The sequence below is a fragment of the Acinetobacter sp. WCHAc060033 genome (genome assembly GCF_004209125.1).
In the GTDB taxonomy this organism is placed as follows: domain Bacteria; phylum Pseudomonadota; class Gammaproteobacteria; order Pseudomonadales; family Moraxellaceae; genus Acinetobacter; species Acinetobacter wuhouensis.
Window position 1 is genome coordinate 57,672 of the sequence record NZ_SGSW01000012.1, and the last position, 50,070, is coordinate 107,741.

Consider the following 50,070-nt stretch of genomic DNA (forward strand, 5'->3'; position numbering starts at 1 on the left):
TCATCATATTGGTGATGAGCTTTTAGTGAAATTAGCACAACGTTTATACCCTCTTTTGGAAGAAGGGCAGAAGTTGATTCGAATTGGTGGTGATGAGTTTCTGATGATTTTAGAAAATGCTAATCGTCCTCAAGTTGAACAATTGGCAGAGCTTTTTTTGAATAAAATTCAAGACAGTTTTCAAATCTCAGGTAAAGAAATTAATATTTCAGCCAGTATTGGCATTGTATTTTTTCCAGATCATGGACAAAATTTACAAGATCTTCTGATCAATGCTGATTCCGCAATGATGCAATCGAAAGAACAGGGGCGTAATACCTATAGTATTTATAACAACTCTTTAGATCAGCAACACCAAAGCCGAAGTCAATCTAAGTTGATTAATGACTTGTATAAAGCTGTTGAAGAACAACAATTTATTCTATTTTATCAACCTAAATTTACCTCTGAATATAAAATTTGTGGTGTTGAAGCATTAATTCGATGGAAGCATCCGACTTTAGGTTTACTCGCACCCAATATGTTCATTGATGGTGCTGAACAAACAGGGTTGATTATTCGGATGGGTTATTGGGCTTTAGAGCAGGCTTGTCAGCAAATTCAAGCATGGGAAGAAAAAAAATTTCAATTCTGTCCAGTTGCTGTAAATCTTTCAGCGGTACAATTTGAACATAAGCATTTGATTGATACTTTAGAAAAATTGATTCAAAAATATAAGATCAAACGTGGTCATTTGATCATTGAAATTACTGAATCTACAGCCATGCATCATATCGACAGTAGTATTCGAACATTTGAAAAATTAAGAAATTTAGGAATTAGGTTGGCAATTGATGACTTCGGTACAGGGCATTCGAGTTTCTTATATTTAAAAGATTTGCCTGTAGATGAGCTGAAGATTGATCGTGAATTCATTCGTAATTTATGTGAAGGTTCGAAAGAAGAAATTATTTTAGAAAGTATTATTCATCTCGCGATTCGTCTAGGTCTTGTTGTAACTGCTGAAGGTGTTGAAACTGAACAACAAGCGGTAATTCTTAAGCGTTTAGGGTGTCAGCAACTGCAAGGCTATTTATTGGGAATGCCGTTGCCTGTAGAGCGATTTGAAGCAAATTATAATATTGAACATACGATTTCTTAACTTCAGCTTAGATTTCTACCCATGTAAAAGCACAGTCATAAAAGCACCGGCATAAAAACTACTATCAAGATTAGCTCGTAGCAGGATGGAATTCTGCTACAATATCGCCAATTTTATATTTGGGTCATTTTTGACCCTTGAACTGCATATTCGCAGTAGGTATTTGCATGAGCTTTCAAAATGAATTAGCGGCACAGGTCGCTCAACGCCGCACCTTTGCGATTATTTCGCATCCCGATGCGGGTAAGACCACCATGACAGAAAAATTACTGTTATGGGGACAAGCCATTCAGGTTGCAGGGATGGTTAAAAGCCGTAAAGCCGATCGTGCTGCGACTTCTGACTGGATGGAAATGGAAAAAGAACGTGGCATTTCGATCACCACATCCGTCATGCAATTTCCATTCAAAGACAAAATGATTAACTTGCTCGATACTCCAGGGCATGAAGATTTCTCGGAAGATACTTACCGTACGCTAACAGCAGTTGACTCCGCTTTGATGGTGATTGATGGTGCGAAAGGTGTCGAAGACCGTACCATCAAACTCATGGAAGTGTGTCGTATGCGTGACACACCGATCATTTCATTCGTCAACAAAATGGACCGCGAAATTCGTGAGCCATTAGAACTGCTTGATGAAATTGAAAATGTTTTAAAAATTAAATGTGTACCGCTGACTTGGCCTTTAGGTACAGGTCGTGACTTTGCGGGCGTATACAATTTAATTGAAGAAAAATTCTACGTGTACAAAGCTGGCTTTGGTTCAACCATTACCGATATTGAAATTCGTGATGGTTATAAGTATGAAGATCTTCGTGAAAAAGTGGGTGAATTGGCGTGGGCTGCCTTTGAAGAATCATTAGAATTGGTACAAATGGCAAATGAGCCTTTGGATCGTGATGAATTCTTAGCAGGTCGTCAAACCCCTGTATTGTTTGGTACAGCTTTGGGGAACTTTGGTGTAGACCATGTGTTAGATGCATTCAGTAACTATGCACCACCACCTAAAGCACATCCAACCGAAGTACGTACAGTTGAAGCGACTGAAGAAGGTTTCACTGGTTTTGTCTTTAAAATTCAAGCGAATATGGATCCGAAACACCGTGACCGTATTGCCTTTATGCGTATTTGCTCAGGTAAATATGAAAAAGGCTTGAAAATGAAGCATGTACGTATTGATAAAGATGTACGTATTAGTGATGCTTTGACATTCTTAGCAGGCGACCGTCAGCACCTTGAAGAAGCATGGCCAGGCGACATCATTGGTTTGCATAACCACGGTACCATTCAAATTGGTGATACATTCACTTCAGGTGAAAAATTACAATTTACAGGGATTCCGCACTTTGCCCCTGAAATGTTCCGCCGTGTACGCTTAAAAGATCCATTGAAATCTAAACAACTGCAAAAAGGTTTGAAAGAGCTTTCGGAAGAAGGTGCAACTCAGGTCTTTATGCCACAAATCAACAATGATTTGATTGTTGGTGCTGTGGGGGTGCTTCAGTTTGAAGTGGTTGCTTATCGTCTTAAAGAAGAATACAAAGTGGATTGTATTTATGAACCTGTAAACATTAACACTGTGCGCTGGGTTTCTTGTGATGATGAGAAAAAATTCAACGAATTTAAGAAAAAAGCCCATGATCAATTGTCTGTCGATGGTGGTGGTCATTTAACTTATCTTGCACCGAGCCGTGTGAATTTACAGCTTATGCAAGAACGCTATCCAGATATTCAATTCCGTGCGACACGTGAACACTAAGTGATTGCAATTTTATTGGCATAACTTATTTAAAAATGTAAAAACAGCTTCCTAGTGAAGCTGTTTTTGTACCAAAATACGATGCTCTCAGTGAAAAGGATTTATAGTGCTTTTTTCAAAAAAAATAATAACAGTACTTTGTATCAGTACATTGGCTTTGGTTGCTTGTGATTCAAAACAGGAACAGGGCAAGGATGATCAAGGAATCTTACAACCGAAAGCAGAAAATGCGGATGTTTTGCCTTATTTAAATATTCAAGAAGCTCAAGCAGATTATGCTTTACCATTCTGTGAAAAGAAAAACTGTATTGAAATTGATATTCAAACCATCAAAACACAGGATACGTGGTTAAACCAATGGATTGCCAATAATCAATCGCATGTGATTCAAGCACAGATTGACTCTAAGCAAAATATGACCTTGCAACAAGCGATCAATGCATTCGTGAAAAAATCAGATGCTTGGCAAGAGGAATTTCCAAAAAATAAAGCTTTTGAGTTACATATGCAAACGCGAATGGCTTCTCAGCGTAACCAGTATGTATTGCTTCAAGTGTCTATTAATACATTACAAGCTGATGTCACTATAAAAGAGCGACAGTACTTTTTTGTGGCTGATCGAAAGCTCAAGAAAGGTTTAAGTATTTTAGATGTGATTTCACCGAATCAACAAAACCAGCTCAATACTTGGGTACAAGAAAAGTATGCTGAATGGTTGGCGAAACAAGATACAGATGTGAAAAAACATGCGCCTAAAAAACTCTATTGGGGACAAGCAGATTGGTTTTTTGATGGTGAAGGTGTGGGATTACATTATCGTGCCAATGAAATTGTAGAAGATGCAACTCAGTTGGATATTTATCTCAGTAAAGAACAAACACAGAAAATTTTAAAACCAGAAGTCTTTCAAAAAATGTTCTAAAAATGACACAAATGTGTTTGATATAGTTTGACTTTATGTAGCAAAAAAATGCCAATTAGATACAAATATTGATTGAGCATTTTAATAGAGAAGCATAGTCTAGTCTTATATGGCAACTCAGAAACAAAGTGGATAGGTCGGTTAAATGTTGAATCAAAAAAGCACAATAGCACTTTCTATATTGGTGATCACTTTAGGGTTAACGGCTTGTCATAAACCTGATTCAAAGAAAGTAGATCCATCTATAGATCAAACAGCTGCATCACAAGTTCCTGATACATCATTGCAGTTACAAGGCGATACTGAAAAGTTAAAACTAGATATGCCTGAATGTGATGGGAAAAGTTGTCCAGAATTTTCAGTGGAGCGTCTAAAAACCAATCAAGCTTTTGTCGATGAAATCATTGATCAAGCCATTCTTAAAAATTTAGATAAAATATTAGATATTGCTCAGTTGAGTAAAAATAAGAAAGTATCTGATCAGCAATCATCAACAGCGCAAACAGCAGCCAGTGAAATTCAAGAAAATAGCAATAAAACACCTGCACAGCAATTACAAGAAAAAGTACAACCTTATGCCAATTCTTTTTTAGAGTTAGATAAAGAATTGAAAACACTAGGAGCAAGTAGCCAGATTAATGTGATGGTCAGCCCTAAAATATTAAATGCAGAAAAACCTTTAGCCACAGTAGTTCTCAATACCAGTAGCTATTTAGGCGGTGCGCATGGTTCGTCTGTGCAACGTTATTATAACTTTGATTTAGTGACCAAAAAACAAGTTACATTGACACAAATTATTGAAAATAATCAAAAAGCTAAATTGGAACAGTTGGCGTATCAAGCATTTAAAACTTGGGTCGCTGATTCTAAACTCGCAGATAATATTGCAGAGTATGAGCAAGTGTGGAAATTTAAACTGTCTGATAATTTCTATTTAGGCAAACAGGGGCTGATTTTACAATATGGTGAATATGAGATAGGACCTTATGTGGTTGGTTTACCGCGTTTGACGATTCCGTATGATCAGTTAAAAGGTGTCTTGAAAACTCAATATTTTCCAGCCGAAATGCAAGTAGATCAGCCAAGTGCATCTGCTCCAGTTGCACATAATTAAACGAAATTATAATGACCTTGTCTTTGTTTGATACGCATACTCATTTTGATGTCTCTGATTTTGATCAAGACAGGGAGTTGCTTGCGTATCAAGCCAAAGCAGTCGGTGTTGAGCATTTGGTGTTAATTGGCTTCCTACAAGAACGCTTTCAAGATTTAGTTCAGACTCATCATTTTCTGAATCAACTCAACAATGCACCACGAAGCCATCTTGCACCTGGTCTACATCCTTTTTATATTGAACAACATGATCAGAGTCATTTAGATGATTTAGAGCATATTTTAAAAACAGAACGATGCTGTGCAGTCGGTGAAATTGGATTAGATACTTTTTTAACACAACACAAACAAGCCGAGTTATTTCAAAAACAGCAAGATTTTTTTTCGGCTCAAATTGAGTTAGCACAGCAGTTTAACCTTCCCATTCTTTTACATATTCGAAAGTCACATGCAGATGTATTAGCCATGCTTAAAAAGCAACAATTTAAAAATGGTGGTATTGCACATGCCTTTAGTGGGGGGATCGAAGAAGCGAAAGCGTTTATTAAACTCGGTTTTAAAATAGGAGTGACAGGACAAATTACCAACCCCAATGCAAAAAAGTTAATTAGTGTGGTAAAGGCTGTTGGGGTAGAGCATTTGGTTTTGGAAACGGATTGTCCTGATATGACACCGCTGTGTTGTCAGACTTCACATGAACATCGAACTCGTAATACCCCAGTAAATCTGCCTTATGTATTACAAGGTTTGGCAACATGTTTACAGCTTGATGAACAACAATTGGCAGATCAACTCTGGAAAAATACACTGGATGTGTTGAATGAGTCATTATTGAGAGAGTAATTTTTGTATATTCGGGCTTAAAATGACCAGATAGGAAATGAATCGTGTCAAAATCTTATTTTTTATTGAAAAGTCACATAAATTGGCATAATTTATATCAAATCATCTATTTTATTTGATCAATATGATTTTCAATGAGCAAATCCATGTTTGTTGAATGAGAGCAAAGTTAATGAGTTCTCCAAGCCCTGCATTATTGTGGGGCTTTTTTTATGCTGTTATGAGGATTCAAGTGCTGAATATAATTTAACCCAAGCGTAAACTCTAAAAGCAATAAAATATTTTAGCTTTTAAAGCATGGAGATCAGCTTTGTGGATTCAATTTACATTTTTAGTGTCTATTTTTGATAAAATAGTTTTGATTTTTAGAATTTAGATTTAAACCATGACTGAACTTCTCCACGATGATGAATATGACCGCCGTTTTGCAGGTGTAGCCAAAATTTATGGTGAAGAAGAATTTCAGCATTATGAAAAAAGTCATGTGATGGTGATTGGGATTGGCGGTGTGGGTTCGTGGGCTGTTGAAGCGCTGGCTCGTACAGGTATTGGCGAGTTAACTTTGGTGGATATGGATTCGATCGCAGCATCGAATATCAACCGTCAATTGCCCGCAATGACATCCACGTTGGGACAAGAAAAAATTGAAGTGATGGCGGAGCGTTGCCGTTCAGTCAATCCTAGAATTAAAATCAATTTAGTTGATGATTATCTCAGTGCTGAAAATATCAAAGAAATTTTGGCAGAAAAACCAGATATTATTTTAGATTGCATTGATGATGTAAAAGCCAAATTGGCGTTAATGTTACATTGTCGTTTTAATAAAATTCCTTTGATTGTATCAGGTGGTGCAGGTGGGAAATTAGATCCGCTTAAAATCCGCGTGGCTGATTTATCTAAAACTGAACAAGATCCGATGCTGGCAAAATTGCGTACCCAATTACGTGGTATGGGAATTTGTAAAAAGCCGAAAGACAAGTTTGGCATTACATGTGTCTATTCGATTGATAATCCATTCTCTAGTGCAGATGTATGTGCCAGTGCGGGCTTGCGTTGTGGTGGTTATGGTTCTGCTGTAGTTGTAACATCAAGTTTTGCGATGGTTGCTGTAGCGGAAGTGTTGAAAAAGCTGGATAAGATGAAACTGAGAGAATAAATGAAAAAATTAAATATTAAACAAAATATAAATCCTAGAATCAGTCAAGAAGCACATGAATTAAACCAATATGCTTGGATAAATGATGTTAGTAGTTGGAAAGAGTTAATAGATATTTATCAAAGCTTAAAACAACAAGTAGCACCCAAAAAAGTTCTTTTACTTTTAGAAGATATCGGACAATGTAACTATACGTCCATGCATGCTTCTATGGGGGATGAACTATATTTTGATGAATCAAAATATCTAGGTGATGCAAATGGTCAGGAGGAGGAAATTTTTTCTGAAAACTTACAACCTTTAGCGATTAAATATTATCTTGGACAATTGGCTAAAAAGCACAATCAAATTGAATTAAAAAGGTTGGCAGATAAAATCGAATATTCACAAGAAGATTTTGATTTACTCATTCAGATACATGAACACCCCGAAATTATTTTCGACTCAGCAATCGAAATTAAGTTGGTGAATGTAGAACAAGAGTCTGAAAAATTTGTTGCTCAATTGAATGGTTATTTTTCTTGTGATTTAAATCCGATGGAAAGTTTTTCATTGATACAATACTTAGAGAAAAACTTTGCTTTGGAATATATTGGATTAGGTGCAAGCCTATTCTTTTTTGTGAAAAATGAAGCCTTTGAAATTAATAAATTGAATGAACTTTTAAATGATTTATCTAAAATTTATAAATTAAACAAAGATATTTTTACCTTTTTGAAAAGTCATTTACTGGACAAAAATTATCTTATTTTACCTTATGTTGAATCCTTAGACGTCTTTGAAGGATGTTTTAACTAAAAATAAAAATGGCTAATTATGAAATGAATTAGCCATTTTTATTTTGAAATTACTGAGCAATCGCTTGTTCTTTAATATAATCCTCAGTCCGTTTCATTGCATCTTTAATATTTACAATGGCATTTTCAACATCAGCAAAAGTTTTGGCATTGCCACCGCTTAAAGCCTGACGCCATTTGCGCGCACCTGGAAGGTTTTGGAATAGACCCAAAATATGACGGGTAATAATTGAAAGTGGCGCGCCTTCTTCCATACGTTTAGCAATGTATGGCAGCATTTGATCAATAATATCAAAACGATCAGGTAAGTCTAAATTCCACAACTGACCTAATTCAGCCAAAAGGTATGGATTATGATAAGCCTCACGACCAATCATCACACCATCAACATGCTTTAAATGTTCCTGCGTTTCAGCAAAGGTTTTAATACCGCCATTGATCTCAATCAATAAATTCGGACGTTCTTGCTTTAAACGATATACATCTTCATAACGCAAAGGGGGTACATCGCGGTTTTCTTTTGGCGAAAGACCTTGGAGCAATGCAATACGAGCATGCACGATAAAATTATCACAACCTGTTTTTGCCACAGTATCAACGAAGTGCAACATTTCTTCATAGGACTGCATATCATCAATACCGATACGATGTTTGACCGTAACAGGAATATCAACAGCATTGCGCATTTCAGCAATACATTCAGCCACCAAATCAGGTTCAGCCATTAAACATGCACCAATTTTATTATTCTGTACACGATCACTTGGGCAGCCCACATTTAAATTGACTTCATCATAGCCCCAGTCTTGCGCCATCTTAGTACAGGTTGCAAGATCTTTAGGATTTGAGCCACCTAACTGTAGAACGATTGGATGTTCTTCATTGTTATAGTCTAAGTGACGATTTGCACCACCGTAGATGATTGCACCTGTAGTCACCATTTCGGTATACAGAATGACATTAGGATTGAACAAACGTGCAAAGAATCGGTAATCTTTGGTTGTCCAATCCATCATTGGGGCAACACTGATGCGAGGCTTAGACTTAATTTCAGTGTTATCTAGAGTCGTCATAAAATTAAACCTTTAATCAAAGCCTTAAAACAGTTTTAAACGAAGAGAGGGAGAAAAAATAGGAGAAACTTCCCATGTAATCTATGCAAATATCAGCATTGATTTGAACAGGATTACATTATATAAATGCAGTATTCATCGAGGTTTGCAATAGTAGCATAAAACTGAAAATCATTACATTTTGATCATTTATTGATATTTAAAATATAAGACAATATCTTAAATATTGAGTATTTAAGATATTGTGAAATAATAAATTAAAACAATAGATTAGTAACTTACCACAGCTGTAACTGTATCCGAATATGAGCCACTTGGAACATTAGTGTCTTGTTTAGCGACTTTCCCCCAAACTGGGATGTTTTGATTTGCTCCGATGCCTGTGTTGGTATAACTCTGGTTTGAATCAAAGCCCCAAACAATGCTTTGATTGGCATCTTGATAAAGAGTGTAAGGAATAACAGCACCAGATGTTGTTTGATTCAACATTTTACGATCACTTTTCAGTGCGATTGTATAAGGTGTTCCTTGCGTACAAGTAATATTTAAATTTCCTTGTGCTGAAAGACTGTCCGCAGATCGATTGACTGTACCAAAATCGAGATTGGAAGCCCCTTGAGAAGAGATATTACAAGATTCTTTGATATGAACTTGTACTCTAAATTGTACTGAATTTTGGTTCCCCGCATAGATATATGCTGAAGCCCCGATCCCCGCGAGAGTGACAAATAAAAAAATAGGTAGTTTCATAAGATTTTATGTTTAAATTTCCAAAGTCATACGATGGGTTGAGCAAAGTAAGGCTTATTTATGTTTAGCCATGCTCTAAATATAAGATATTTAAAGCGAAGGCTTGATTCAATTTTATGGTAGATTCCTATGATTATCAATCAACACGAAATCATAAAAATTAGTTGATCTGAAACATGATTATTCCACCTAATAGGTCAGGGTGACTGTAACAGTATCAAGATAATCACCAGCAGGTACAGTTTTGTTTTGAATTGGAATTTTGCCGTAGATTTTGATCTGTTGAGTACCATTATTCCCAACATCTTGAGCAATACTTTTGGCATCCCAAATCTGACTTAAACTGGCATCTTTATACAGTGCATAAGCAATATAATTGGTTCCTTTACGCATTCTTTTATTTGTCCCATCAAAGTTTAAACCATTGTCTAAACTGACTTTCCACGTTGTATTGATAGGACAAGATAAAGAAATTGTGGTTGAGCTGGTTTTTTCTTGCAATAAATTGTCTGTTTGCCCAAAGTTTAAATCTGGAACTGATTGCAAATAACAACTATTTTCATAGTTTGCTGTAACCAATAAGTTATTGGTCGCTGTTTTATTTTGAGCAATAACATCTTGTGCAGATAGAACTTTATCTTCACTAGAGTTAGATAACAGCTTGAGTGGCATATTAAAGCTAGTATAACGTGTTGCTAGAACATTTTGCCCTGGATAAATAGAGCCATATAGCATAATGAATGTGTCTTTCTGATTTTCAGATGGACTCAAAGTCTGATTCACACAACGTAGAGAAGATGGGTTCGCTGTGGTGTCGATACGTTGCGTAAGTGCAGGATCATAAAACAAGTCATAGCTGAGATAAGAACTTGCGTTACCTGGACCAGTATTTGAGGAAATACGTCTACGGTTATTGGCTAAAGAAGGGTCTCCTTCTGGAATATACAAGCACATGGTCAGATTCACAGTTTTTGTATGACCATAGTGATTACATGTCACTTTGACTGAGGTGTTACTTCTACCTCCCGCAGTTGAAACTGTACCGAAATTAAGATCAGGTTGTGAAATCCAGCAAGAGGCTTTGTTATTTTCTGCAAGTGATTCCGTACTTAAAAACGATGCAGAAATCACCACGCATAGGTATAAGCAGAGGGATACCAAGCTATAAGGTAGAAACTTAGAAGAAATACATGTCTTTATTTTTACAAACATTTCAAACTTCCTAAATCAATAAATCCTGAGATTTGTGTCAAGGTGGGTAATCTAACTTGGCAAATTTTTTGCTGATGTTCGATATAAATCGTTGCAGATTTAGGATTTTCTAAATAAACCATACCATCTCTTGCAACAATCGTTGTTTCAATATCATCGTCAGTCGGTAAGCGATCTTGATTCCAAACACGACTTCCTAGGCTGAGAACTTTTTGCTCTTCATCCACAGCATTGAACTGTATTGACTGCATTTTATACACAGGAAATTCAACAAATACACCGCTTTGACTATAAGGTACGGTATCTATCCGTGTTGTTTCAATTTTATAATCGATCGGAAGCGCAAGTGTATCAATAGATAAATTATTGTGTTGATATGCATTCAGGTCATTAATGAGCAATACTCCTTTTTTATTGGTTTTGCCCATTTGTCTATTTTCAAGTTGTACGGGAATATTGGGTACGCCTTGTGTAGAAACAATCGCAAATGAACCAAAAGATTGACGTTTAGCAAATAAATTATTTTGCATAAATAATAAGCTACCACATCCTGATAGCATTGAACTCGTATAGTTCTGCTGATTCATTTGATCATGTTGCAAACCAAATTCCCATTCACCAAAACGGTTATTTCTTTGCACTGTACCTTGAACCGTATAATCATTTGAATCTTTAATATTGGTATAGGCTTGCCAACCCCAATCAGCTTGGTTTTGCGAGGCGGTACGACGTGCACTGGCAGAATATTGTTGACCATTCTCATTGTTCTGAGCATTGACAGTTGCTTGAGTTTGGCGATCAAAAGGAATATTGAGAGATAAGTAAAACGTGTTATTTTTATTGTTTAAGTCACGGGTCATACTCATGCTTAAGTATTTTTTAGAGGGGAAAATATAAGACCAGTTCAACATCAAAAACTTATTTTCAAATTGATTATAGTCTTGTTGTGCATAACTGGCACCAAATTGTCCATATTCAGTGTTTAACCCTAAAAAGGCACGATTGGACTCACGGGTATGGTTATAGCCTAGCGTGCTGGCAATATCATTATAATTTTCAGAAACTTGTTGATGGTCCAATGAAATATTGAAAAGATTATTACTCCACTGATAGCCTAAACTGTACAAATAACCGTTTTCTTGATTGAGATGACTATAGCTATAAGCGCCATTTAACAAGCCCCATGTTTGAGGTAAGCGATGAACAAAGCCGATGCCAGTCAATTGTAAATCTTGGGAAAACTCAGCATGGCTTTCAAGCGTTGTGTCTTGAGTGAGACCATAGCGATATGAACCATTAAAGAGTGGTTGATCATCATAGCTCCATGATTTAACTGCATAATCAAGTTTACTCATCCCCAGATTAATTTCCCAATCTGAAAATCCTTTTTGCAGCAGGTTACTTGTTCCAAACAGTGAAAAATTAACGACACGCTGTAAGCCATTGAGATCGGTAATGACCAATTGCGCTGTTCCTGCACCTGAAATGGTGGGAATGGTTTGAATATCAAAATTTCCAGGCAGAACCTGTGTGGTACTTTGCTGTATGCCATTGATTAATAAATCAACAGATGAGGGAAGCAACACTGAGCCTTTGAAGGACTCTAAAGGTGAGGTGCTTTGATAGGGTTGTAATCTATAATTTTTTGCAATTTTTAAGCCTGAAATACGGGTCGAACGACTCCAGTTCAATGCTTTTGACTGACTGTCACCAACGATGAGCGAGATGGCTTTATTCTGAAAATCTTTTTGCCAATAGGTATCTAAGATTCTACTATTAAATGCAGAGCCAGCATGCTCATGATCTGTATAAACATGGTTGGCAGAAATACTAAAAACACCGCCACTTTCACCGCCGAAAAAACGTAATTCATTCCATAAACTTTGGGTGAGTTGATCTTGATTGTACTGGCTGTGAACATCGTAATTCATTAGGATGCCAGGGCGTATCTGCTGCTTATTAACGATAGCGGGTTCAACCGATTGTAGGCGTGTTACTTGTGCACTTTTTGTCAATAATTGCGCTGTTGCTGTTAAATGAATGCTTTGTGAGGCAGCATCATATTGATAACTTAAACCTTTAATTTGCGTTAATGCAATAAAATCAGACTCATTATTTTGATCAGGTAGATCAACATTAAGCGCCAAGTCTTTTAAAGTCGCTTTACTGATCAAAAGTTCATTATTACGTTGTGTAAAATGCCCCAAGATCGTTTTAGGGGATTGGTTTAAAATGGTATCTAGATATAGCTCTTGTTCAAAATCAGCTGTATTGATAGCCGTTTGAAGCATATCTGAATTTGCAAAAACAACAGGGCTGTAGCTGATTGCAAGACAATAGCCTAGAGTTTTAAAAAGGGAGTTATAGACAGCGCTTGTCTTTTTCATACAAATAACTATTTGATGATTAAGATTTGAGTTTGCGCATCCGTATTAATTCTTGCTTCAAATTTTCCGTTTGGAAGCATATTTTTTTGGGCAGGAATATCCCAAGTCATGGTTTTATGTGCTAAAGCATATCCAAGTAAACCATTGACCAACGGTATTTTTTCACCATTTGGATTGATATAACTGAGTTGGCTGAGACGGATATGACTATTGGCATTATTTTCCGCAGTCAGTTTGTGGTTGTTATAACTAAATTGGATTTGAGTTAAAGGTGTGATGTTATTTTTTGCACTAATATCTTGCTTAGATTCAAAGAAGACAGGAACTGAGTATTGTAAAAGCAACTGTAGACCGGCTTGATCTTCAGTTTTTTTCGCACTCGGTAACTCGTCGATAATCAAACGATAGCTCTGCTCTTGGCGAGGATCAAGTTGGGACGTTTTGATCACACGAATCAGTTGTCGTCCACCTGCTGGAATTTCAGTGACTGCGGGACTTGCAACAACTTGGCGTGTTGGATTCAGCACATCTTTATTGTCATCTTGTGCCCATTCGAGCACACGAGTTTGCGCTCGAATAGCTTGCTCACTGGTATTGGTTAACCAAATTTCTTTAGCTGTTTCAGCCTGTTGAAACTTCAAAGAAATAGGAGATACTTGCAGGCTCGCAGCAGAAACAGCAACTGAATAGAGCACCAATATATGGCTCAAAATCACAGTAAAAAATTTATTTAACATAAATTGATACCCTATTCATGATTAAACAATCAGTAATTAGTAAGTGACAGTTGCTGTAACTCTGTCTTGATAATTACCGGCTTTTACATTAGTGCTACTAGTTAATTTAGCATATACATCTAATTGTTGAGCTGTACCATCACCTACTTTAGAGTTTAAGTTTTGGCTATCCCAAGCTTGATCATAAGCTGAGTTTTGGAACAGGTTATAAGCAATCGTACTGTTTGCATCAGCGGTATTTGTCATTTTACCTGTGCCAGCTAAAGCAACTTTATATGGTGTGCCTACTGTACATAATACGCTTAGATTGCCTTGAGCAGTTTTAGCTTCATTCGTTGAACGGTCAATATCTGCAAAGTTTACGTCATTAGTGCTTTTAATTTCACATGATTCTTTGACTTTAATCATGACATTAAATTGACCAGTAGCAGGTGAAGCAGCATAAGACGAGAGAGAAGTGAAAGCAGAAGCCATCATGAAAGTAGATAAAATAACATTACGCATAATAATACCCCTGCGTGAATAGATACTATAGATTAGGTTGGCGATTATAGACTTTTTTTTAATCATGTAAATAAATGGTTCTTATATTTATAAAGAGATTTGTAATTTTAAAATAATATACAGAGGTATTTTAAAGTGGTGAGTTGTTTAAGTGCTTAATTTGATGAAAATAACTTTTTATTTATCATGATTTGATATTTTAATTGAAAATTATTATGGTGAATTAAGTTTTTTTTGATTAAGACTCAGTGAAAATTTTTGTCCATAATGGCAAAAAAGTGTCATATTATTACGGTTATTACCTAATTAAGCTATAGTTGTTCAACACTTATGAGGGATTAATGATAAGTATTAATATTTGTATTTCATGTTGGAAAAATGCTGGGATAACTTGAACTATAGTCTTATTGTTTAACTTAAATAAGTAGAATAAATATTCTAAAAAATGATATTTTTGTGATTATTTTATGTAACAGGATTATTTTACTTAAGTTTTAATTTATATGTTTTTATATTTAGGTTTGTAGGTTGTTAATATGTTTTTTTATAATTATTGCGCTTATTAAGTCGGTTATAATGGTGTGAAAATTAATTTTATGGAATAAGCTTAATAAATATAATGATTTGCTTTGACCATTTTGCTTTGTATAAGTTTAAAGAAAAACAATATCCATCAAAATGATTCGGTGTTTTCCAAAGCGTTACGTTTTATCTCGACGTTGATTCAGAAATGGAAACTGGCTACAGGGGGCTGAATAGTGTGTTAAAGGTGTGATAAAGAGCATATTTAAATTGCTTGAGAAATACGCATTTATTCAATAAGATAAATTTTTAAAAACAATATGTTGGGGGATGGCGTGCTTGTTTTAGAAGAAGTATATAAAAGTAAAAAGATCGAAAATTCAGAACAGTTTAATTTACGGATTCATCGTGGTTTGAGTTGGTTAAAAAAAGCGATTCAACTGGATGATGATCTGGATTTACAATTCATAAGTTTATGGGTCGGATTTAATGCTGTTTACGCACAAGATATGGCTTTTACTCAAGATCGACAGTCATTTAGACAATTTTTACATAAAGTCTGCCAGTTGGATCAAGGGCAGAAAATATATAATCTCATTTGGGAGAAATTTAGTTCATCGATCCGATTGTTAATCGAAAATCCGTATGTTTTTCAATCATTTTGGGATTTTCAAAACCAAAAAATCAGTCAGAAAGCTTGGAAAGAAGATTTTGATATAGAAAAAAAACGCGTGCATCAAGCCTTACAGAGTAAAGACACTGTGGACTTACTTTTCGTTATCTTTAATCGGTTGTACACGCTCAGAAACCAACTGATGCATGGTGGAGCAACCTATAAAAGCTCACTCAATCGAAAGCAATTACAAGATGCTTGTCATATTTTAGTGGCATTGTTGCCTGCTTTTATTCACATTCTTTTAGAACACTCGAAAGACTTAGATTTAGGGAAACCATTTTATCCTGTGGTACAAGTCTCTTGAGTGTTGATAAAAATGCTTTAATTTAAGTGATGCCTTGTAGTTGGTTAAATAGTTTGAATGTGATTGCTAGATTTGACATAGAGATGGTCTAGCAGTGCAAACAAAGCGGCACCGCATACTAACAGCAATCCAACAATTGAGGTCATACTCCAACCACCGTGGTGCCATGCATAAACACCTAAAGCTGAACCACATGCGCCCCCTGTAAAGTATGCTGTCATGTAAATTGAATTAATCCGTGATTTGGCATCTGGGCGTAAACGGAAAATGATGTTCTGATTACTGCTATGAATGGTGGCAAGTCCTAAATTAATCAGCCCATAACCTAATATATAACTGATGAGATATGTCCCACCGAGGTATAGTAATCCCCAACTCAGTAACATGATTGAAACACCAATCCAAGTCAGAATCGCTGTATGCCCGCGATCTGCAATTTTACCGATTTGAGCTGTAGATAAAGCACCAAATACACCAATAAGGGTCACGACACCGACCAGAACATCAGGTAATTTAAATGGTTCTGAAGTGAGTAGAACCGCAATAGTTGAAAATAGAATACTCATTGCGGCAAATGCAAAACCACCGATTACAGCACGATAAACAAGGCGACGTTCTTCCTTGAGTAAAACCGCCATGGATTGAAAAATTTTGCCATAACTCATTTTAAAAGTAGGTACATGTGGTAAACGACTTTTGAGTAAAAATGCGAGGAGTAGCATCAATCCTGCACTGACAAAGTAAATAAGTTTCCAGTTAAATAAGTTAGAGAGTAATCCAGCAAGACTGGTTGAAAGTAGTAAGCCAACCAATAGCCCACTCATTAAAAAGCCGACCACTTCCCCAGTTTTTTCAGGTTTTACTGCCATAGTCGCCAGTGGAATAAGCACTTGTGCTGCAACTGAGAATAACCCTGTAATAATCGTTCCGATCCATAACATTGGTAAATTTACCGCAAAAGCACAAAGCAATAAGCCAATCGCAGTGCAGAACATCAGCCAAGGAATGAATTTGATTTTATTGACAATATCACCCATCGGAACAATAAATAATAAACCGACTGCATAGGAAACTTGGGCAAATGTCACAGTGAGAGCCACTTGAGACTCAGGCATATTGAAGTATTGTTGAATGGAGTGAATCAAGGGTTGGCAGTAATAGTTCGCTCCTGCACATAAACCGCAGGCAATCGCCATTAGCCAAAGTAAAGCTTTGTTTTGGCTAATATCGAGTTGGGCATTCATAAAAACTTCCTAGATTGCAGTATGGTTTGGGGGATTAAAGACAATAAGCAGTTGCTTCAATTTCGATCTGCATACTTTGTAAAGCAAGACACGGTACAGGAATAAGCGTGCAAGCAGGAAAGGCTTGATCTTTCCATAACTTTTGCATTTCTTGGATTAAAAATTGATGCTTTTTGGGGCTATGATCAACCACCAATATTCTTAAAACAGCAATATCGAATAATGATGCACCTACAGCATCGAGTGCATGTTGCACATTGAGAAAAGCCTGATGTACTTGCTGCGCAAAATCATTTGCCAGTTGACCGTGTTGGTTTTCACCACCTTGACCAGAAATATGCAAGATTCGTAGATAATGGCGTATTTCAGCCACATGACTATACGCAAATGCAGATGGATTATAAAGTGTATTTGGATTAACCATTTTGAAAGGTTTGATACCTGAAGGCTGGTTTGGTAATGATGATTGCGTTGTATTCACACGGATACTCTTTTGACGAATTTAATATTTTGCTAGTATCAAAGCTCAGGTTAACTTGAGGTCAAGTGAAAATTGAAAAAATCTGACATTGAAAATGAAATTCTCTCAACAGGCTCCATGCCAGTACAGACAGTAGTGCAAAAGGATGTGATGGGTTTTGAGCATTCATCTGAAGAACAGCAAGTAGGACAATGGTTAACCATTGGAGAATTGGCTCAACGCAGTGCAGTTAGTGTTTCGGCAATCAGATTTTATGAAGAAAAAGATTTGATTTGGAGTACGCGTACGCAGGGGAATCAGCGACGCTACCCACGGGCGATGTTGAGGCGCGTTGCGATTGTTAAAATTGCACAGCAGGTCGGGATTAGCTTACAACAAGTTCATGATGCATTTGCTGTATTGCCAAGGCATAAAGTTGCGAGTAAGTCGGATTGGCAAGCTATGTCACAGCATTGGCAAATGCAACTTGATCAACAAATTATGAATTTACTCAAACTGCGACAACAGTTAGATCAATGTATTGGTTGCGGGTGTTTATCCCTAGATCAATGTCCACTGCGAAATCCTGATGATCAATTAGGAAAGGAATCCGCAGGTGCTCATTTTCAAGAGGTGTTGATGAACTTATTAAAAGCACCTGATTAGTAGCTAGTCTAGTAGATGACCAATTGGGAATCGATGATTTTCCCTTTTTTCCCAATCCAAAAAGGACGATTCACTGCGCCGTGACCGAACCAATTACATTGAAATAGCGGAATTTTCAACGGATCAAGATGTTCTTTGACAATTTCAGCAATGGTCTGAGGCACATTTTTTTGTGGGCATTGATAAAAGTCCCCCAAAACTAATGCTTTTAAATTTGATGTATCAATACTTTGTAAAAGTTGAACCAAAGAACGCTCAATACGGTAGTAAGGTTCACCGACATCTTCAAGTAATAATACACTTGGTTGCTGAAGTTGAACGTGACTTGCTGTGCCTTGTAAGGTACATAACACAGTCAGATTACCACCTAAAATATGGATATCTTCTAATGCCAAATCTTGAGTTGATTCATTGAGTGCGGAAAGGGGGTAGTGGCTAGGCTTGGTCTGATCAGCATTGAGCAGACTAATGGTTTTCATTGCATCATAAGAAATTGGACTCGCATCCAAATTCTTTACAGCAATTTCTTGGAAAACAGGTGCATGTAAAGATTGTCCGCCATGCATAGCGACATAATTGAGTAAAGCTGTAGTGTCAGAATAACCAATGATCGGTTTATTCAACATCCATTCATCCAAAAATGGCAATAACATTGCAGCACCAGTCCCTCCACGACCACACCAAATAGCATCTACATCTGGGTCAAGTGCCGCTTGCTTTAAATCAGCAAGTCGTTGCTCAACAGTTCCTGCCAAATAACGATATTGAGAAAATACATGTTCACCTAAACTCACTGTGTGACCTAAGCGTTCTAAATGTGTTTGCGCCAATTGGATATTTTCAACATCTACGCAAGCGCTTGGTGACACAATTCTAAAATGCATAATTTTCTCAAATTCCCCATATACTTTGCTACGAACTTAACGATTTATATAGAAAGCGCAAGAGTTGTATATAAAATTAATGCGCAAGTTTCTTTTTGGCTAATGTAATCATCATGACACCCATGATATTCAATAAGCAACCAAACCATTGTATCGCATTCATATGCTCGCCGAGTAACGCGACGGCTAAAATAATGGTGAGAATTGGACCAATAGAACCAATCATGGCAGATTGCGCAGCACCTAAACGTGAAATACTTTGTGCAACCAAAATGGTTGGCAGTACAGTGACTAATAGACCTAGAGCGATGCCATACCAGATGACTTCTAAAGGAAGTTGGCTGAGTAGCTGAATAGGTTGTGGTGTGGCAATCACAAAATGCGTCAATGTACCCAAACAGGCAATACTTAGTGCTAAACCCGTATAATTCCAAGAACCGAATTTTTGAATTAGCCGAGGTGTCATGAGCAGATAACAAGCAAAACTCACTGCACTTGCAAAGACCAGACTGACTCCAAGCCAAAAATTACCCTCATGTGGCACTGTGCTTTGCTCTTGCAGCATCACGATTACTGTACCGCCATAACTCAGCGCAATCGCAAGTATGGTTTTAAAATTCAGCTTTTGCTTATAAATAAAGCTCGTTGCGATCACGGTGAGTGTTGGATAAAGAAATAAGATAATTCGTTCCAGTGATGCACTGATATACATCAAACCTGCAAAATCTAACCAACTTGAAAAATAATAACCAATTAGCCCAGCAGCGATGAGCAGAAGCCAATCTTTATTTGAAATATCCTTATTGTGGTGGCGATTGAACCAGCAGAGCAATAGAAAGAATGGCAATGCACTTGCCATACGGAGCGCCATCAGCACCGTGCCATCGACCAAAGGCGAAAGGGCATAGGCTTGTTTAATAAAAATAGCCTTAGTGCTAAATAAGAACGCGGCACTGAGTGCAAACAGTGATCCGAGTTGGGTACTCGATAAGGAGAGTTTCATAAAATTGACTGCATTGATCATGCCGAGATTAGGCATGTATGTTGGTATAAACAGTATAGATGCAGCTTTGGTAAAGTTAAAATGCAAAAAAGCTATGAAATCGTGCAATAAAAGTGATCATTCAATACATTAATTGGTTGAATTTTAACTTATTGGCAAATGAATAAAGATGGTTGAAAATAAAACTGTCTATAAATCAGGCAGAAACTGCCTCGTTAAGAGGATGGAAGTATCCATGAATTTACTATATGCACACTATTGGTGCATTATTAGGCAGCATAGAGAAATTTACTAGACTATTATTAATTGACAAAATGGCGAATGGAATAATTTTAAAATAATTTGTAAGCACTTTAGACATAAGTCTGGGTAAATTTAAAAAAATGTTACAAGTACTTTTTTTTATTAATGAAATTAAAAAAAGGAATAAAAAACGACTTACATTTATGACAGGAAAAATGGTCTAAATAGCCAATTCAAGCTTAAAAAAAACTGTTATAAATTGTCAGAAATGTCAATTTCGTAATAAAACTTGATGCTAAATCTATTGTTTTATGTGGGATTTAAACAGCGATGGCATTATCTATGAAATGCATCATCCTGCCATAAATGCCAATTAGAATAGTGGAAATAAGTAATAACACTCGGAACATTGGGTGAAAAAATCAACAACTTACAAGATTGGGAAATAAATTAACCGAGTGAAGGTGAAAATTGCACTGAATAAAAATACGAAAAATCGAATGTTGGGTATATCGTACAATTATATTTATGAATCATCAGTTCAAAATATGGTCATTTATTAAATAAATATTGGGTAGTATTTTATAAAAGTTCAATTAGAATCCAAAAATTCATAACAACGCATCTGGGGAAGCATCGTCGATCCACGATGTTGACTTTAAGAAAAATTAGCTTGAGGAACGCTCATGCAGATTGGAATTCCAAAGGAAACTGTCGGCGGTGAAAACCGCGTAGCTGCAACGCCAGAGACAGTTAAAAAGTTGATTAGCGCTGGTCACAGTATCGTCATCGAACGTGGCGCTGGTAAAAAAGCGGCTTATATTGACAGTGCTTACGAACAAGTAGGTGCAAAAATTACGGATGATGCCTATACGGGTAGTCAAATTATTTTGAAAGTTCGTGCCCCTGAGGGTGACGAGATTCAAAAGCTGACAGCAGGTACAACTGTTGTGGCAATGTTTGACCCATACCGCAATCCAAATCTTGACCAATTTGCATCACAACAAGTGTCTGCATTTGCGTTAGAGCTTTTGCCACGTACACTTTCTCGTGCGCAAAATATGGACGTATTGTCTTCTCAAGCGAACCTTGCAGGTTATAAATCTGTACTTCTCGCTGCAGCAGAATACCAACGTATGTTCCCAATGCTAATGACGGCTGCAGGTACAGTGAAGCCAGCACGTATTGTGATCATGGGTGTGGGGGTAGCAGGTCTTCAAGCGATTGCGACTGCAAAACGTCTAGGTGCTGTTGTTGAAGCAACGGATTTACGTCCAACTGCACGTGACCAAGTAGAATCACTTGGCGGTAAGTGGTTAGACGTCCCAATGTCTGATGAAGAAAAACAAAAAGCAGCGGATGCCGCAAAAAATGGTTATGGCTGGATGCCGGGTGAAGAATATATCCGTGATCAAGCGATTATCGTAGATAAAGCTGTTTCAAATGCTGACATCGTGATTACGACAGCACTGTTACCAGGTCGTGACGCACCTCGCTTAATCAAAGCTGAAACTGTTGCCAAAATGAAACCAGGTTCAATCATCCTCGATATGGCGGTTGAAACAGGTGGTAATGTTGAAGGTTCTAAGAATGGTGAAAACGTTGTCACTGATAATGGTGTAACGATTCTTGGTATTCCAAATATTCCTTCTACAGTATCGACTGAAGCATCGGCACTGTATGCACGTAACGTTTTCAATTTCGTAGAAACATTGTTTGATAAAGAGAAAAACTTTGCCATCAACCAAGAAGACGAAATTCAAAAAGCACTTCTAGTAACTCATGGCGGCCAGATGCTGCTGAAACGTGGTTAAGGAGATTAATCATGGTTGAAACTATTACTATTTTCGTCTTAGCCATCTTTGTTGGTTACTACGTGGTTTGGGGTGTAACACCTGCATTACATACGCCATTAATGGCAGTAACAAATGCATTGTCATCGATCATTATTGTCGGTGCGATGATTCAAACTGTCGGTATTCCTGGTGTTGTGGATGCCAATGTACAGTTCCAAGATATCAATGTTGTAAGTGTACTTGGTGCAGTTGCAGTATTCTTGGCAAGTATCAATATTTTTGGTGGTTTCGCAGTAACAGCGCGTATGCTTGAAATGTTTAAGCCAAAGCAAAAGAAAAAAGAGGGCTAATCCATGGAATTCATTAAAGAATATGCGGATTGGTTCTACCTAGTAGGCGCAGTCCTTTTTATCTTAACATTGCGTGGTCTTTCTGGTCCAAAAACTGCAATTCAAGGTAACCGCTACGGTATGATCGCAATGGCGATCGCTGTGATCACGACATTTTTCGTTGCAGATCATCCTGTGATTTGGATGATTGGCGGGGCAATGGTGCTTGGTGCAGTTGTTGGTATTGCACGTGCGCGAACTGTTCCAATGACTCAAATGCCTGAAACTGTTGCATTAATGCACTCATTGGTGGGTTTGGCTGCGGTTTTGATTGCGATTGCTGCGATTCTGCATAACAACCAATTAACAGCTCTATTTGCTGACAATGAATCAGCTTTGACAGCTGCTGGTGTTCAGCATGCACACATGAGCAAAGTTCACTTATTTGAATTGTTCGTGGGTTGTTTTGTTGGTGCGATCACGTTTACAGCATCCGTATTTGCTTATGGTAAATTGGCTGCGAAAAAATGGGCTAAAACGATTTCTGGTGCATGGGTTAAACCTGTACAAGCGATCATCTTCATTGCAATGTTGGCTTGTGGTATTACATTCTTCACTACAGGCAATATGCAAGCTTTCTGGGCGATGACTGTACTTGCACTTGCTTTCGGTTGGGTATGGATTGCACCAGTGGGTGGTGGTGATATGCCAGTTGTGGTATCGCTCCTGAACTCATTCTCAGGTTGGGCTGCTGCGGGTATTGGTTTTACACTTGAAAACAACATGTTGATCGTTGCAGGTTCGCTTGTAGGTTCATCTGGTGCGATCTTGTCTTACATCATGTGTAAAGCAATGAACCGTTCAATCATCAATGTATTGTTTGGTGGTGCAATGGGTGGTGCGGCAGTTGCTACTGCAGACAAAGGTGAACAAGTTCAACGTAACTACCGTTCAGGTTCTGCGGATGATGCTGGCTTCTTGATGTCAAATGCGGACAGCGTTGTGATCGTACCTGGTTATGGTATGGCGCAAGGTCGTGCTCAAAACGCAGTAAAAGAATTGTGTGAAATCTTAAAAGAACAAGGTGTAACCGTTCGTTTTGCGATTCACCCAGTTGCAGGTCGTATGCCTGGTCACATGAACGTACTTCTTGCTGAAGCAGATGTAGCTTATGAAGATATCTTGGAAATGGATGAGATTAACTCTGATTTCCCTGCAACAGATGTGGTACTGGTGATTGGTGCGAATGACGTTGTTAACCCAGCTGCTAAAGATGATCCTAGCTCACCGATTTATGGTATGCCGATTCTTGAAGCACACAAAGCACGTACGATTATGGTGATCAAGCGTTCGATGGCAACAGGTTATGCAGGCCTAGACAACGACTTGTTCTACAATGAAAAAACAATGATGATTTTCGGTGATGCGAAGAAAGTTGTTGAAGATATGACTAAAGCAATTAATGGTGGCGGACACTAATCTTATTAGATTAATCCATCATCAGCCCTCTGATTAAAAGAGGGAATTAAACCACCTTCGGGTGGTTTTTTATTTTCTGTTTGAGGGAAATACTTTCTGCTAAGATGATTTTCACGATCACTCAAGAATAAAAATGATGAAAAAACCTATTCCTACATTGCATTGTTTTTCTATGCTCATACTGATGTTTTTTGCTGAGTCACTCCATGCTCAACTGTATGAAATTAAGAATGGCTCAAAGTTGTATGATGTACAAATCGAAACACAATATGCACTAGATCAGATGAGTGGTAAGGCGATAATTCATCTTTCTAAAAAGAATTCCAAGCAAGTTTTTCAGACATTCCATTCAGATGAGTTGACACTATCTTTTGACCAAAAGGCACAGCCTCAAGTTAACGTTGCTCAAATTTATGGTGAGCAAAGCGCAATTTTATTTGGTGATTTTAATTTTGACAGTACGCAAGATATTGCAATCAGTAATGGCAATTATGGTTCGTATGGTGGTCCTGTTTATGATATTTATGTTTTTAATCAGACCAAGGGTAAATTTATTTTAAGTAAAGAGCTTTCTGCTTTAACACAAGAAAATTTAGGGATGTTTGAGCTTGATCAAAAACGAAAGCGGTTGATGACCTTTAATAAAAGTGGCTGTTGTTATCACATCCGTTCGGAATATGAAGTTGTTCCAAATAAAGGGTTATTGCTTGTTCGTGAATTTATTGAAGCAGTGGTCACTGCGGGAGACAAAGTTGAAGTCACAGATCGGAACTTGGTGAAAGGGAAGTGGAGAGAGAAAACAAAATATTACCCTACAGAGCAGTATTATAAGTAATTTTAAGCATTCAAAATAAATGTATCGTGTGAATGGATATGATGATTTGGCTATAAAAAGGCTATAAAAAAAGCCCATCCAAAGATGAGCTATTTTATTAACACTGAATGTTAGTGAGGAATGTGTTCTTCATCTTCAAACTCAGGTTTTACTTGGACAATAAAGTCTTGACGGTTTAGACCACGCCATAGTGCAAATGCAGTACCGATATAGATCGAAGAGTATGTACCCACGAATACACCAATAAACATTGCCACCGAGAACCAGTGCAGACCATCACCACCGAGGAACATCATTGCAAGTACAACGAGTAATAATGTCATAGAGGTGTGAATCGTACGCTTTAATGTTTCAGTCAATGCAATATTAACGATCTCTAATGGTGATGCACCACGAATCTTACGGAAGTTTTCACGGATACGGTCTGATACAACGATGTTATCGTTGAGTGAGAAGCCGATTAACGCTAAAACAGCAGCTAAAACAGTAAGGTCAAATGGCCACTGCATCATTGCAAAAATACCAATGGTCACGATAACGTCATGCAGCAATGAAAGTACAGCACCAACTGCCAGCTTAAACTCAAAGCGGATGGTCACGTAGATCAGCATGAGCAACATCGCAAGCGCTACAGCACCCGCAGAACGTAAATACAGTTCATTACCCACTTGACCACCGACAGAGTCTACTTTGTGGACGACAGCAGGGTTGTTGGGTAATTGAACCGCTTTGGTCAGTGAGTTGCTTAGGTCTTCAACTTTTAGATCTTGCGCAGGCATACGTACGATCAAATCTTTGTTTGAACCCAAAGTTTGCACCACAGCGTCTTTGAAACCTGCTTTGTCTAAAGTTTCAATCACATCATTTGGTTTCGCTGCATGTTGATAATTTAACTCAGCAGATACACCACCTGTAAAGTCTAAACCGAGATTCAAACCTTTGGTTGCAATAAAGAAGATACTTGCAATGGTCAAAAGAATAGAGATGATTGCCGCTGGTTTGGCAATCTTCATGAAATTAATTATACGCTCATCATCTGGGCGACCATATTTTTTTGCAGGCGTATCTACTTTTGGTTGAGTCACATCAGTCATCATAGATCTCCTTATATGCTCAACTTCTTCAAGTTACGCTTTTTGCCATAAATCAATTGGACAATCGCACGTGTTACTGTAATCGCAGTAAACATCGAACAGACAATACCAATCATGAGTGTTACAGCAAAGCCTTTGATCGGACCAGTACCGATTGCGAATAAGATAAACGCAACCAAGAATGTGGTTAAGTTAGAGTCGAGAATGGTGTTATATGCTCGATCATAACCAGCAATAATGGCTTGTTTGGGTGATGCCCCCCAACGCATTTCTTCCCGTATTCGCTCACAGATCAAGACGTTGGCATCGACAGCCATACCAATGGTAATCACGATACCTGCAATACCTGGAAGGGTAAGCGAAGCACCGATCCAAGACATGATGGTGAGGAGCATTGCCAAGTTAATCACCAAGGCAACATCGGCGATTAAACCAAATAGACGGAAGAAAACGATCATCCAAATGGCAACAAGCAGGAAGCCAACTTGGGTAGAAAGAACACCTTTATCAATATTCTCTTGACCTAAGCTAGGGCCAACCACACGTTCTTCAACGAAGTACATCGGCGCAGCCAAAGCACCAGCACGAAGCATTAGCGCAAGTTCAGCCGCTTCCTGTGGAGAATCTAAGCCAGTGATACGGAATTGTGAACCAAGTACAGCTTGAATATTTGCCGCATTGATCACCACAGATTCAGTATAAGGTGTACGCACTTCTGTCATCGCACCTGTTACAGGGTCTGGAACAGAGCTAATTTTTTGTTTATTTTCAATAAACAAAACAGCCATACGCTTGCCCACAGCAGTACGTGTCGCATCAGACATCAACTTACCGCCAGCGGTATCCAAAGTAATATTTACTTCAGCACCACCAGTGTCTTGGCTAAAGCCACTTGATGCATTTTGAACGCGTTCACCTGTAAGAATACGGTTACGATTCAAAAGGAGTTCACGACCACTATCGAGTGATTCGTAAGCAAAAACTTCTGTTCCTGGTGGTAATGGTTGACCATTATATTTTCCAGAAAAACGGTCAATATATTGATCATTCAAATCAGAAACTAAGCGGAATTCTAAGTTTGCAGTACGACCTAAAACACGTTTTGCTTCGGCAGTATCTTGTACACCTGGAAGTTCAACGACAATACGGTTGCTACCTTGGCTCTGTACCAGTGCTTCAGCAACACCTAACTCGTTAATACGGTTACGTAAAGTTGTTAAGTTTTGGTCAAGTGCGTAGGATTGAATTTCTTGCTTTGTTGCATCGTTATAAGTCAACTTCAGTGTTGAACCTGTATCAGTTGCTAAAGCTTGTTGCGTAAACTTATTGCCATCACGACGTAAAAAATCCATGACGGTCGCACGGTCATCGTTATTGGCAAACTGGATGGTAATCGTATTGTTATTTAATGACAGACTGTTAAATTTAAGCTTATTGTCACGAAACTCTCGACGTAAATCGGTTGCAGAGGTTTCCATACGTTGTGCAATGGCTTTGTCCATATCTACTTCAAGTAGGAAATGAACACCACCACGTAAGTCCAAACCAAGTTTCATTGGTTTAGCACCAATTTTTTGCAACCATTCAGGTGTCGTAGGTGCAAGGTTTAATGCAACGGTATAGTTTTCACCTAAGCCTTTGCTTAAAGCCTCTTTTGCTTTTAACTGAGCTTCAGACGTACTGAGACGGAGAAGGGCAGCATTATTCGTGAAGGTATTATCATGACTGCTAATATTGTCACTTTTTAAAATTTGCTCTGCTTTTTGTATCACCGACTGATCAATTACAGTACCAGCCTTGGCACCAGAAATTTGAACAGCAGGTTCATCAGGATACAAACTCGGCAGCGCGTATAATGTACTGATGACTAGTACAACTAGAATCAGTATATATTTCCATGCAGGGTAACGCATTCGCTTTCTTCTTAAAATGAAAAAGTCGTGCTAATTTGCACGACCGTTTTATGATTAAAGGTTATTTAATGTGCCTTCAGGCAGAACTGAAATGACACTCGCACGTTGAATTTTTACTTCATTTCCTTTATTCAATTCAACTACTGCAAAGTCACCTTCGATTTTTAGGATACGACCCATTAAACCACCTGCAAATACGATTTCGCTACCCACACCTAAGCTTTCAATTAAAGTGCGGTGTTCTTTTGCACGTTTTGCTTGAGGGCGCCAGATGAGGAAATAGAAGATTGCGATAAATACAGCAATCATCAATAAGTTTGCCATCATGCCTGGACCTTGTGCAGGTGCTGCAGCAGCGTGAGCAGAAGAAATAAATAAGCTCATTTCAGTTTCCTAAAAGTTAAAAAATTCTACCATTTGCATGGTTTTTAAATTGAGTTGTTCTGCAATTTACCTTGTCTTGGGTTTCAGCGCAAATACTGTTGAATTAATCTTCAATTCAACTTTATATTGGGGCATTAATCCTCAGGACAAGGTGGAACGTCTAAACCGCGACGTTGATAAAAATCTGTCACGTATTCATCAAATGTTCCATTGTCTAAAGCATCACGAATATCTTGGGTAAAACGTTGGTAATAGCGTAAGTTATGGATTGTTCCCAACATTGAGCCGAGCATTTCGCCACATTTCTCTAAGTGGAATAAATATGCACGCGTAAAGTTGGTACAGGTATAACAATCACAGTGTGGGTCAAGTGGATTTTGATCATGACGATATTGGCTGTTACGAATACGCACTAAGCCATCTGTAACAAAATAATGACCATTACGAGCATTACGTGTTGGCATTACGCAGTCGAACATATCCACACCACGACGAATCGCTTCCACGATGTCCTCTGGTTTACCTACACCCATCAAGTAACGAGGTTTATCTGCTGGCATTTTCGCAGGAAGATAATCGAGTACTTTGATCATTTCCTCTTTAGGTTCACCAACGGATAAACCACCAATCGCAAAACCATCAAAATCTATTTCTTTTAAACCATTCAAAGATTCTTCACGGAGGTCTTCGTACATCCCACCTTGAATAATCCCAAATAAAGCATTCCTATTTTTTAACACATCATGGTGTTGGGTCTTACAACGTTTCGCCCAACGTAATGAAAGTTGAAGAGATTTTTGTGCTTCTTCATGCGTCGCTGGATAAGGTGTGCATTCATCAAAAATCATCACAATATCTGAGTTCAATGTATGTTGAATATCCATTGAAATTTCAGGTGATAAGAATACTTTTGAACCATCAATTGGAGAGCGGAAAGTTACACCTTCTTCTTTGATTTTACGCATTGCACCCAAGCTAAATACTTGGAAACCGCCTGAATCAGTTAGAATCGGTTTGCCCCATTTCATAAACTCATGCAAACCGCCGTGTTCGCGGATCACATCTAAGCCTGGACGCAAGTAAAGATGGAACGTATTCCCTAAAATAATCTGTGCTTTGATATCTTCAATATCACGTGGAAGCATACCTTTGACAGTACCGTAAGTCCCAACAGGCATGAACACAGGTGTTTCAATAACACCATGTTCTAAAGTTAAACGACCACGACGGGCACGCCCCGACTGACCTAATTTTTCAAACTTCATAGATGACCTAAAATCTGGCGAAAAGACAGTTCGCTGATTGATTGCTGCAAAAGGAGACTATTTTCCCTGATTTTAGGGTTGAATACCAGTTTTCTTCTTGATCATTTGTATTAAGTCAGTGATGGCAATGGTTTGAAATTTAACCAAAGCTGATTTTCTCAATGTAGATGAATGAGAGGTGCATGTCATTCAGAATGTGAATGGCGGTTTAAGGTCATTTTTTATGAAGTAACATTTAACCCATAAAAATTGCCATACTTTATAAATCGACTGAGTACTTCATCTTCTTTTGAAATTCGCTACTATTTTATTTTGAGCTGTGTTCACATTTTTATTGTGTACTTATACGGTATAAAAATAATTAATCCTATCGAGTATTTCAGCTTTGTCTAGTGCAAGGGTTGGATCATTCATCGCTGCAATATTTTTAACCAGATCTTGAATATGGGTATGAAGATCTGAAAATTTAGGTTCAAGTGTTAAAAGATAGGCTTGATGTGCAACGCTTAGAGAATCATAAGGTTCAAAGAGATTTACAAGCTGTGCAAGGTTAATGAGCTCATCTTTGTCGATTTGTCTGAGCTTTATTGATTTGATGGGAGGGTTTTCTTTTGAAATACGTATATGTGCCATAAATTCAAAAAGTAACGAACTGGACGGATTGAGCTGTTGGGCTGTGTCTAAGATGATATTTTTTTGAATAGGTGAATGAATAAGGAATAGTATACGACTTAGATCTAAATTATAAATTTTAGTGATAAATGAGATCGCCTGTTGATAGATTGAGATGAGTGAATCTAATTGTGTAAGATGAACTTGATCTGGAAAAACATGTTCAAATAAGTGCGTGATGAGCTGATCAGGGTGTATTTCTACTGCATGTGCAGATGTTGAGCTAAATTGATGTGGTGAATTATTTTTTTGACGATACTTCCACTGATTAAATGACCATTTATCTTTCTCCAGTAGATATTGATATTTGTTTTCAGTTTCATCAAAAATACTGGTTTCAGTCGAGATAAGGAAAGATTGGATGATAAAGGATTCATCAACTTCAACGACAAAGGCATATATATTTTGCTTTTTATATCGATAATAGAAGGCTTGAAAGGCATCAATAATATTGGTCTTGATTTGTTGTTCTTGTTCAAGTAGTTGATTACTCATAATATCTCTTTTGTATTTTATTCGTTAATGTTTTATAACCAAAGCTTATATGAATTAGATAAGCTTTGTTGTTTATTACAATCATATTGATGCTGCAAATCTAAAAAATATCTTGGTTATATTATTTAGATTTACTAAACGATATTCTAATTCTTTTTATCATGGCATCAAGGTCTAAAGACATTGTATTGTTCACACGTAATTTAAAAATCAGTTTTAATTGAAATTTTTAATTATTTTATATCAGCTATACAATTGATTGCATTTTTATTTCAAGAAAAAGATAAAAAAGCCTTCTTTATATTTAAGTGAGAAGGCTGTGTATCTTGTATTGATTTTTATTGTGATCAATTCTGAAAATTAAAAATTCGGTTTGTAATCGAAGTTTTGCGTTACAACATTGTCCGAAAATGGGCGGATTGGTTGTTTTGCTAAAGTCATGGTGTTGATCATATTATTCGGGAAAATTTGGATAATATTATTAAACTCTTCCACATTGCGGTTAAAGATCGTGATCGCAGCACCGACATTTTCATTTTGTTCTTGGATGTCATCCATCATCTTGGCATAAAGTGTATCCGCTTTCAGTTCAGGATAGTTTTCCACCACTATATTTAAACTTTTCATCAAATCTTGGTTGAGCTTTTCCACATGTTGCAACTGTGAAACATCCGTATTTTTCAGATTCAAGTTTAAAATTTGTTGACGCAGTTCAGTGACTTTTTCAAGCGTTGATTTTTCAAATTGGGTGTATTGCGCCAAAGTCTGTTCTAAAGTTTCTAGTGTTTTTACTTTCTGGCGTTCAAAATTGGCAACTTCTGCCCATGCGCGTTGGGTGGCATTGAAATAACGTACAATGTTATTTCTAACCATGATTGCCCAAATCGCAATAATGACAAAAATCCCAATAAATATGATTAGACCCATTCTGATTATTCCTTATGATTTATAAAACGGATAACGTCTGAAACTGAACTTTATGAGATTAAGTTTAACATGCACTGTTTGAATTTTTCATATTCAGGCATGGTTAAAGTACGTAAATGTCCTCGAAGTGCGGAAATATCTTGAATTTTCTGCTTTCTTCGCATGATCCTAAACAAGTTTTGATCTCCGATATAGCACAGCATATTTTCTTCATAATGATAAACAATATCACCCGAATATTGTTGGAAAAAATCACTTAGTTTCAATGTGATGCTTGGGCTAATCGTACGTGCCAATTGGTGTTGATCATAGCCAAAAATATGTAGGTTTTGATTGACCATGATGTCCGCAGTTTTCCATGTCTGTGTATAGGGTGAAATAAATTCATCATGCTTATTACTGGCAGCGAAACCGAGTGCAGGCATTTGAAAGATAAACGCGCCCCATTGATCTTTGTGTAATTCAGTGATTTTCTGCTTTTCACCTTGCGTATTTGGAAGTGAAAACTCATCGGCATAATGATAATGAAACAGCATGACATGATGTTCTTGCTCACCATCAAACCAAGTTGTTGAGGCGAATCGTTCGATTTCGTTAGAGACATTGCCTTGCGAAAATAACGGAAAATTTTGTTTCAAACGACTCATTACGAGCATTGAATTGCTTGTTGCTGAAATATGATTTGGCGTTTTATTAAAATGTAGGTCATAACGTAACAGCATGATGCGTTGTTCTAGAAAATCAATCACTTCATCGATCGGATCGCTTTCCTCATAAATTAAATAAGCAACAAAGCAACACAGACATCCAGCCAAAAAGGTCAATGGATAGGGGAAGTAATGATGGATCACCCAACCAAAAATGATAATGCCGATCCCGCTGATAAAAAGAAAACGAGGAATGACATTGTAAAAAAATAGATCTTTACTTTCGCCCCACGGATGTAAGCCATCTAAAATATCTTGTGCAGACTGAGCTTGTTGTCCGATTTCCCACAGTCGCGCGATATTACGCATCACGTGTTGATTTTTTTTTGTTCGGATATGAAGCAATCGTTCAACTGTTTCTATGGGCATATCAGCAGGTCATTATTCAAAATTGAAGCAAGTTTAAAAGGTATTTTCCTCAATGAATTATGCGTTAATTTTTTGTTCGGAACAAAGTAAATTATTCATCATAAAGATTTTATCTGAGTCTAGCTTTGATTCATTGAGATTGAATTTCTTTTAAAATGATGAACATGGATTGTCGCAGTTGCTCGTACTCAGGCATTGTTGTTGTTTCGAGTTGAGTGACGAGGTCATGTACTGTATCAATTCGATCAAATTCCATTTCTGCTTTTGTAACATCCTTATTGAATAGCCAACATAGCGATGGGCGATCTGCTTGAATATAAAAATCACCCTTAAAATATTCCATAGCTTGATCAAGCATGAGCACATGTGTCGGTGTGAAAAATTTTGCCAATTGCATTTCATTCGTACCGCTGAGTTGGTAGCGTTCATCAAAGCGAATATCACCACTTGACCATTTCGTACCGAGTCGGCAGGCTCTTTTTTGTTTGGATGAGATGCTGATGCCTTGCGCAGGAAAGTTTTCGAGGATAATGCCCCATAAGTCATAGTGACGATATTCTGTTTTGCTATCCCCATCAGAATCTTTGGTTTCAACTTCATCGACATAGTGATAGTTAAACAACATATAGGGGTATTCAATATCATTTACTCGCCAAAGACCATAAATACAGTTGCGAATATCATTTTCATGGTCACCTAAATCAAATAGGGGAAAGTTATAAGGAGACTCAATGATTTGGTTTTCATCATTGTAATTAAAGTTAAGTTGATATTTTTCTTCGAGATTGCGCTGTTGTATATAGCCAATCATTTGATCTAAAGCTTTGGTTGAGGTTCTTTTGTAGAAGGCAAATGCAATGCTTAAAATAGTCGCGAGAAGAAAAATAGGATGAATGGCTATTGCCAGTAAAACACAGCAAATTCCGATGCTGATAAATAGCCAAAATGTATAGTTTTGAATGCTTAAGCTCGGGTCATTTTTCCAGTTTTTCAACTGTTCGAGTTGTTGTGTAAAGCTTTGATTGGAGTTGATGATATTGTTAATTAAATTGATATTGTTTTGGGTTTGACCATTATTGGCATGTTGTTGACCAAATGCATTTTGAATTTTTGTTATGAGATCATTCATCAGTATTCATTATTTTATCGAGATGCTATTTTGTGATTTTAACGACAAAATGTATTTAAAAGCAAAATATCGTTCTTATTCATTTCGCATTTACTGTAGTTCGGTGATTAACTTTTGTATGGTATTGCTGAGTTTTTCAAAGTTAGGCATCTGTATCAATTCTAATTGTTCTGCAAACTCAGTGACTGTTGATGGATAAAGTTGTTTGTTTTCACAATGGAAAATGTTTTCTTCAAATAACCAGCATAAAGTCGATGTTTGCGGGTCGATATAAAAATCACCTTGATACGCTTTTAAAGCAGTTTCTAGATGTAAAAGATTGGAGGGTTTAAAGAATTTAGCGAGCCAAATTTCAGAAAAACCGCTGAGTTGATAGTGCTGATCAAAATGAATATCGCCACTTGACCATTTGATTCCAAGACGACAATTTTTCTTTTGATTTGTTGAAATACTTACACCACGTGCAGGAAAGTTTTTGATCATAATTCCAAATAAATCAAAAGAATATGCTTTGCGTTCTAATGTACCTTTATCATTGAGTTTGGTCGTGGTTTTGAGGTAATGGTAATTAAAAATCATGAATGGAAATGTCTGATCTTCAATGCACCATTGTCCATACATTTTATTTCTAACTGTATTTTGTTGATCGCCAAGTTCAAAAAGCGGAAAAGATTCAATTGGAAATACAGGATTGATTTGGTCGACCTGATGTTTGCGCAGGTTGTATTTATTTTGAAGATAGAAATCTTGCATAGCATGGATAAGTTCACTATTCGGGTTAGAAAACTTAATATGTGGTACGCCTAATCCTAAAATAAGTAGAGTTAAAATGAAAAAAGTGAAATGGATTGTGAATACAGGGATTAAACTCAGTAAGGCTAAACAGAAATAAGAGAAAAAAATTAAATTTTGGTATTGTAGGTTTTGTTCGCCTTGCCAGTATTTTAACCGAAATAGTAACTGATGATGATCTTCAACTTGGGGTAACAATTTATTGAGTTCTTCAAGATTAAGATCAACCGCATGATTATGAGCAATTTGATTGTTATAGCTTTGTTTTAACCTGCTCAATATGTTGTTAGGCATACTTATTGTCTTTTAAATGAGTGAATTAAAGTTGTTGTTTTAGAGTGCGATAGTCAGGAGTTGATGAATACAAGTTAAATTATCAGCTGACGTTTTAAAGAAAGGGAATTTGCTAAGACAAATTCCCTTCATATTTTTAATTGGCTTTTTCAATCAGCATTGCATCGCCATAACTAAAGAAACGGTATTTGCTTTCTACAGCATGTTGATAAGCATTGAGAATATTGTCACGATTCGACAAGGCTGAAACGAGCATGAGTAGGGTAGATTCAGGTAAATGGAAGTTGGTGATCAAACGATCGACTACACAGAATTCATAACCTGGATAGATGAAAATTTGAGTATCGCCAGTCCAAGCGCCAATTTTTCCACCACAAGCTTGCGCTGCACTTTCAGTTGCACGTGTAGCAGTTGTACCAATTGCAATGACTTTATTGCCACGTGCTTTAGTTTCAGCAATCAATTGAGCAGCTTCTTCAGTGACTTCACACCATTCGCTGTGCATGATGTGATTTTCAATATTATCGGTACGAACAGGTAGGAATGTACCTGCACCAACATGTAAGGTCACAAAGGTTTTCTTCACACCTTTCTGTTCAAGTTTTTTTAGCAAGTCTTCATCAAAGTGTAGGCTTGCAGTTGGTGCGGCAACACTGGCTAATTTTGTTGGATCATTAAAAACAGTTTGATAACGTTCAGTATCAACTGCTTCAGCTTCACGATTGAAATATGGTGGAATTGGAAGCTGACCATAAGCGTCTAGCACTTGTAAAATCGGTTGTGAAAACTCAACGATGTATAAGTTTTCATGGCGACCTGTCACAGTGACTTTGACTTCATCTGAACCAATAAAAAGTTCCGCACCTGCTTTCGGTGAGTTGCTGGCTTTGATATGACAATGTGCAATCGTTTGATCAAAAATACGCTCAACCAAAACTTCAACTGCGCCACCAGAAGCTCGTTTGCCTTTTAAACGTGCTTTCATGACTTTGGTGTCATTTAACACCATCAAATCACCTTCTTGGAATAGATCTAAAATATCAGTGAAATGAAGATCTTGATATGTACCATCTGCATTTAAATGGAGTAGGCGAGAAGCGCTACGCGTTTCAAGTGGATAGCGGGCAATAAGTTCGTCTGGGAGTTCAAAATTAAAATCGGTGAGTTGCATCATGGGGAATAAAAAACTGGTATGTGAGATTTAAAAATTGTAACTAGTATAGTCTTTTTTCAAAATAATCGCTGAAATTGGTGCTTTATAATCCAAAAAAACACGATATGTTTGTATTTTAAGCAAATGTGAAAACTTGTCGTTGACAAGAAAATGAAAAACGCTATTATAGCCACACAACCTCTCCCGAGGTGGTGAAATTGGTAGACGCGGTGGACTCAAAATCCACTGTCAGCGATGACGTGTCGGTTCGAGTCCGACCCTCGGGACCAGATGATCTGGAAAAGCCTCTAAGCATATTAAGACTTAGGGGCTTTTTTTTGATTAATCAAAAGCTTAGCTCTAAGCGTTCTGTTGTTGCATAGATTTAGTTCGCCACTCAAAGGGTGGTTAAGTAAAGCTGATAGAGGGTGGATCAAACAGGAATTGAATGAAATTTCTAAAAAGATAAAATCCCACATTAGAAATCCACCTGTTAAAGAATTAGCGCATGAGAGAGGCAGAGAAGCTGCCAAAGGGTATGACTACAAACACTCTAAGTTGCAGGATAAGGTATTGCACGATTTGCAACATAAGTATGATGCTAAAGGAACTAAGAACAAAGAACGTCCATTGAGACCTGATGAGAAATAGTTATGAGTGATTTTATAGTTACTGAGCAACAGATCAAAGCGATACTTGCACTTGATGGTGAAAGCCGTTATCGCCACTTCATTAAAGAAGTGGTGGGTAAAGATGAGATTTGGGTGTTAGGTACAGAAGACAGTTGGCACTTAGTAGGTGACGAAAATGAAGATGAGTTACTTCCTATATGGCCTGCAAAAGAATATGTACAGCTTTATGCGGATAGTCGTAATATCCTTGATGCTAAGCCATTTTCTGTAAGCTTAGAGGATTTCATGCTTAAGCATGTTGAGGGATTGTTAGACGATAACTTGGGAATAGCTGTCTTTATGACCCCAGATGGAGCAGGCACTACTCCGAGTCTTAAGCAATTTGTTGGGGATATTTAGTACCGAGCTAGATAAGTATTAAATTTAAAATATTTTGAATTTTACCCTATGCTTATATGAAGAGTTCAGGTAGCTCGAACTACCTAACCCATCATCTTATCGGTACTGGTTGCGAAATCAGCATCAATAAGATGATGATAACGATGCTCGTTGATATGGTTCTCATCGTTGTTTTAGTGACTTAAGTCAAAGCTCCTATTCGCAGGAGCTTTTTCTTTATCTGTATGTAAATGAATGCGTAGGATACTCTATAAAATCTATTTCATTTACTTAGAAACCTTTTAAGTCCTGCGAAGCTCGGCATACCTACACTTACTATAAGTTAAATCACCTTACCCGTATAAGTACCCAAAAGGATGCTATAGTTAGTAAGTGCTAAAGAAATCAATGCGATGACGTGTCGGTTCGAGTCCAACCCTCGGACCAGATAATCTGGAAAAGCCTCTAAGCATATTAAGACTTAGGGGTTTTTTTTGATTAATCAAAAGGTTGGTTACTTTGGATCCTGAGCGGGAGCTATAATTGAAACTAAGCATCCGCATAAACTTTAGTTTTATTACGTTTTCGAGAGGCGTATATCTATATAGCCGTGCACAAGATGTCTAAATAATTTAATCAAATCATAAACAGATATAAAGTTATAACCTTTTGCAAATATTACAAAAAATGTGATTTTTATCGGAAATTAAAAACAGTTCATTTATTTGGTTAATAATCTGTTATATTGATTTATGTAAATAATTGTAATCGCTGTGGGATCATTCATTTTTTCATATTTCACTTTTTCAGTGCAAAAAATTAAAATATTTAAATCGAATGCTTAATAAAGTAATGCTGTACTGAAAGTGCAAATGAGGTAACCATGACTTTAAGCGTGTTAAAAGCTCAACAAGCAGATGAATTAAGTGCATGTCGCCAATCCCTGATTTTAGGTGTATATAGTTCTGATAATAAAATCGAGCGTTATCTAAGAGTTGCTCGTGCAATTTTGAATGTTGGAAATGCAATATTTACCTTTCACAATGAACCATACGTTTGGATTGCGACAGAAGACAGTGATTTTAATGTTGCAATAATGTCAGATAAATCGAATCTTTCACATTATTTTGATCATAATTTAATTATGACTCGAACCCATAAGAATTATGAAAAACTCAGTTCATATGCACAAGATGCTGGGGTCAAGCATCAACGTTTATTGTGCTATGACTTTAAACTTGAAAGTGATGAATCTATTGCACATATTTATTTTTATGATGATGAGTCGAGAGACTTTAGTGCCAAACAGCAAGCACTTTTAGAAGAACTTACATCAGGCTTGGTCACGATATTACAACGTAAATCTGAATCTCAAGATTATTTTGAACTCTACGAACAAGAGCGTGCACTCAACTTCAGTAAAACTAAGTTTTTCCAAGTGATTGCACATGATCTGCGTGCGCCATTTCACGGGTTGATTGGCTTTTCTGATGTACTTGCCAATGAGCGTCATACGCTTGATGAGGAAAGTATTCAAAACATTGCAGAGTATTTATATGATACTTTGCAGTCAACCTATTCATTACTTGAAAATTTATTAAATTGGGCGATGGCAGAAGGTGGACGTTTTGTTTATCACCCGATTAACTTCAAATTAAAAGAAGTCACAAAAATTATTTACGATGTTTTAAATCCTTTGGCAATCAACAAAGATATTAAACTCATAATCAATGTTGCCGATGATCTCAGTGTATTTGCAGATATGAATATGCTGACCTCTATTATTCAAAACTTGGTTTCCAATGCACTTAAATTTACCCCAATTGACGGTTCTGGAAAAGTGTCTATTTCTGCACAAAAAGTAGATCAAAATATAGAAATTAAGATTCATGATACTGGACTAGGGATGACAAAATTTCAGATTGATCATGTCTTTGAGCCTGAAATTAAAGCCAGTCATAAAGGTACGATCGGTGAGCAGGGGACGGGGCTTGGATTGGTATTGTGTAAGCGCTTTGTTGATTTAAATCATGGACAAATTTCTGTAAGCTCACAAAAAGGTATTGGTACAACATTTACCATCACGCTTCCAGCAACAAAGGCTGGATGTGAACAACTGGTGCTTCCTCAAACAGAAGTGTCTAGAATCAAAGTCTCATAAGTAGCCTATTAAATCAAAGACAGTGAAATATAGAAAATCTTCGTGTGGATATTTTTTGAACTGTGTGTAAAGGGGATGCTATAAATTTTCCCCTAAAAGTCATGCAAACTGATATAAAAGAATAGATAAATTAGAAGTACAGGCTTTTTCAATGAACGCTGAACAATTGCAAAAAACATTACATGCAAGTCAGTATGCAGAACAAGTATTAGGTTTACATCAAATTGCATTGGAACAAGATTATGCAGTTGATGGATTTCAGAAATCGCTCAGTACTCAACAAATACAACAATTGGTTTATGACAATCTTTTAGATATTCAAGATGAAATGGCTTGGATGAAAGCTTTGCGCATTCTACGTGCCCGCTTGATGTTTCGTTGGATTTGGCAAGATGCCAATCAACTGACTGATGTCGTGACATTAACACGAGAACTGTCTGATTTTGCAGATGTTAGTATTGTTGCTGCAAAAGCATTTGCACTTCCTCCTCTCATTGCAAAACATGGTGAACCTATTGGTTATCATGGTGATGTTCAAGACCTTATTGTTATTGGTATGGGGAAATTGGGCGCGCAAGAGCTTAATTTATCAAGTGATATTGATCTAATTTTCGCTTTTGATGAACAAGGTGAAACCAATGGTCGTAAATGTATCGATGTGCAACAGTTCTGCATTTTGTGGGGACAGAAGCTGATTTATCTACTGGATCATATTACTGCTGATGGTTTCGTATTCCGTGTAGATATGCGTTTGCGCCCTTGGGGGGATGGTTCGGCCTTGGCAATTAGTCATGTCGCTTTAGAAAAATATTTGAGCCAGCATGGACGTGAATGGGAGCGCTATGCTTGGATCAAGGCACGTATTATCACCAGTGGAAAAGATGGCGATGATTTACTGGAAATGACACGTCCGTTCGTGTTCCGTAAATATGTAGATTACACTGCTTTTGAAGCCATGCGTGAAATGAAAGCAATGATTGAGCGGGAAGTGGCTCGTCGTAATATTGCAGATGATATTAAGTTGGGTGCAGGTGGGATTCGTGAAGTTGAATTCATTGTCCAAGTTTTTCAACTGATTTACGGTGGCTCAAAATTAGAATTACAAGATCGTCAATGTCTGGTGAGTTTACGTCATTTAGGTGAGGTGGGGTTGCTTGATCATCAATCGGTATTAGACCTTGAGGACGCTTATCTATTCTTACGTCGTGTTGAACATGCGATTCAAGCGCTTAATGATCAGCAAACACAGTCTTTACCGACTGAGCCTGAACTGCGTCAAAGAATTACCGATACGCTTGGCTTTACAGATTGGGATGCTTTCTTAGAATTCCTAAACCAAAAACGTAGCAAAGTGACTTTCCAATTTGAACATTTGATTAAAGAAAAAGGTTTGGAATCTCCAACGGAAAGTTTTAGTCAGCTTGAAAGCCAGCTTAACGAGGTTCTGGATGATGATGCGAAAAATTTAATTCATGAGTTTTGGTATGGTCATGCGATTAAAAAATTACCAGCCAAAGCGGTTCAGCGTTTAAAAGAGTTTTGGCCACATTTGGTTGAGGCTGTTTTACAGTCAAATCATCCTCAAATGGCACTGACACGGTTGATGCCTTTGGTTGAATCAGTAATGCGCCGTACGGTGTATTTGGTCATGTTGATTGAAAGTAAAGGTGCGTTACAGCGTTTAGTGAAAATGGCAACGGTCAGCCCTTGGATTTGTGAAGAGCTCACTCATTATCCTGTGCTTTTGGATGAATTTCTGTCGATGGATTTTGAATTGCCTAAGCGTAAGGATTTGGAAGATTCATTACGCCAGCAGTTATTACGTATTGAAATTGACCAAGTTGAAGACCAAATGCGAGTCTTGCGTCTATTCAAAAAATCCAATGTACTCACCGTTGCAGCCAGTGATGTTTTGGCAGAAAGTCCACTGATGAAAGTTTCCGATGCTTTGACGGATATTGCAGAAGTATCGGTCATTGCAACATTAAACTTAGCCTATCAAATGGTTGCTAAACGTCATGGCTATCCTATAGATGCTGATGGCGTTCGTTGTTCGCTTGATCACATGGCTTTTGCTGTGGCAGGTTATGGCAAGTTGGGTGGAATAGAGCTAGGTTATGGTTCTGATTTAGATCTGGTTTTTCTTCACTATATGGATGAGCAGGCAGACACCGATGGGCAAAAGCCAATCAGTAGTTTTGAGTTTGCTATGCGTGTAGCACAGAAATTTATGTCTTTGATGACCACGCAAACTTTGGATGGTCGTGTCTATGAAATTGATACGCGATTACGTCCGTCTGGTGAAGCGGGTTTATTGGTGACCAGTTTAAAAGCATTTGAACAATATCAGTTGAAAAGTGCGTGGCTATGGGAGCATCAGGCGATTGTTCGCGCACGCTCTATTGCGGGTGAACAAAGTTTACGAAATAAGTTTGAAGAATTGCGCTGTAAAATATTAACCTTGCCACGAGAAGAAGAAACGGTTCGCCGTGAAGTATTAAACATGCGTCAGAAAATGAAAGATCATCTTGGTTCATCAAAAGAACAGAAAAAAGATGGCATTTTTCATTTAAAACAGGACGCAGGTGGTATCGTTGACATCGAATTTATGGCACAGTATGTGGTGTTAGCCTGGAGTGGGACGAATCAAGATCTCGCCCATTATTCCGACAATGTACGAATCTTAGAAGACGCTGCTAAAGCCGGTTGCTTATCCAGTGACGACGTTTCAGCCTTGATTCAAGCTTATCTTAGTGAACGCGCCGAGAGCCATCGTTTAGCCCTTGCAAATCATAATATGCAAGTCAGTGCAGCCGATTGGCACGATACCAGAGAGGTCGTTTGCAAATTGTGGCAAAGATTAATTGATCCAACAGCGACATTCGCTTTGGAACGTGAATAATTGTATAAAAATTTGGAGTGTGCGCCATGAACTTGGCTGATCGTGATGGTTTTATTTGGCAAGATGGACAAATGGTGGATTGGCGTGAGGCTAAAGTCCACGTCTTAACTCATACGCTACATTATAGTATGGGTGTGTTTGAAGGTGTCCGCGCTTATGAAACTCCTAACGGTACTGCGATTTTCCGTCTCCAAGACCATACAAAACGTTTGTTAAATTCAGCGAAAATTTATCAAATGAAAGTTCCATTTGATCAAGCGACTCTTGAACAAGCTCAAATTGATGTTGTTCGTGAAAACAAATTGGCTTCTTGCTATTTACGTCCAATTATTTTCATTGGCTCGGAAAAATTAGGTATCGCTGCATCAGATAATACCATTCATGCAACTGTTGCTGCATGGAGCTGGGGTGCTTACCTTGGCGATGACGCAATGGCGAAGGGTATTCGTGTAAAAACTTCATCATTTACTCACCACCATCCTAACGTGACCATGTGTAAAGCAAAAGCTGCGGGTAACTATACTTTGTCAATTCTTGCACACCAAGAAGTGGCTCAAGCGGGTTATGACGAAGCAATGTTAATGGATCCACAAGGTTACGTATGCCAAGGTTCTGGCGAAAACGTATTCTTAGTGAAAGATGGCGCTTTACATACACCTGATATTGCAGGCGGTGCTTTGGACGGTATTACACGTCAAACGATCATTACTATTGCAAAAGATTTGGGTATTGAAGTGGTTGAACGCCGTATTACGCGTGATGAGTTCTACATCGGTGATGAAGCATTCTTTACAGGTACTGCTGCTGAAGTAACGCCGATCCGTGAATATGATGACCGTGAAATTGGTTCTGGTGCGCGTGGTCCGATCACTGAAAAAATTCAAAAAGCATTCTTTGATGCTGTTCAGGGTAAAGACCCTAAATATGCACATTGGTTAACTTATGTAAAATAAGTGGCTGAATGCTAAAAAGGATTCCTGTCTTTATGGATAGGAATCCTTTTTTTATTTCAAGGTATTGATGCTAATAATTAACACCAATCGTCTCTATTTAGACTTTATAAAAATTTCGATACCAATCCACAAATTGTTGTACACCATCTTCAACTGACACTGAAGGTTTATAACCCACAGCATTTTGTAAAGCTGTACTGTCTGCCAAAGTATCTTGTACATCACCAGGTTGTAATGGAAGCAATTCTTTAATCGCTGAATGACCTGTTGATTGTTCAATCGCATTGATGAAATCAATCAATTTCACTGGGTTATTATTGCCAATATTGAAAATGCGGAATGGTGCATAGCTTGTGGAAGGGTCTGGATTATTGCTGTCCCAATTTGGATTAGGTTGCGCAATTTGATCACTGGTGCGAATTACACCTTCAACAATATCTGAAATAAAGGTAAAGTCACGGCTATGATTGCCATGGTTATACACTTGAATGGTTTTACCTTCGATAATGTTTTTGGTGAATTTGAAAGGCGCCATGTCTGGGCGTCCCCAAGGACCATAAACCGTAAAGAAGCGTAAGCCAGTCGTTGGTAAGCCAAATAGGTGACTATAACTATGTGCCATCAATTCATTGGCACGTTTCGTCGCTGCATAGAATTGGACAGGGTGATTAACCCCATGTTTTTCACTAAATGGCATGGTGGTATTGGCACCATAGACACTACTGGTACTTGCATAAGTCAAATGCGGTGTTTTGTTGTAGCGGCAAGCTTCAATAATATTGGTGAATCCAATTAAGTTACTTTCGACATAAGCCAATGGATTTTCAAGTGAATAACGCACACCTGCCTGAGCAGCCAAATGAATCACACGATCGAACTGATGATCTTTAAAACATTGATCCACAATCGCTTTATCGGCAAGGTTCGCACGAATAAAGGTGAATGTTCCTTGAGTGTGTTGTGCAGTTTGCTCTAAAACTTCAAGACGAGCTTCTTTCAATGCTGGATCATAATAATCATTCACTACATCGAAACCGACAACATCATCGCCACGTTCTAACAGCTTTTTCGCAACACTGAATCCAATAAAACCTGCGGCACCTGTGACAAGGACTTTCATTCATCTGCTCCGAAAATATCTCGTGTATACACTTTTTCTAATACATCACTTAAATCATCTGAAATACGATTGGCAATGATCACATCACTTTGTTGTTTAAACTGCTCTAAATCATTGACCACTTTAGATTTGAAGAATTCTTCTTCTTGCAAAGTCGGTTCATAAACAATCACTTCAATGCCTTTGGCTTTGATGCGTTTCATTACACCTTGAATCGCAGAAGCTCTGAAGTTGTCCGAACCACTTTTCATAACCAAGCGATAAATCCCGACAGTATTTGGGTTTTTCGCGATGATAGAATCGGCAATAAAGTCTTTACGGGTACTGTTTGAATCGACAATTGCTTGAATCAAATTACTCGGGACATGGTTGTAATTTGCCAATAATTGTTTGGTGTCTTTCGGTAGGCAGTAACCGCCATAGCCAAATGATGGATTGTTATAGTGATTACCAATACGTTGATCTAAACATACGCCATCAATAATTTGATGGGTATCTAAACCAAAGATTTGTGCATAAGTATCCAATTCATTGAAGTAAGCGACACGCATTGCCAAATAAGTATTGGCAAATAATTTAATGGCTTCGGCTTCAGTTGAATCAGTAAATAGAACAGGGCTGTCTTTTTTGATTGCGCCCTCAATAAGTAAGTCTGCAAAGAGCTTGGCACGATCAGACTTTTCACCCACGATAATCCGAGAAGGATATAAGTTATCGTGTAAGGCTTTACCTTCACGTAAAAACTCTGGTGAAAAGATAATGTTTTCTGTTTTGAATTTTTCTTTTAAGCCTTTGGTGAATCCAACAGGAACGGTTGATTTAATAATCATCACTGCACTAGGATTGATCTCTAAAACTTGTTGCACCACACTTTCAACACTTTGGGTATTAAAGTAATTGGTTCGAGTATCATAATCGGTTGGTGTCGCAATAATCACAAAATCAGCATTCAGATAAGCTTCTTCAGGATTGGTTGTGGCTTTGAAGTTTAATTTTTTTTCTTTTAGAAACTCTGAAATATCAGCGTCTTGAATGGGTGATATTTTATTATTCAGTAGGTTGACTTTGTCTTGAATAATATCTATTGCAACAACTTCATGGTGTTGTGCAAAAATCATAGAGTTCGATAAGCCAACGTAACCTGTTCCAGCGACTGCTATTTTCATAAAAACCTAATCTAGAAAATGTGCTTGCAAAATGTATATCATGAATCAGTGAAACGATAAAAATGACTTATTCAAATCATAATTCAGCCGTTTAATGATAACGACATCATAACATATTCTCATGAAACAAATTGTTCAGCTTATGCAATCGAATACAGTAACTTGGCGACGGTAATGGTATGATAAGGTATTGCTCAGGTGGAAGATTGATGCATGCAGGTCAATGAATCAAATTTACAGTCGAATTTAGCTGAATCAGAACAAAATATTGTGCTGTGTATGAAGTGGGGCACCAAATATGGTGCTGATTATGTCAATCGACTCTACAACATGGTTAAGCGTCACACCACAGTCGATTTTCAAATGGTCTGTTTGACTGATCGCACAGAAGGCATCAATCCTGATGTGAAATGTTTTCCAATTCCTTCATTGGCACTTCCAGAGGGAAGCCCTGAACGTGGTTGGAATAAACTTTCAACTTTCGAGCCTGATTTATATGGTTTAAAAGGCAATTTATTGTTTTTAGACCTTGATGTGGTCATTGTGGATAATATTGATGGATTCTTTACTCATCCTGGAGAGTTCCTGATTATTCACGACTGGAAACGACCTTGGCGTGTGACAGGGAACAGTTCAGTTTATCGTTTTAAAATCGGTGCTTTTCCTGAGATATTATCGTATTTTCGTGAAAATTTTGACGAAGTTAGTCATAAATTCCGTAATGAGCAAGAATATCTTTCTTGGTACGTAAATCAGCAGAAAAAACTGAGCTATTGGCCGAAAGAATGGTGTAAGAGTTATAAATATCATTGCCTACAAAAGATTCCATTGGCGTATTTTAAGCCACCTATAAAACCACAAGATGCAAAAATTATCATTTTCCATGGTGAAATCAATCCGCCTGATGCTGTTTCTGGTGGTGGTGGTAAATGGTATCGTCATGTATTGCCATCTGATTGGATTAAAGATGCTTGGCAATAATAAAGTAAAATGATTGACAAAATTTGAGTGTAAGTTAGATGCAAGAGTTGGATATTGTTATTGCTTGGGTAGATGGCAATGACCTTGAATTAAAGCGTAAACGTCATAAGTATTTGACTGGTGAAGATGCATCAGATGCAGTCAGCGATACACGTTTTGCGAGCAATGATGAGATTTATTACAATATTGCGTCTATCTTGAAATATGTGCCATTTTGTCGCCGTATTCATATCGTCACAGACAATCAACAGCCGGAATTTTTAAATGAATTTGTTTCGCAGGGTTTGTGTGAAGCAGATAAAATTCGTGTTGTAGATCATCGTGAAATTTTTGCAGGCTATGAGCAGTTCTTGCCAACGTTTAATACACGTTCAATTGAGAGCATGTTGTGGAATATCCAAGGGCTTTCCGATTATTTTATCTACCTAAATGATGACTTTTTCTTTAATTCGACAGCGCAAACTGAAGACTTTCTAGAAAGTGATAAAATTGTGACTTATGGACATTGGAAGAGTTGCTTTAGTTATAAGACCAAACTGAAATATCGTAAGTTTTTGAACAAACATTTTAATAAACCAATTCAGCCTGGTCATGTAATCGGGCAGATGTTGGGCGCAGATATTTTAGGTTTGAAAGAGTTTTTTGAAATTCATCATTATCCTCATTGCGTAGATCGAAAAATTTTGAGTGAATATCTACTTAATCATCCTGATTTATTGGAAACTCAGATTAAGTATAAGTTTAGAAGCGTCGAACAGTTGAATCCAATTTCATTGATGAATCATTTGAAAATTCAAAAGGATGAAGCGGTTTTAAAGCCTGATTTAGAATTGGCTTATCTAAAAAATGCTGAGAGTATTGAAACTTTTGTTTCGGCTCTAAAGCAGAATGAGATTAAATATGGTTGTATCCAAAGTTTGGACCAACTCAATGCTCAAGATGCTGAAATTGTGCGAAATGCAATGATCGAAAAATTACGCGGTTATTTACCACAAGCTGTAATTTCTGCCAAAGTTTTATAATAGGAATTCTTCATGAAAGTTGAAACATATCTGATTAATTTAGATGGCAGTGATGAGCGTTTAAAAAATGCTTCAGAAATTTTGACAGCTCAAAATGTTAAGTTTGAAAGATTTCCTGCTGTAGATGGTCGTGGTAAGCCTTTAGAAGCCTTTGAAACTTATAATGATGATAAAGCAAAACAAGTCATGGGACGTAGCCTGCTTAATGGTGAGATTGGCTGCTATTTGAGTCATGTTGGATGTATCCAAAAATTTTTAGCTACTGATGCGGATTATCTTGTTGTTTTAGAAGATGATATGAAGCTGGCAGATGATTATAAAAAAAGTATAGATGAGATCTTAGATTTTTTACAAAATAATCAAACATTTGAATGGAACTTAATTAATATTGGTCCTAAGAAAAAGAAAATTTGTAAAACGCTTAAAACCTTTGACAGACATGAATTATTGCAGGCGTATTATTTCCCAATTCGAACTATTGGACTTGTCTGGTCGCGTAAAGGTGCTCAGGAATTCATTGAATGTGGATTAGAAATCTTTATGCCAGTTGATAATTTTTTACAAGCTTGGCTGAGTGAGAGCAGCAAAGGTTTATCTGTTTGGGAACCCTTGGTTAGACCAAGTGGCTTTGAAAGTGTGATTGATGTAAACAGAAGTAATAAGAAGAAGAATACACTCTCATTCAGTGTAAAAAAACAAATCAGAACTTGGAAAACTCGTTTTATCGCGATGAATAATAAATTATTAAATAAAAATGGAAGTAAAATTTAATACTTCCATTTTTAGATTTATGCTTTAAATATTGCTTTAATCTTTTCAAAAAGTCCTGTCGATATGGTCTGAGAGGATAGTGCAATTTTAGGGGATTCGTGAGGAAACAAGTTGTTAAGCTGGGTATAAACATTATGATCTATATAATGTTTAGACTCGTTATAACTTACATTGTCTACACGTTGAGTTTTCCAATTGTAATTGATAGCTTTGAAATGCGCATAATAGACACCTTTCAAACTCTTTAAATTAGTTTTTCGAATAGAGTGTACTTTCCATTGAGTTTGATCATCTAATTTAGAAGGGTTTATGCACCATTTATTATCACTATGCTTGTCATCTTTACTTCTATAGGCATAATTAAAGAAACGAGTCTCTTTATTATCCCCTAATGGAATGGATTGAATCCAATAGCCTGGATAGAGTAGCCCTTTATGATCAGCGAGTAATTCGAAAATAGACGATCCATTTGGAGTAATGACTAACTCATCAATATCTGCATTAATTACACCAGCAGAATATTTTAAGAAGCGGTGTTTTGCATGTTCAAACATACCATATTGGCAAAAGTCGGAATCCCAAGGTGTTTTACCTTTGCCACTATAAATACCACCTTGTGGTCCATATTTAAAATTCCAAGGAACTAGATAAATATCAATATCTAATTCTTTTTCTTCGAGGTAGATTTTAAGCTCATCAAGTGAGTAATTATTTGAATTATTGTCATAAAATAAAACAGTATCTATATGATGATATTTCTTATAAAACAAAATCCAATCATAAATCCATTCAAATTTATTATTTTTGGATAGCGTAAAAAGAACTTTTTTACCTTTGAATTCATTTAAGAAATGATTATTAACTTGGGTGTGAATTGAAATATCTTCATATTCCCAGGTAAGCTCATGCGGTTGTGTTTCAATTTGAGTAATATGATTACTTTGAGTGCGATCAAAATGAATAGTTTTAATATTTTGAGTATGATCTTGGTCATCTAATAAGATTTTACCATTCTCAATAAATTTTTCTAAGCCGTACAGAGGTGGCCCAGATAAGATAACTTTACCTTCAGAATAAAAAGTATCGAAACTTAATGTCTTGTAATCAAATTTCTCTTGGTAATCATCTGGTTGTAAATGTGCTTCACGAGGAGCTGTACGATTGTATGGCTTGTTATCTGGAATAATACAAGGAGATATTTTAACAATTTCAATCGTATGTTGAGACATGGGTACACCATAAAATACATAATAAAATCAAAGCATTATTTTTTGCTCGAATTCTGGTACTAATTTAACACTAATAATTGTTTTAATAAAGTTAAAAATTTTTAAAACGGATGTGTGAAGATGTTAAAATGCTAGTAATTCAACTGGTTATGTTTTTTATCGTGGAAGCTAAGAAATTTATTTTTGAATACCCACAAGATTGGGTAAAAAAAGCAGATCATCATAATATGATTTTTTTGAATAATATTACGACTAGTTTAATTGAGTTGAATTTAGTGGTGAGTTTGCTTCCAGTGAGCTATCCAACCTATGGAATACCTCGTAATAATACTTCGAATCCTTATTTATCGTTTCATAGTTATGAGAATCCATCAAATATCTGGTCCTATAAAGAGGCTCCTATAAAGGGGCTGTATTCTATAGATCCAAAGGGTTATGGTGGGTGGGCTGATATTGCTCAAAATTTAGATAAGTATAAGAGTGAAATTGAGAAAATTCAAAAACCAGATGATATTTTAGAGCCTTATATACAACAATTGAAAAAAGGGCTGTCTAAATATAAACAGTCAAAAGCTAAAGTGACTTTAGATGATGGTTTTATATTATTTGCACTTCAAGTTAGAACGGATAGTGTTGCTGATCACGCATATTTAGATGTTGTTGATGTTTTAAATGAAGTCTCTTTATTTGCTAAAAAATTTCAACAGAAAGTTGTGATTAAACTT

Annotated in this window: 45 protein-coding genes and 1 tRNA gene (1 of these 46 cut by a window edge); 23 read left to right on the forward strand and 23 right to left on the reverse strand. The window is 37.1% G+C overall.

Going from position 1 to position 50,070, the window contains the following annotated elements; genetic code table 11:
• The 7 genes from EXE10_RS07215 to EXE10_RS07245 form a co-directional block, all read left to right on the forward strand.
• Positions 1-1,141, forward strand: the 3' portion of a protein-coding gene (locus EXE10_RS07215) for an EAL domain-containing protein (protein ID WP_130112895.1). Its footprint begins 935 nt before the window's first position; only the last 1,141 of its 2,076 coding nucleotides appear in the window; its start codon lies beyond the left edge, outside the window; the stop codon is at positions 1,139-1,141.
• Between the two features lie 167 nt (positions 1,142-1,308).
• On the forward strand, positions 1,309-2,901 hold the full coding sequence (locus EXE10_RS07220; protein WP_087552403.1) for a peptide chain release factor 3: 1,593 nt from the start codon (positions 1,309-1,311) through the stop codon (positions 2,899-2,901).
• Positions 2,902-3,007: 106 nt separating this feature from the next.
• On the forward strand, positions 3,008-3,823 hold the full coding sequence (locus tag EXE10_RS07225) for a hypothetical protein (RefSeq protein ID WP_416346098.1): 816 nt from the start codon (positions 3,008-3,010) through the stop codon (positions 3,821-3,823).
• A gap of 145 nt (positions 3,824-3,968) precedes the next feature.
• The gene (locus tag EXE10_RS07230; RefSeq protein WP_130112896.1) at positions 3,969-4,937 is read left to right on the forward strand and encodes an RsiV family protein; all 969 of its coding nucleotides are present in this window, start codon (positions 3,969-3,971) and stop codon (positions 4,935-4,937) included.
• A gap of 11 nt (positions 4,938-4,948) precedes the next feature.
• Entirely contained in the window at positions 4,949-5,779 is an 831-nt protein-coding gene (locus EXE10_RS07235; protein ID WP_130112897.1) for a TatD family hydrolase, read from the forward strand.
• A gap of 385 nt (positions 5,780-6,164) precedes the next feature.
• A complete protein-coding gene (locus EXE10_RS07240; protein ID WP_130112898.1) occupies positions 6,165-6,935 on the forward strand; it encodes a ThiF family adenylyltransferase in 771 nt (256 codons plus the stop codon).
• Positions 6,936-7,733 (forward strand): hypothetical protein, encoded by a 798-nt coding sequence (locus tag EXE10_RS07245; RefSeq protein WP_130112899.1) that lies wholly within the window; start codon positions 6,936-6,938, stop codon positions 7,731-7,733. It begins immediately after the preceding gene.
• Positions 7,734-7,782: 49 nt separating this feature from the next.
• Here the strand turns inward: EXE10_RS07245 and dusA are convergent, their stop codons facing one another.
• The 6 genes from dusA to EXE10_RS07275 form a co-directional block, all read right to left on the reverse strand.
• On the reverse strand, positions 7,783-8,805 hold the full coding sequence (gene dusA / locus EXE10_RS07250) for a tRNA dihydrouridine(20/20a) synthase DusA (protein ID WP_130112900.1): 1,023 nt from the start codon (positions 8,803-8,805) through the stop codon (positions 7,783-7,785).
• A gap of 270 nt (positions 8,806-9,075) precedes the next feature.
• The gene (locus EXE10_RS07255) at positions 9,076-9,555 is read right to left on the reverse strand and encodes a spore coat U domain-containing protein (RefSeq protein WP_130112901.1); all 480 of its coding nucleotides are present in this window, start codon (positions 9,553-9,555) and stop codon (positions 9,076-9,078) included.
• Positions 9,556-9,744: 189 nt separating this feature from the next.
• Positions 9,745-10,767, reverse strand: a complete 1,023-nt coding sequence (locus EXE10_RS07260) for a spore coat U domain-containing protein (protein WP_130112902.1) — start codon at positions 10,765-10,767, stop codon at positions 9,745-9,747.
• Positions 10,758-13,154: a fimbria/pilus outer membrane usher protein gene (locus tag EXE10_RS07265; RefSeq protein WP_130112903.1), complete on the reverse strand. Its 2,397-nt coding sequence runs from the start codon at positions 13,152-13,154 to the stop codon at positions 10,758-10,760. Before EXE10_RS07265 ends, EXE10_RS07260 begins: the two co-directional genes overlap by 10 nt.
• A gap of 8 nt (positions 13,155-13,162) precedes the next feature.
• Positions 13,163-13,891: a molecular chaperone gene (locus EXE10_RS07270; RefSeq protein WP_130112904.1), complete on the reverse strand. Its 729-nt coding sequence runs from the start codon at positions 13,889-13,891 to the stop codon at positions 13,163-13,165.
• A 36-nt stretch (positions 13,892-13,927) separates the two neighbouring features.
• Complete coding sequence (locus EXE10_RS07275; RefSeq protein ID WP_130112905.1) at positions 13,928-14,395, reverse strand: spore coat U domain-containing protein; 468 nt, start codon at positions 14,393-14,395, stop codon at positions 13,928-13,930.
• Positions 14,396-15,252: 857 nt separating this feature from the next.
• Here EXE10_RS07275 and EXE10_RS07280 point away from each other — a divergent pair.
• On the forward strand, positions 15,253-15,897 hold the full coding sequence (locus tag EXE10_RS07280) for a HEPN domain-containing protein (RefSeq protein ID WP_130112906.1): 645 nt from the start codon (positions 15,253-15,255) through the stop codon (positions 15,895-15,897).
• A 44-nt stretch (positions 15,898-15,941) separates the two neighbouring features.
• On the opposite strand, the gene EXE10_RS07285 is transcribed toward EXE10_RS07280, so the two are convergent.
• Positions 15,942-17,141 (reverse strand): MFS transporter, encoded by a 1,200-nt coding sequence (locus tag EXE10_RS07285; RefSeq protein ID WP_130112907.1) that lies wholly within the window; start codon positions 17,139-17,141, stop codon positions 15,942-15,944.
• A gap of 34 nt (positions 17,142-17,175) precedes the next feature.
• Positions 17,176-17,565, reverse strand: coding sequence for a RidA family protein (locus EXE10_RS07290; protein WP_130112931.1), 390 nt, complete (start codon positions 17,563-17,565; stop codon positions 17,176-17,178).
• Positions 17,566-17,772: 207 nt separating this feature from the next.
• Between EXE10_RS07290 and soxR the strand changes: the two genes are divergently transcribed.
• Positions 17,773-18,267, forward strand: coding sequence for a redox-sensitive transcriptional activator SoxR (gene soxR, locus EXE10_RS07295; RefSeq protein WP_087552439.1), 495 nt, complete (start codon positions 17,773-17,775; stop codon positions 18,265-18,267).
• 8 nt (positions 18,268-18,275) lie between these two features.
• Here the strand turns inward: soxR and EXE10_RS07300 are convergent, their stop codons facing one another.
• Entirely contained in the window at positions 18,276-19,151 is an 876-nt protein-coding gene (locus EXE10_RS07300; RefSeq protein ID WP_130112908.1) for an LD-carboxypeptidase, read from the reverse strand.
• Positions 19,152-19,227: 76 nt separating this feature from the next.
• On the reverse strand, positions 19,228-20,154 hold the full coding sequence (locus EXE10_RS07305; protein ID WP_130112909.1) for a DMT family transporter: 927 nt from the start codon (positions 20,152-20,154) through the stop codon (positions 19,228-19,230).
• A 929-nt stretch (positions 20,155-21,083) separates the two neighbouring features.
• Here EXE10_RS07305 and EXE10_RS07310 point away from each other — a divergent pair.
• The 4 genes from EXE10_RS07310 (at position 21,084) to EXE10_RS07325 (ending at position 24,836) form a co-directional block, all read left to right on the forward strand.
• Positions 21,084-22,211: a Re/Si-specific NAD(P)(+) transhydrogenase subunit alpha gene (locus tag EXE10_RS07310; protein WP_130112910.1), complete on the forward strand. Its 1,128-nt coding sequence runs from the start codon at positions 21,084-21,086 to the stop codon at positions 22,209-22,211.
• Positions 22,212-22,222: 11 nt separating this feature from the next.
• A complete protein-coding gene (locus EXE10_RS07315; RefSeq protein ID WP_068973100.1) occupies positions 22,223-22,543 on the forward strand; it encodes a proton-translocating transhydrogenase family protein in 321 nt (106 codons plus the stop codon).
• 3 nt (positions 22,544-22,546) lie between these two features.
• Positions 22,547-24,001 (forward strand): NAD(P)(+) transhydrogenase (Re/Si-specific) subunit beta, encoded by a 1,455-nt coding sequence (locus EXE10_RS07320; protein WP_130112911.1) that lies wholly within the window; start codon positions 22,547-22,549, stop codon positions 23,999-24,001.
• Between the two features lie 133 nt (positions 24,002-24,134).
• Positions 24,135-24,836, forward strand: a complete 702-nt coding sequence (locus EXE10_RS07325) for an XAC2610-related protein (RefSeq protein WP_130112912.1) — start codon at positions 24,135-24,137, stop codon at positions 24,834-24,836.
• Positions 24,837-24,946: 110 nt separating this feature from the next.
• Here the strand turns inward: EXE10_RS07325 and secF are convergent, their stop codons facing one another.
• The 10 genes from secF to queA all read right to left on the reverse strand — a co-directional run bounded on the left by secF (position 24,947) and on the right by queA (position 36,048).
• Entirely contained in the window at positions 24,947-25,933 is a 987-nt protein-coding gene (gene secF / locus EXE10_RS07330) for a protein translocase subunit SecF (RefSeq protein ID WP_087552419.1), read from the reverse strand.
• An 8-nt stretch (positions 25,934-25,941) separates the two neighbouring features.
• Positions 25,942-27,843, reverse strand: coding sequence for a protein translocase subunit SecD (gene secD / locus EXE10_RS07335; protein WP_068973104.1), 1,902 nt, complete (start codon positions 27,841-27,843; stop codon positions 25,942-25,944).
• Between the two features lie 54 nt (positions 27,844-27,897).
• Positions 27,898-28,227, reverse strand: a complete 330-nt coding sequence (gene yajC, locus EXE10_RS07340) for a preprotein translocase subunit YajC (RefSeq protein WP_068973105.1) — start codon at positions 28,225-28,227, stop codon at positions 27,898-27,900.
• Positions 28,228-28,361: 134 nt separating this feature from the next.
• Entirely contained in the window at positions 28,362-29,492 is a 1,131-nt protein-coding gene (gene tgt, locus EXE10_RS07345; protein WP_130112913.1) for a tRNA guanosine(34) transglycosylase Tgt, read from the reverse strand.
• Between the two features lie 342 nt (positions 29,493-29,834).
• On the reverse strand, positions 29,835-30,659 hold the full coding sequence (locus EXE10_RS07350) for a hypothetical protein (RefSeq protein ID WP_130112914.1): 825 nt from the start codon (positions 30,657-30,659) through the stop codon (positions 29,835-29,837).
• 360 nt (positions 30,660-31,019) lie between these two features.
• Positions 31,020-31,586 carry a LemA family protein gene (locus tag EXE10_RS07355; RefSeq protein WP_130112915.1) on the reverse strand — a complete coding sequence of 189 codons (567 nt, stop codon included), beginning with the start codon at positions 31,584-31,586 and terminating at the stop codon, positions 31,020-31,022.
• A gap of 50 nt (positions 31,587-31,636) precedes the next feature.
• On the reverse strand, positions 31,637-32,662 hold the full coding sequence (locus tag EXE10_RS07360) for a hypothetical protein (RefSeq protein WP_130112916.1): 1,026 nt from the start codon (positions 32,660-32,662) through the stop codon (positions 31,637-31,639).
• Positions 32,663-32,792: 130 nt separating this feature from the next.
• On the reverse strand, positions 32,793-33,791 hold the full coding sequence (locus tag EXE10_RS07365; protein WP_130112917.1) for a hypothetical protein: 999 nt from the start codon (positions 33,789-33,791) through the stop codon (positions 32,793-32,795).
• Between the two features lie 90 nt (positions 33,792-33,881).
• Entirely contained in the window at positions 33,882-34,877 is a 996-nt protein-coding gene (locus tag EXE10_RS07370; protein ID WP_130112918.1) for a hypothetical protein, read from the reverse strand.
• Positions 34,878-35,013: 136 nt separating this feature from the next.
• Entirely contained in the window at positions 35,014-36,048 is a 1,035-nt protein-coding gene (gene queA, locus EXE10_RS07375; RefSeq protein ID WP_130112932.1) for a tRNA preQ1(34) S-adenosylmethionine ribosyltransferase-isomerase QueA, read from the reverse strand.
• Positions 36,049-36,233: 185 nt separating this feature from the next.
• Between queA and EXE10_RS07380 the strand changes: the two genes are divergently transcribed.
• The 6 genes from EXE10_RS07380 (at position 36,234) to EXE10_RS07405 (ending at position 43,056) form a co-directional block, all read left to right on the forward strand.
• Positions 36,234-36,320: transfer RNA gene (locus EXE10_RS07380), tRNA-Leu, on the forward strand.
• An 85-nt stretch (positions 36,321-36,405) separates the two neighbouring features.
• The gene (locus EXE10_RS07385; protein ID WP_228256798.1) at positions 36,406-36,681 is read left to right on the forward strand and encodes a polymorphic toxin type 8 domain-containing protein; all 276 of its coding nucleotides are present in this window, start codon (positions 36,406-36,408) and stop codon (positions 36,679-36,681) included.
• Positions 36,682-36,683: 2 nt separating this feature from the next.
• On the forward strand, positions 36,684-37,061 hold the full coding sequence (locus tag EXE10_RS07390) for a DUF2750 domain-containing protein (protein ID WP_130112920.1): 378 nt from the start codon (positions 36,684-36,686) through the stop codon (positions 37,059-37,061).
• Between the two features lie 862 nt (positions 37,062-37,923).
• Positions 37,924-39,201, forward strand: coding sequence for a sensor histidine kinase (locus tag EXE10_RS07395; protein WP_130112921.1), 1,278 nt, complete (start codon positions 37,924-37,926; stop codon positions 39,199-39,201).
• Positions 39,202-39,352: 151 nt separating this feature from the next.
• The gene (glnE, locus tag EXE10_RS07400) at positions 39,353-42,103 is read left to right on the forward strand and encodes a bifunctional [glutamate--ammonia ligase]-adenylyl-L-tyrosine phosphorylase/[glutamate--ammonia-ligase] adenylyltransferase (RefSeq protein ID WP_130112922.1); all 2,751 of its coding nucleotides are present in this window, start codon (positions 39,353-39,355) and stop codon (positions 42,101-42,103) included.
• Between the two features lie 26 nt (positions 42,104-42,129).
• A complete protein-coding gene (locus EXE10_RS07405) occupies positions 42,130-43,056 on the forward strand; it encodes a branched-chain amino acid transaminase (protein ID WP_068972849.1) in 927 nt (308 codons plus the stop codon).
• A gap of 97 nt (positions 43,057-43,153) precedes the next feature.
• Here EXE10_RS07405 and EXE10_RS07410 read toward each other — a convergent pair whose 3' ends face one another.
• Together EXE10_RS07410 and EXE10_RS07415 are read right to left on the reverse strand one after the other, a co-directional pair.
• Positions 43,154-44,176: an NAD-dependent epimerase gene (locus tag EXE10_RS07410; protein WP_087552428.1), complete on the reverse strand. Its 1,023-nt coding sequence runs from the start codon at positions 44,174-44,176 to the stop codon at positions 43,154-43,156.
• Complete coding sequence (locus EXE10_RS07415; RefSeq protein ID WP_068972851.1) at positions 44,173-45,342, reverse strand: nucleotide sugar dehydrogenase; 1,170 nt, start codon at positions 45,340-45,342, stop codon at positions 44,173-44,175. Before EXE10_RS07415 ends, EXE10_RS07410 begins: the two co-directional genes overlap by 4 nt.
• A gap of 213 nt (positions 45,343-45,555) precedes the next feature.
• On the opposite strand from EXE10_RS07415, the gene EXE10_RS07420 reads away from it, so the two are divergent.
• Genes EXE10_RS07420 through EXE10_RS07430 form a run of 3 tightly spaced genes read left to right on the forward strand, consistent with a single transcriptional unit; the run spans position 45,556 to position 48,116 of the window.
• Positions 45,556-46,323 carry a glycosyltransferase gene (locus EXE10_RS07420; RefSeq protein ID WP_130112923.1) on the forward strand — a complete coding sequence of 256 codons (768 nt, stop codon included), beginning with the start codon at positions 45,556-45,558 and terminating at the stop codon, positions 46,321-46,323.
• Positions 46,324-46,361: 38 nt separating this feature from the next.
• Positions 46,362-47,345 carry a Stealth CR1 domain-containing protein gene (locus tag EXE10_RS07425; protein WP_130112924.1) on the forward strand — a complete coding sequence of 328 codons (984 nt, stop codon included), beginning with the start codon at positions 46,362-46,364 and terminating at the stop codon, positions 47,343-47,345.
• Between the two features lie 12 nt (positions 47,346-47,357).
• Positions 47,358-48,116, forward strand: a complete 759-nt coding sequence (locus tag EXE10_RS07430; RefSeq protein WP_130112925.1) for a glycosyltransferase family 25 protein — start codon at positions 47,358-47,360, stop codon at positions 48,114-48,116.
• Positions 48,117-48,133: 17 nt separating this feature from the next.
• On the opposite strand, the gene EXE10_RS07435 is transcribed toward EXE10_RS07430, so the two are convergent.
• Complete coding sequence (locus EXE10_RS07435; protein ID WP_130112926.1) at positions 48,134-49,345, reverse strand: hypothetical protein; 1,212 nt, start codon at positions 49,343-49,345, stop codon at positions 48,134-48,136.
• 128 nt (positions 49,346-49,473) lie between these two features.
• On the opposite strand from EXE10_RS07435, the gene EXE10_RS07440 reads away from it, so the two are divergent.
• The coding region (locus tag EXE10_RS07440; RefSeq protein ID WP_130112927.1) for a hypothetical protein at positions 49,474-50,070 on the forward strand (597 nt) is incomplete at its 3' end.

Coding starts and splice junctions, on each gene's coding strand:
- EXE10_RS07220 (WP_087552403.1), top strand. CDS start 1,309: ATGAGCTTTCAAAATGAATTAGCGGCACAGGTCGCTCAACGCCGCACC.
- EXE10_RS07230 (WP_130112896.1), top strand. CDS start 3,969: ATGTTGAATCAAAAAAGCACAATAGCACTTTCTATATTGGTGATCACT.
- EXE10_RS07235 (WP_130112897.1), top strand. CDS start 4,949: ATGACCTTGTCTTTGTTTGATACGCATACTCATTTTGATGTCTCTGAT.
- EXE10_RS07240 (WP_130112898.1), top strand. CDS start 6,165: ATGACTGAACTTCTCCACGATGATGAATATGACCGCCGTTTTGCAGGT.
- EXE10_RS07245 (WP_130112899.1), top strand. CDS start 6,936: ATGAAAAAATTAAATATTAAACAAAATATAAATCCTAGAATCAGTCAA.
- dusA (WP_130112900.1), bottom strand. CDS start 8,805: ATGACGACTCTAGATAACACTGAAATTAAGTCTAAGCCTCGCATCAGT.
- EXE10_RS07255 (WP_130112901.1), bottom strand. CDS start 9,555: ATGAAACTACCTATTTTTTTATTTGTCACTCTCGCGGGGATCGGGGCT.
- EXE10_RS07260 (WP_130112902.1), bottom strand. CDS start 10,767: ATGTTTGTAAAAATAAAGACATGTATTTCTTCTAAGTTTCTACCTTAT.
- EXE10_RS07265 (WP_130112903.1), bottom strand. CDS start 13,154: ATGAAAAAGACAAGCGCTGTCTATAACTCCCTTTTTAAAACTCTAGGC.
- EXE10_RS07270 (WP_130112904.1), bottom strand. CDS start 13,891: ATGTTAAATAAATTTTTTACTGTGATTTTGAGCCATATATTGGTGCTC.
- EXE10_RS07275 (WP_130112905.1), bottom strand. CDS start 14,395: ATGCGTAATGTTATTTTATCTACTTTCATGATGGCTTCTGCTTTCACT.
- EXE10_RS07285 (WP_130112907.1), bottom strand. CDS start 17,141: ATGAATGCCCAACTCGATATTAGCCAAAACAAAGCTTTACTTTGGCTA.
- EXE10_RS07290 (WP_130112931.1), bottom strand. CDS start 17,565: ATGGTTAATCCAAATACACTTTATAATCCATCTGCATTTGCGTATAGT.
- soxR (WP_087552439.1), top strand. CDS start 17,773: ATGGGTTTTGAGCATTCATCTGAAGAACAGCAAGTAGGACAATGGTTA.
- EXE10_RS07300 (WP_130112908.1), bottom strand. CDS start 19,151: ATGCATTTTAGAATTGTGTCACCAAGCGCTTGCGTAGATGTTGAAAAT.
- EXE10_RS07305 (WP_130112909.1), bottom strand. CDS start 20,154: ATGAAACTCTCCTTATCGAGTACCCAACTCGGATCACTGTTTGCACTC.
- EXE10_RS07310 (WP_130112910.1), top strand. CDS start 21,084: ATGCAGATTGGAATTCCAAAGGAAACTGTCGGCGGTGAAAACCGCGTA.
- EXE10_RS07315 (WP_068973100.1), top strand. CDS start 22,223: ATGGTTGAAACTATTACTATTTTCGTCTTAGCCATCTTTGTTGGTTAC.
- EXE10_RS07320 (WP_130112911.1), top strand. CDS start 22,547: ATGGAATTCATTAAAGAATATGCGGATTGGTTCTACCTAGTAGGCGCA.
- EXE10_RS07325 (WP_130112912.1), top strand. CDS start 24,135: ATGATGAAAAAACCTATTCCTACATTGCATTGTTTTTCTATGCTCATA.
- secF (WP_087552419.1), bottom strand. CDS start 25,933: ATGATGACTGATGTGACTCAACCAAAAGTAGATACGCCTGCAAAAAAA.
- secD (WP_068973104.1), bottom strand. CDS start 27,843: ATGCGTTACCCTGCATGGAAATATATACTGATTCTAGTTGTACTAGTC.
- yajC (WP_068973105.1), bottom strand. CDS start 28,227: ATGAGCTTATTTATTTCTTCTGCTCACGCTGCTGCAGCACCTGCACAA.
- tgt (WP_130112913.1), bottom strand. CDS start 29,492: ATGAAGTTTGAAAAATTAGGTCAGTCGGGGCGTGCCCGTCGTGGTCGT.
- EXE10_RS07350 (WP_130112914.1), bottom strand. CDS start 30,659: ATGAGTAATCAACTACTTGAACAAGAACAACAAATCAAGACCAATATT.
- EXE10_RS07355 (WP_130112915.1), bottom strand. CDS start 31,586: ATGGGTCTAATCATATTTATTGGGATTTTTGTCATTATTGCGATTTGG.
- EXE10_RS07360 (WP_130112916.1), bottom strand. CDS start 32,662: ATGCCCATAGAAACAGTTGAACGATTGCTTCATATCCGAACAAAAAAA.
- EXE10_RS07365 (WP_130112917.1), bottom strand. CDS start 33,791: ATGAATGATCTCATAACAAAAATTCAAAATGCATTTGGTCAACAACAT.
- EXE10_RS07370 (WP_130112918.1), bottom strand. CDS start 34,877: ATGCCTAACAACATATTGAGCAGGTTAAAACAAAGCTATAACAATCAA.
- queA (WP_130112932.1), bottom strand. CDS start 36,048: ATGCAACTCACCGATTTTAATTTTGAACTCCCAGACGAACTTATTGCC.
- EXE10_RS07390 (WP_130112920.1), top strand. CDS start 36,684: ATGAGTGATTTTATAGTTACTGAGCAACAGATCAAAGCGATACTTGCA.
- EXE10_RS07395 (WP_130112921.1), top strand. CDS start 37,924: ATGACTTTAAGCGTGTTAAAAGCTCAACAAGCAGATGAATTAAGTGCA.
- glnE (WP_130112922.1), top strand. CDS start 39,353: ATGAACGCTGAACAATTGCAAAAAACATTACATGCAAGTCAGTATGCA.
- EXE10_RS07405 (WP_068972849.1), top strand. CDS start 42,130: ATGAACTTGGCTGATCGTGATGGTTTTATTTGGCAAGATGGACAAATG.
- EXE10_RS07410 (WP_087552428.1), bottom strand. CDS start 44,176: ATGAAAGTCCTTGTCACAGGTGCCGCAGGTTTTATTGGATTCAGTGTT.
- EXE10_RS07415 (WP_068972851.1), bottom strand. CDS start 45,342: ATGAAAATAGCAGTCGCTGGAACAGGTTACGTTGGCTTATCGAACTCT.
- EXE10_RS07420 (WP_130112923.1), top strand. CDS start 45,556: ATGCAGGTCAATGAATCAAATTTACAGTCGAATTTAGCTGAATCAGAA.
- EXE10_RS07425 (WP_130112924.1), top strand. CDS start 46,362: ATGCAAGAGTTGGATATTGTTATTGCTTGGGTAGATGGCAATGACCTT.
- EXE10_RS07430 (WP_130112925.1), top strand. CDS start 47,358: ATGAAAGTTGAAACATATCTGATTAATTTAGATGGCAGTGATGAGCGT.
- EXE10_RS07435 (WP_130112926.1), bottom strand. CDS start 49,345: ATGTCTCAACATACGATTGAAATTGTTAAAATATCTCCTTGTATTATT.